The organism is Williamsia muralis, from assembly GCF_051487485.1.
Taxonomy (GTDB): Bacteria; Actinomycetota; Actinomycetes; order Mycobacteriales; family Mycobacteriaceae; genus Williamsia; species Williamsia muralis_B.
Map to the genome: position 1 here is coordinate 112,569 of NZ_JAHVCV010000009.1, position 57,163 is coordinate 169,731.

General features: G+C 64.5%; 52 protein-coding genes, 2 tRNA genes, 1 other RNA gene and 1 pseudogene (2 of these 56 only partly in view). 30 read left to right on the forward strand and 26 right to left on the reverse strand.

What is annotated here, in order from left to right; all coding sequences use genetic code 11:
* The 5 genes from KXR83_RS22305 to ffs form a co-directional block, all read right to left on the reverse strand.
* Nucleotides 1-1,756, reverse strand: the 5' portion of a protein-coding gene (locus KXR83_RS22305) for a DNA polymerase III subunit gamma and tau (RefSeq protein WP_437426717.1). 524 nt of this gene lie to the left of the window's left edge; only the first 1,756 of its 2,280 coding nucleotides appear in the window; it begins with the start codon at nt 1,754-1,756; its stop codon lies off the left edge, out of view.
* A 291-nt stretch (nt 1,757-2,047) separates the two neighbouring features.
* Nucleotides 2,048-3,391, reverse strand: a complete 1,344-nt coding sequence (locus KXR83_RS22310) for a glycosyltransferase 87 family protein (RefSeq protein WP_437426718.1) — start codon at nt 3,389-3,391, stop codon at nt 2,048-2,050.
* Nucleotides 3,392-3,422: 31 nt separating this feature from the next.
* Nucleotides 3,423-4,775, reverse strand: coding sequence for a glycosyltransferase 87 family protein (locus KXR83_RS22315; protein ID WP_437426719.1), 1,353 nt, complete (start codon nt 4,773-4,775; stop codon nt 3,423-3,425).
* A 39-nt stretch (nt 4,776-4,814) separates the two neighbouring features.
* The gene (locus KXR83_RS22320; RefSeq protein ID WP_437426720.1) at nt 4,815-6,095 is read right to left on the reverse strand and encodes an aminotransferase class I/II-fold pyridoxal phosphate-dependent enzyme; all 1,281 of its coding nucleotides are present in this window, start codon (nt 6,093-6,095) and stop codon (nt 4,815-4,817) included.
* Nucleotides 6,096-6,159: 64 nt separating this feature from the next.
* Nucleotides 6,160-6,256, reverse strand: an RNA gene (gene ffs / locus KXR83_RS22325) — signal recognition particle sRNA small type.
* A 93-nt stretch (nt 6,257-6,349) separates the two neighbouring features.
* Here ffs and KXR83_RS22330 point away from each other — a divergent pair.
* Nucleotides 6,350-6,438, forward strand: a tRNA-Ser gene (locus tag KXR83_RS22330).
* A gap of 72 nt (nt 6,439-6,510) precedes the next feature.
* Here KXR83_RS22330 and KXR83_RS22335 read toward each other — a convergent pair.
* The 3 genes from KXR83_RS22335 to KXR83_RS22345 form a co-directional block, all read right to left on the reverse strand.
* Entirely contained in the window at nt 6,511-8,235 is a 1,725-nt protein-coding gene (locus KXR83_RS22335; RefSeq protein ID WP_437426721.1) for a cation:proton antiporter, read from the reverse strand.
* Between the two features lie 134 nt (nt 8,236-8,369).
* A complete protein-coding gene (gene ligD, locus KXR83_RS22340; RefSeq protein ID WP_437426722.1) occupies nt 8,370-9,413 on the reverse strand; it encodes a non-homologous end-joining DNA ligase in 1,044 nt (347 codons plus the stop codon).
* On the reverse strand, nt 9,413-10,453 hold the full coding sequence (locus tag KXR83_RS22345) for an ATP-dependent DNA ligase (RefSeq protein ID WP_437426723.1): 1,041 nt from the start codon (nt 10,451-10,453) through the stop codon (nt 9,413-9,415). The genes ligD and KXR83_RS22345 overlap by 1 nt, the downstream gene beginning before the upstream one ends.
* A 34-nt stretch (nt 10,454-10,487) precedes the next feature.
* Here KXR83_RS22345 and gluQRS point away from each other — a divergent pair, with 34 nt between their 5' ends.
* Nucleotides 10,488-11,432, forward strand: a complete 945-nt coding sequence (gluQRS, locus tag KXR83_RS22350) for a tRNA glutamyl-Q(34) synthetase GluQRS (RefSeq protein WP_437426724.1) — start codon at nt 10,488-10,490, stop codon at nt 11,430-11,432.
* Nucleotides 11,433-11,756: 324 nt separating this feature from the next.
* Nucleotides 11,757-12,473, forward strand: a complete 717-nt coding sequence (locus tag KXR83_RS22355; protein WP_437426725.1) for an RDD family protein — start codon at nt 11,757-11,759, stop codon at nt 12,471-12,473.
* Between the two features lies 1 nt (nt 12,474).
* On the opposite strand, the gene tgt is transcribed toward KXR83_RS22355, so the two are convergent.
* The 3 genes from tgt to KXR83_RS22370 all read right to left on the reverse strand — a co-directional run bounded on the left by tgt (nt 12,475) and on the right by KXR83_RS22370 (nt 16,870).
* Nucleotides 12,475-13,737, reverse strand: a complete 1,263-nt coding sequence (gene tgt / locus KXR83_RS22360; protein ID WP_437426726.1) for a tRNA guanosine(34) transglycosylase Tgt — start codon at nt 13,735-13,737, stop codon at nt 12,475-12,477.
* A 110-nt stretch (nt 13,738-13,847) separates the two neighbouring features.
* On the reverse strand, nt 13,848-16,193 hold the full coding sequence (locus KXR83_RS22365) for an MMPL family transporter (RefSeq protein ID WP_437426727.1): 2,346 nt from the start codon (nt 16,191-16,193) through the stop codon (nt 13,848-13,850).
* Nucleotides 16,194-16,249: 56 nt separating this feature from the next.
* Nucleotides 16,250-16,870, reverse strand: coding sequence for a TetR/AcrR family transcriptional regulator (locus KXR83_RS22370; RefSeq protein WP_437426728.1), 621 nt, complete (start codon nt 16,868-16,870; stop codon nt 16,250-16,252).
* A 159-nt stretch (nt 16,871-17,029) separates the two neighbouring features.
* On the opposite strand from KXR83_RS22370, the gene KXR83_RS22375 reads away from it, so the two are divergent.
* The 4 genes from KXR83_RS22375 to KXR83_RS22390 all read left to right on the forward strand — a co-directional run bounded on the left by KXR83_RS22375 (nt 17,030) and on the right by KXR83_RS22390 (nt 21,375).
* On the forward strand, nt 17,030-17,545 hold the full coding sequence (locus KXR83_RS22375) for a hypothetical protein (RefSeq protein ID WP_437426729.1): 516 nt from the start codon (nt 17,030-17,032) through the stop codon (nt 17,543-17,545).
* Between the two features lie 866 nt (nt 17,546-18,411).
* The gene (locus tag KXR83_RS22380) at nt 18,412-18,858 is read left to right on the forward strand and encodes a DUF6764 family protein (protein ID WP_437426730.1); all 447 of its coding nucleotides are present in this window, start codon (nt 18,412-18,414) and stop codon (nt 18,856-18,858) included.
* A 147-nt stretch (nt 18,859-19,005) separates the two neighbouring features.
* Complete coding sequence (locus tag KXR83_RS22385; protein WP_030168740.1) at nt 19,006-20,163, forward strand: acyl-CoA dehydrogenase family protein; 1,158 nt, start codon at nt 19,006-19,008, stop codon at nt 20,161-20,163.
* 45 nt (nt 20,164-20,208) lie between these two features.
* Nucleotides 20,209-21,375: a thiolase family protein gene (locus KXR83_RS22390; protein ID WP_317713641.1), complete on the forward strand. Its 1,167-nt coding sequence runs from the start codon at nt 20,209-20,211 to the stop codon at nt 21,373-21,375.
* A gap of 76 nt (nt 21,376-21,451) precedes the next feature.
* Here KXR83_RS22390 and KXR83_RS22395 read toward each other — a convergent pair whose 3' ends face one another.
* Complete coding sequence (locus tag KXR83_RS22395) at nt 21,452-22,279, reverse strand: crotonase/enoyl-CoA hydratase family protein (protein ID WP_437426731.1); 828 nt, start codon at nt 22,277-22,279, stop codon at nt 21,452-21,454.
* A gap of 143 nt (nt 22,280-22,422) precedes the next feature.
* Here KXR83_RS22395 and KXR83_RS22400 point away from each other — a divergent pair, with 143 nt between their 5' ends.
* The 16 genes and pseudogenes from KXR83_RS22400 to nuoN all read left to right on the forward strand — a co-directional run bounded on the left by KXR83_RS22400 (nt 22,423) and on the right by nuoN (nt 40,895).
* Nucleotides 22,423-24,591 (forward strand): MMPL family transporter, encoded by a 2,169-nt coding sequence (locus KXR83_RS22400; RefSeq protein ID WP_437426732.1) that lies wholly within the window; start codon nt 22,423-22,425, stop codon nt 24,589-24,591.
* A 27-nt stretch (nt 24,592-24,618) separates the two neighbouring features.
* Nucleotides 24,619-25,035 (forward strand): hypothetical protein, encoded by a 417-nt coding sequence (locus KXR83_RS22405; RefSeq protein ID WP_437426733.1) that lies wholly within the window; start codon nt 24,619-24,621, stop codon nt 25,033-25,035.
* A gap of 226 nt (nt 25,036-25,261) precedes the next feature.
* A complete protein-coding gene (locus tag KXR83_RS22410) occupies nt 25,262-25,654 on the forward strand; it encodes an NADH-quinone oxidoreductase subunit A (RefSeq protein WP_437426784.1) in 393 nt (130 codons plus the stop codon).
* Between the two features lie 37 nt (nt 25,655-25,691).
* The gene (locus tag KXR83_RS22415) at nt 25,692-26,246 is read left to right on the forward strand and encodes a NuoB/complex I 20 kDa subunit family protein (protein WP_030168726.1); all 555 of its coding nucleotides are present in this window, start codon (nt 25,692-25,694) and stop codon (nt 26,244-26,246) included.
* Complete coding sequence (locus KXR83_RS22420; RefSeq protein WP_437426734.1) at nt 26,243-26,950, forward strand: NADH-quinone oxidoreductase subunit C; 708 nt, start codon at nt 26,243-26,245, stop codon at nt 26,948-26,950. Before KXR83_RS22415 ends, KXR83_RS22420 begins: the two co-directional genes overlap by 4 nt.
* Complete coding sequence (gene nuoD, locus KXR83_RS22425; protein ID WP_437426735.1) at nt 26,950-28,257, forward strand: NADH dehydrogenase (quinone) subunit D; 1,308 nt, start codon at nt 26,950-26,952, stop codon at nt 28,255-28,257. The genes KXR83_RS22420 and nuoD overlap by 1 nt, the downstream gene beginning before the upstream one ends.
* A complete protein-coding gene (gene nuoE, locus KXR83_RS22430) occupies nt 28,254-29,123 on the forward strand; it encodes an NADH-quinone oxidoreductase subunit NuoE (RefSeq protein WP_437426736.1) in 870 nt (289 codons plus the stop codon). The genes nuoD and nuoE overlap by 4 nt, the downstream gene beginning before the upstream one ends.
* Nucleotide 29,124: 1 nt before the next feature.
* The gene (gene nuoF, locus KXR83_RS22435) at nt 29,125-30,444 is read left to right on the forward strand and encodes an NADH-quinone oxidoreductase subunit NuoF (RefSeq protein WP_437426737.1); all 1,320 of its coding nucleotides are present in this window, start codon (nt 29,125-29,127) and stop codon (nt 30,442-30,444) included.
* Nucleotides 30,441-32,852, forward strand: a complete 2,412-nt coding sequence (locus tag KXR83_RS22440) for an NADH-quinone oxidoreductase subunit G (protein WP_437426738.1) — start codon at nt 30,441-30,443, stop codon at nt 32,850-32,852. Before nuoF ends, KXR83_RS22440 begins: the two co-directional genes overlap by 4 nt.
* Nucleotides 32,849-34,084 (forward strand): annotated as a pseudogene (gene nuoH / locus KXR83_RS22445) (NADH-quinone oxidoreductase subunit NuoH); the annotation flags it as partial. The gene KXR83_RS22440 and the pseudogene nuoH, both read left to right, overlap by 4 nt.
* 100 nt (nt 34,085-34,184) lie before the next feature.
* Complete coding sequence (gene nuoI / locus KXR83_RS22450) at nt 34,185-34,709, forward strand: NADH-quinone oxidoreductase subunit NuoI (RefSeq protein WP_437426739.1); 525 nt, start codon at nt 34,185-34,187, stop codon at nt 34,707-34,709.
* Nucleotides 34,706-35,521, forward strand: coding sequence for an NADH-quinone oxidoreductase subunit J (locus KXR83_RS22455; protein ID WP_437426740.1), 816 nt, complete (start codon nt 34,706-34,708; stop codon nt 35,519-35,521). The genes nuoI and KXR83_RS22455 overlap by 4 nt, the downstream gene beginning before the upstream one ends.
* On the forward strand, nt 35,518-35,817 hold the full coding sequence (gene nuoK / locus KXR83_RS22460; protein WP_023956647.1) for an NADH-quinone oxidoreductase subunit NuoK: 300 nt from the start codon (nt 35,518-35,520) through the stop codon (nt 35,815-35,817). Before KXR83_RS22455 ends, nuoK begins: the two co-directional genes overlap by 4 nt.
* A gap of 7 nt (nt 35,818-35,824) precedes the next feature.
* Nucleotides 35,825-37,720 (forward strand): NADH-quinone oxidoreductase subunit L, encoded by a 1,896-nt coding sequence (nuoL, locus tag KXR83_RS22465; RefSeq protein WP_437426741.1) that lies wholly within the window; start codon nt 35,825-35,827, stop codon nt 37,718-37,720.
* Nucleotides 37,717-39,285: an NADH-quinone oxidoreductase subunit M gene (locus KXR83_RS22470; RefSeq protein WP_437426742.1), complete on the forward strand. Its 1,569-nt coding sequence runs from the start codon at nt 37,717-37,719 to the stop codon at nt 39,283-39,285. Before nuoL ends, KXR83_RS22470 begins: the two co-directional genes overlap by 4 nt.
* On the forward strand, nt 39,282-40,895 hold the full coding sequence (gene nuoN / locus KXR83_RS22475) for an NADH-quinone oxidoreductase subunit NuoN (protein WP_437426743.1): 1,614 nt from the start codon (nt 39,282-39,284) through the stop codon (nt 40,893-40,895). The genes KXR83_RS22470 and nuoN overlap by 4 nt, the downstream gene beginning before the upstream one ends.
* A 94-nt stretch (nt 40,896-40,989) precedes the next feature.
* On the opposite strand, the gene KXR83_RS22480 is transcribed toward nuoN, so the two are convergent.
* From KXR83_RS22480 to KXR83_RS22500, 5 genes are all read right to left on the reverse strand, one after another.
* Nucleotides 40,990-42,015, reverse strand: a complete 1,026-nt coding sequence (locus KXR83_RS22480) for a GAF domain-containing protein (protein WP_437426744.1) — start codon at nt 42,013-42,015, stop codon at nt 40,990-40,992.
* Between the two features lie 176 nt (nt 42,016-42,191).
* Nucleotides 42,192-42,282: transfer RNA gene (locus KXR83_RS22485), tRNA-Ser, on the reverse strand.
* An 89-nt stretch (nt 42,283-42,371) separates the two neighbouring features.
* Nucleotides 42,372-42,581 (reverse strand): CsbD family protein, encoded by a 210-nt coding sequence (locus KXR83_RS22490; protein WP_023956656.1) that lies wholly within the window; start codon nt 42,579-42,581, stop codon nt 42,372-42,374.
* 133 nt (nt 42,582-42,714) lie between these two features.
* Nucleotides 42,715-43,173: a nucleoside deaminase gene (locus KXR83_RS22495; protein WP_437426745.1), complete on the reverse strand. Its 459-nt coding sequence runs from the start codon at nt 43,171-43,173 to the stop codon at nt 42,715-42,717.
* Nucleotides 43,174-43,196: 23 nt separating this feature from the next.
* Nucleotides 43,197-43,706 (reverse strand): tRNA adenosine deaminase-associated protein, encoded by a 510-nt coding sequence (locus tag KXR83_RS22500; RefSeq protein ID WP_437426746.1) that lies wholly within the window; start codon nt 43,704-43,706, stop codon nt 43,197-43,199.
* 73 nt (nt 43,707-43,779) lie between these two features.
* Between KXR83_RS22500 and KXR83_RS22505 the strand changes: the two genes are divergently transcribed.
* Complete coding sequence (locus KXR83_RS22505) at nt 43,780-44,784, forward strand: prephenate dehydrogenase (RefSeq protein ID WP_437426747.1); 1,005 nt, start codon at nt 43,780-43,782, stop codon at nt 44,782-44,784.
* Here KXR83_RS22505 and KXR83_RS22510 read toward each other — a convergent pair.
* The 8 genes from KXR83_RS22510 to KXR83_RS22545 form a co-directional block, all read right to left on the reverse strand.
* Nucleotides 44,757-45,305 carry a putative glycolipid-binding domain-containing protein gene (locus KXR83_RS22510; RefSeq protein ID WP_437426785.1) on the reverse strand — a complete coding sequence of 183 codons (549 nt, stop codon included), beginning with the start codon at nt 45,303-45,305 and terminating at the stop codon, nt 44,757-44,759. The genes KXR83_RS22505 and KXR83_RS22510 overlap by 28 nt on opposite strands.
* A 158-nt stretch (nt 45,306-45,463) precedes the next feature.
* On the reverse strand, nt 45,464-46,165 hold the full coding sequence (locus KXR83_RS22515) for an ABC transporter permease (protein WP_437426748.1): 702 nt from the start codon (nt 46,163-46,165) through the stop codon (nt 45,464-45,466).
* Complete coding sequence (locus KXR83_RS22520; RefSeq protein WP_437426749.1) at nt 46,162-46,857, reverse strand: ABC transporter permease; 696 nt, start codon at nt 46,855-46,857, stop codon at nt 46,162-46,164. Before KXR83_RS22520 ends, KXR83_RS22515 begins: the two co-directional genes overlap by 4 nt.
* The gene (locus tag KXR83_RS22525; RefSeq protein WP_437426786.1) at nt 46,854-47,954 is read right to left on the reverse strand and encodes an ABC transporter ATP-binding protein; all 1,101 of its coding nucleotides are present in this window, start codon (nt 47,952-47,954) and stop codon (nt 46,854-46,856) included. The genes KXR83_RS22520 and KXR83_RS22525 overlap by 4 nt, the downstream gene beginning before the upstream one ends.
* A gap of 22 nt (nt 47,955-47,976) precedes the next feature.
* Nucleotides 47,977-48,978 (reverse strand): ABC transporter substrate-binding protein, encoded by a 1,002-nt coding sequence (locus KXR83_RS22530; protein WP_437426750.1) that lies wholly within the window; start codon nt 48,976-48,978, stop codon nt 47,977-47,979.
* A gap of 78 nt (nt 48,979-49,056) precedes the next feature.
* Complete coding sequence (locus tag KXR83_RS22535; protein WP_437426751.1) at nt 49,057-49,797, reverse strand: class I SAM-dependent methyltransferase; 741 nt, start codon at nt 49,795-49,797, stop codon at nt 49,057-49,059.
* A complete protein-coding gene (locus KXR83_RS22540) occupies nt 49,794-50,588 on the reverse strand; it encodes a class I SAM-dependent methyltransferase (RefSeq protein WP_437426752.1) in 795 nt (264 codons plus the stop codon). Before KXR83_RS22540 ends, KXR83_RS22535 begins: the two co-directional genes overlap by 4 nt.
* Nucleotides 50,585-51,424, reverse strand: coding sequence for a hypothetical protein (locus KXR83_RS22545; protein WP_437426753.1), 840 nt, complete (start codon nt 51,422-51,424; stop codon nt 50,585-50,587). Before KXR83_RS22545 ends, KXR83_RS22540 begins: the two co-directional genes overlap by 4 nt.
* Nucleotides 51,425-51,587: 163 nt before the next feature.
* Here KXR83_RS22545 and KXR83_RS22550 point away from each other — a divergent pair, with 163 nt between their 5' ends.
* The 4 genes from KXR83_RS22550 to KXR83_RS22565 all read left to right on the forward strand — a co-directional run bounded on the left by KXR83_RS22550 (nt 51,588) and on the right by KXR83_RS22565 (nt 55,333).
* Entirely contained in the window at nt 51,588-52,946 is a 1,359-nt protein-coding gene (locus KXR83_RS22550) for a glutamate decarboxylase (protein WP_437426754.1), read from the forward strand.
* 352 nt (nt 52,947-53,298) lie between these two features.
* A complete protein-coding gene (locus KXR83_RS22555) occupies nt 53,299-53,535 on the forward strand; it encodes a hypothetical protein (RefSeq protein ID WP_030168661.1) in 237 nt (78 codons plus the stop codon).
* 254 nt (nt 53,536-53,789) lie between these two features.
* A complete protein-coding gene (locus KXR83_RS22560; protein WP_437426755.1) occupies nt 53,790-54,077 on the forward strand; it encodes a hypothetical protein in 288 nt (95 codons plus the stop codon).
* A 44-nt stretch (nt 54,078-54,121) separates the two neighbouring features.
* The gene (locus tag KXR83_RS22565) at nt 54,122-55,333 is read left to right on the forward strand and encodes an NAD(P)/FAD-dependent oxidoreductase (protein WP_437426756.1); all 1,212 of its coding nucleotides are present in this window, start codon (nt 54,122-54,124) and stop codon (nt 55,331-55,333) included.
* A gap of 44 nt (nt 55,334-55,377) precedes the next feature.
* On the opposite strand, the gene KXR83_RS22570 is transcribed toward KXR83_RS22565, so the two are convergent.
* Nucleotides 55,378-56,235, reverse strand: coding sequence for an ATP-grasp fold amidoligase family protein (locus tag KXR83_RS22570; RefSeq protein WP_437426757.1), 858 nt, complete (start codon nt 56,233-56,235; stop codon nt 55,378-55,380).
* 39 nt (nt 56,236-56,274) lie between these two features.
* Between KXR83_RS22570 and KXR83_RS22575 the strand changes: the two genes are divergently transcribed.
* Complete coding sequence (locus KXR83_RS22575) at nt 56,275-56,706, forward strand: YybH family protein (protein WP_437426758.1); 432 nt, start codon at nt 56,275-56,277, stop codon at nt 56,704-56,706.
* A 179-nt stretch (nt 56,707-56,885) separates the two neighbouring features.
* Nucleotides 56,886-57,163: the start of an intradiol ring-cleavage dioxygenase gene (locus KXR83_RS22580; RefSeq protein WP_437426759.1), read on the forward strand. The gene runs 694 nt beyond the window's last position; only the first 278 of its 972 coding nucleotides appear in the window; it begins with the start codon at nt 56,886-56,888; the stop codon falls past the right edge of the window.

The following is a 57,163-nucleotide window of genomic DNA, read 5'->3' on the forward strand; positions in this document are numbered from 1 at the left end:
GAACCTCGGTGCGGACTTCCTGCCACTTCGCCTGCACCGCAGCGAGATCCGGGCCTCCGGCGGCGGGAGCTGCGGCAGGCTCGGCAGTCGCCGCAGCGGGCTCGACAGCGGGTTCCGGCTCGGGCTCGTAGTCGGGCTCCGGCGGTAGTGGGACGTCCGCATCATCGGGGACGGACACTGCTGTGTCGACGGGCGAGTCGGCCGCAGGGCCCGCAGACGGCTCGGGCGTGCGGACGACCGGCTCGGCGGCCGCAGCCGGCTCGGAAGCAGGGGCGGGCTTCGCCGATGGCGTCGGCTGGGGCGCCGGGGCCGGTTCCGGAGTCGGGGTGGGCGCCGGGGCCGGTTCCGGAGTCGGGGTGGGCTCCGGTGCAGGGGTGGGTTCTGGACTCGGTGCCGGTTCCGGAGTTGGAGTGGGTTCAGGCGCAGGGGCCGGGATCGGCGCGGGCGCTGGAACTGCCGCCGAAGCGGGTGCAAGAGAAGTCGATTCGGCCGAACCCTCGGACTGCTTGCGCTGTGACGCGCGGACGAACTTGCTCGGAGGCGGTTCTACCGGCGCCCCTCCCGATGACGAGCCGAGGGGTGCCGCGGGAATCGCCGCGCCTCCCGCCAGCTGCGCCTCAATGCGCTCGATCCGTTGCAGCACCGCAGACTCGGCGTCGGACGCCGCCGGAAGCAGCATCCGGGCGCACATCACCTCGAGCAGAAGCCGCGGCGACGTGGTTCCCCTCATCTCTCCGAGCGCATCGTGCACGGTCTCGGCGAAACGCGCCAGCGTTCCCGGCGCCAGTTTGGCCACCTGTTCGGTCATCCGCTCGACCTGGTCGTCGGGCGCTTCCACCAGTCCGCGCTCGGCGGCGTCGGGTACCGCGTCCATAAGGATCAGGTCGCGGAGACGTTCAAGGAGGTCGACCGCAAACCGGCGCGGGTCGTGGCCGGCATCGACAACCGACTCGATGGTTCCGAACAGCTTCGCGCCGTCATGGTCTGCGAGGGCGTTGACGGCGTCGTCGATCAGCGCGACGTCGGTGACACCGAGGAGGGTCAGTGCGCGTTGGTAGGTGACACCTTCGGCCGACGCCCCGGCCAGCAGCTGGTCGAGGACGCTGAGCGAATCGCGGGGTGAGCCGCCGCCGGCACGGATCACCAGGGGGAACACCGGCGGCTCGACCGTGACTTTCTCGCTGGCACAGATGCGTTCGAGCAGGGTGCGCATGACGGCCGGAGCCAACAGGCGGAACGGGTAGTGATGGGTGCGCGAGCGGATGGTGGGCAGCACCTTCTCCGGCTCGGTGGTGGCGAAGACGAAGATGAGGTGCTCGGGTGGTTCCTCGACGATCTTGAGCAAGGCGTTGAATCCGGCGTTGCTCACCATGTGCGCCTCGTCGATGATGAACACCCGGTAGCGCGACTCCGCCGGCGCGTAGAAGGCCTGATCGCGTAGTTCGCGGGTGTCTTCGACGCCGCCATGGCTGGCGGCGTCGAGTTCGATCACGTCGAGGTTGCCGGGGCCACCCGGGGCCAGGGCCACACATGACGAACACACCCCGCATGGGGTGGACGTCGGTCCCTGTTCACAGTTGAGCGACCGGGCCAAGATGCGCGCCGACGAGGTCTTACCGCAACCACGCGGACCGGAGAACAGATACGCGTGGTTGATGCGGCCGGAGTCGAGCGCGCGACCGAGCGGCTCGGTGACATGTTCCTGCCCGACGACCTCGGCAAAGGTCGCGGGTCGATACGTCCGGTAGAGAGCCACGGTGGCAGCCTACCGGCGCGGTCCGACGTTCGTGGTCCCCGGTAGATGTCCACCGGGCTTCGCGCGGCACGCGCCGGCAAGGAGGGGAGCTCGAACCGCCGACTGCCAGCTTCGCTCGACTGCACACCATTCGCGCCTCTGCGGTCGGATGTGACTTCGGGATGGGTTTTGTGAGCAGCTGGGTCCGAAGGAACGCCCGAATGTAGCTACGCGGCAACACTTGTGGCAGTCCTCCGCAGGCCACTCCGATGCAGCCGAGTTCTGGGAAGATGCGAATCAGTCCAACGGCATTCAGGCCGCCCCAGAACTCGCCAAATCCCTCGAGCTTCGTGCGACACCCCTGGCCCGCACTTCGCCCGGGCCCCAGACCGCGATGCACAACACCGCGGTCACGCCGAGCACCCACAGGTAGGGCTCGGCGGAGAACCATCGGAGCCAGTCCGGGAACGGCGTCATGAACATGCCGGTGCCGTAGAAGGGCTTGAAGCCCATGGCGCCTCCGGGGAGGTGATTGCGCCAGATGAACACGGCGGTGAAGAGCGCGGGCGGCGCGAGACACAACAGCCCGGCGAGTGGTCGTGAGCCGGCGCGCCACGCCGCGATGGGCAGGTGCACCGCGAACACCAGCAGAGGTACGAACCACACCCAGTGATGACCCCAGCTGAACGGTGACACTGCGGCAGTGGTCATCCCGGTCAAGCACAGGGCGAGCAACTCCTGGCCCGCACGGTGCGCCAGCCAGGCCGCGCCGATCCCGAGGACCACCGCGAGTGCAGAACACACGATCCACAGCACGTTGCTGGGCGTGGTCGTATCGAACATCGTGGCCAGGGCGCCCTTGATCGACTGATTGCTGGGAGCGTCTGTGGGTCCGACGCGGTCGGAGTTCACCACCCGGTCTGTCCAGTAGTTCCACGATTGCCGGGGCGTCGCGAGGAAGCCGATCAGGATCGTGGCGCCGAAGGTCGCGATCACCACGACCACCGCCCGCCACCGTCTCGTGACGGCGAGGTAGACGACAAAGAATGCGGGGGTCAGTTTGATGCCCGCCGCGACACCGACACCGATGCCCTTGAGCCGGCTGCCATCTGGCCGAAGCAGGTCCCATAAGACGATCGCCATCAAGAAGACGTTGATCTGCCCGTACCAGATCGTGGTGCGGACCGGCTCCATCAAGGTGACTGCACAGACCATCGCCGCGGCCACGATGGCCAGCGACCAGCTCATCTCGTAGCCCAGACTCCGGAACGAGGCCACGATGACCCAGTACAGGGTGGCAAAGATGAGGCCACTCCAGACGTCCACGGCCATCTCGGCGCTCATCCAGCCGAACGGTTGGAAGACGATGGTCGAGAACGGGGTGTAGGTGTACAGCAGGCCGTTCCGGAGCATCGGCAAGTCGTAGAGCTGCCGGCCGTGCAACAGGTGTTGAGCCCCGGCGCGGTACACGTCGAGGTCGACCTGGTTCTTGAACAAGCCGAAGATGGGTGCGTCCAGAGGAATTAACCGGACTTGCACGAGCAGCGCGACGGCCGCGCCCACCACGAACGCGATCAGTAGAAGGGGGTGACTCGGAAACCGCTGCGGCGCCCTCGTATTGTCCGTTGTCTCAGCGCGCGCTTGATCCGCTGTCACCCATTACTCCTCACCCCGTGTCCAGGGGATGCTAACCCGCCGCGACCGGCTCTGGAGCCTCGACGCGGCGCCTCACCGTGAGACACACGATGGCAGCTACCGCTGTCACCACGAACACCCAGTTGTAGGGGTCGTAGGTGAACCAGCGCAGCTCAGGGATGCCGACCTTGTGGTACAGCCCGGTGAAGTAACCGTCTGGCAGGACCCGTTCGATCTGCAACACCGGATACGAACGGTAGGTGCGCCAGATGAACGTCGTCGCCAGCAATGCGACCACCGCGGTCGCCGCCAGCGGTTTGGCCACCGCACCCCGCGCCTGCAGCGTCAGGTGGATTCCGATCACCAGGGCCGGGACGAACCACACCCAGTGGTGTCCCCACGACATCGGCGACACCGCGGTCCCCGTCATACCGACGAGGGTGACGGCGAGCAGCTCGTGCCCGGCTCGATGAGCCAGTGAGGCCGCTGTCATCCCCAGCGCGAGCGCCGCAACGGCCAAGGTGATCCAGACCAACGGGTTGGGGGCATCGGTCTGCCACAGGTTCGCCAACGCTCCCCTGATCGATTGATTGCCGACGGTGTTGGGGGCACCGACCCGCTTGGAGTCGATGAAGGTTCCGCTCCAGTACTTCCAGGAATCACGGGGCATCACCGCGAACCCGAGCGCGATGGTGCCCGCGAAACCTGCACCCGCCAGCCACACCGCGCGCCAGTTGCGGTTGATCAGGAGGTAGAACACAAAGATCAGGGGCGTCAACTTGATCCCGGCAGCGATCCCCACTCCGAGGCCGCGGATGCGACTGTGCCTGCCCTGCAGGAGATCCCAGAGGATGAGCAGCATGAGGAACACGTTGATCTGGCCGTACCACATGGTGGTGCGGACCGGCTCCATCAGCGCGCTCACCAGGACAAGGGCGCCGGCAAAGATCCGAACCGACCAATTGATCTGGTACCGCAGGCTTTTGAAGCTCAGAGTGATACAGAAATAGAGAGCGACGAAGATGCCGACCATCCAGACGATCCGCGCCAGTTCAAGCGACATCGCCGCGAAGGGCATGAACAGGATCACCGACACCGGCGCATAGGTGTAATCCATGACGCCCACGAGTTTGGCCTCGTACAGGCGGTCACCGTCGAGTACCGCTTGCGCGCCTTCTCGATACACCGCCAGGTCGAGTTGGTTACCGAACACACCCCAGTACGGGGTGTCGATCGGGACGGCCAGATGTTGCAGATACACCGCGAGCAGGCCGAGCGCGAGGGACACCGCGACAACAACGGCAGGCCTCGGCAACACCGGGCCGCCTGTCACTGCTGCGCGCTCCTGCGAACGGATGTGCGGAGCGGACTCGATGCCCAACCGGGATGCGCCTTTCTCGAGCATCGGCCCTTCTCGATCACCGAGCGAGGGTTCTGCGTGGTGTCAGCTGTGGTCTGCGAGCAACTTCTCGGCGGCAGCGAGCAGCACACAGGTGGCCACCCCGTCCATTGCCAACCGCAGCTCTTCCAGCCCCGGAAAGGTCGGGGCAAGACGGATGTTGCGGTCGTCGGGGTCGCGCTTGTACGGGAAGGTCGACCCAGCCGCGGTCAGTGAGATGCCGGCCTTCTTCGCCAGGTCGATGACCTTGGTCGCCGTGCCGTCGACAACGTCCAAGCTGATGAAGTAACCGCCCTCGGGTTCGGTCCACGACGCGACCTTTGCCGCACCGAGCCGGTCCTCGAGGATCTGCAACACCAGCGCGAACTTGGGCAGCAGCAGGTCGCGGTGCCTGGCCATCTGTCGGCGCACGCCGTCGGCATCACCGAAGTAGCGCAGGTGCCTGAGCTGGTTGAGCTTGTCCGGACCGATCGTCTTGATGCTCGCGTGCCGCTGGTACCAGGCCAGGTTGTCGGCCGAACTACCGAAGAAGGCCACGCCCGCACCGGCGAAGGTGATCTTGGAGGTCGATGCGAACACGTAGGGGCGGTTCGGATTGCCCGCGGCCGCCGCCAGTCCCAGCACGTCCACCGGCTCGGGCGGGGTCTCATGCAGGGTGTGCACCGCGTACGCGTTGTCCCAGAAGATGCGGAAGTCGGGTGCCGCGGCCGGCATCGACATCAGCGCCTTGCTCACCTCGGCGCTGTAAGTGGCCCCGGTGGGGTTGGAGTACGTCGGTACGCACCACATGCCCTTGATTTGCGGATCTGCTGCCACCAGTTCGGCACACACCGCGACGTCGGGGCCGTCCGGGTTCATCGGCACGGTGATCATCTCAATGCCGTAGGACTGGGTGATCGCGAAGTGCCGGTCGTAGCCCGGGGAGGGGCACAAGAACTTGATCGGGCCCTGCCCCCAGGGAGCCGTCGAGTCCGGCGTGCCGTGCAGCAAACCGAAGATGACCAGATCGTGCATGTATTCGAGGCTGGCATTGCCGCCGGCGAGCAGGTTGTCGGTGGGGATTCCCAGCAGTTCACCGAAGATGGCGCGAAGTTCTGGCAACCCGGTGAGACCGCCGTAGTTGCGGCAGTCGGTGCCCTTGCCGTCGCGGTAGACATCGGCTCCCGGCAACGACAGCAGATCCGCGGAGAGGTCGAGTTGTTCCGGTGACGGTTTACCGCGGGTGAGGTCGAGGTTCAGGCCCGCTTCGGCGAGGCGCTCATATTGATCGCGCAGCTCGGACCTGGTGGCGGTCAGCTGGTCGGCACTCATCGAGTGGTAGTTCACGTCGGCCTTTCGCCCGGAACCACACCTGCCCCGGAACTGTCATCGCGCGCTTCGCTGGGGAACAAAGTAGGGGACCCCGCGCACCCGAGAGAGCCCGCTGACCCTTGCTGCCTTCCGGCCCTGGGGGAGTTCACAGGATGCACGCCGCGCGGGATCCGGGATCGAGTGTAGCCGCCCGGTGCGCGGTGCCGAAAACTGGTCACCTCACCAGCCCGTTTTTGGCAGGTCACCTCGCGACCGGTAAGCTCCCCCACGGAGGATTCGCCTAGTGGCCTATGGCGCTCGCCTGGAACGCGGGTTGGGTTAACAGCCCTCAGGGGTTCGAATCCCCTATCCTCCGCCAACTTCCGAAAGTGGTGGCTTCGGGTGAGCATTCACCCAGGTGAGCCTCACCCGAACCCACCATTTCGGGAAGTCAGAGGCGGCTTTCGAGCCTCGCCGACAGACCGGCTTCCTGCAGATCGAGACGTTCGAGCATCGCGCGGACGGCTTCGTCGTCCACCTCGCCGGCGTCACGGCTGGCGATCAAGGCATGACGCTGGGCCGCCAGCACCTCCCGATAGAGCTTGGCGAACGTCTCCGCACGCTCGGTGTGCGCTTCGGGGTCGGGCATCTGCTCGGCGTCACGCACCTGCCGCGCGACGGTCGACCGGATGAACTCCACCGTCTTCCCATCCAAGCTGGCGGGCGGTTCGGCCACGAAGTCCTCGATCACCCCATCGCCGGCGAAGTGCACGATGCTCTCCGCTTTCGACGTCTCGCGGGCTGCGTACTGCTCTTCTTCCTCGGAGTGCAGATGCAGGCGTGCGATCAGCCAGGGCAGGCTGGTGCCCTGGATCAAGATGGTGCCCACCGCGACCACAAACGCGATCGCCTGAATCGCTGCACGCTCCGGGAACGGCTCCCCCGATTCGAGGGTCGCCGGGATGCCGGACGCCGCAGCCAAGGTCACCACACCGCGCATACCCGTCCACGACACCACCAGACTCTCCTGGAAGGTCAGCGTCCGTTTGTCCATCGAGGCGGTCAGGCGTTTGACGGCAGCCGGCCGTTTCTTCTCGCGCTTGGCGGTCGGATCTTTGCCGGACTCACTGATTCGTCGCGGAACGCGAGGGCCCGCCGCGATCTGCGACGAGCTGACCGTCTTCTCGACGTGCCGTTGCAGCAAGCCCCGACCGAACATGAGAAACACGGCAAACGGGCGGATGACAAGCACCACGAGCAGCACAACAACCGAGGCCACCGCCACGCCGACGAGCGACTCACGCGCCTCGCGCAGCTCGTCGATGATGAACCTGAGCTGTAAACCTATGTAGGCGAACACAAATGCTTCCAAGAGCACATCCACCGAGTTCCACACATAGCGCTCCTGCAGACGAGTCTGGTAGCCGGCATGAACCGAACCCGACCCGACCACGAAACCGGCGATCACCACCGCGAGCACCCCGGACGCGTGGATGTGTTCGGCGGCAACAAAAGCCGCGAACGGGACGGTGAAGCCGAGAACCGTTTCCAGCGCCGGGTTCTGCAGGTGACGCCGGATCCACAGGGTGCCGAACCCGATGACGATTCCGACGACGGGCCCGAGCACCGCGCTGTAGCTGAAGAGCAGCAACGGATTCCCGATGAACGCGTGGGTATGAGCGATCTGCGACACGGCGATCGCGAACAACGACAATGCGGCTGCGTCGTTCACCAGGGACTCGCCGGTCAGGATGGCCATCACGCGCTTCGGCAGACCCAATTTGCGGCCGATCGCGACGGCCGTCACGGCATCGGGCGGCGCGACGATGGCCCCGAGCAACAGTGCGAGAAGGAAGGTGAACTCCGGAATGGCGACCGTGGCAACGGCTCCCACCGCAAACGCCGTGACCACCACCATGGCCACACCGAGACCGAGGATCGGTTTGATGTTGCGCAGGAAGCTGGGGAACGAGAAGTTCAGCGCCGCCGAATAGAGCAATGGCGGCAACACCACCGTCAGCAGGATGTCGGACTCCAGCTCCACCCGGGGCAGACCGGGGATGAACGACACCAGGAGTCCAACCACCAGGATGATGAGCGCGGGCTGCATTCCGCGACGATCCGCGAACGCCGTGACGACAACCGCGCCGAGAAGTACCAGAAGCAGCAGTTCCATGGCCGGATTCTGTCAGGTGATGTCCGAGTCTGCTCGCCGTAAAGTCGTATGGTCGCGCGCACAAATCGTCCCCCGGACGGTCCGCCGAGGGCAATACACCCTCGGCCGCGTCTCACGGGGACAAAACGAACGGCTCAGGACTCCGGCTCGTCGTCGTGACGGGCCCTCGACGGCTGAACACGCTTGGGTTCACCCGGCATCTTGGGGTAGCTCGGCGGATAGGGCATGTCGCCCAGCCCGTCCTTCTCGTCGCGCGCCACCCATTCGAGAAGCGGCTCGAGACTGCCAGGACGATCGCCGATGTCCGCCATGGGATCTCCCCGGCGTTCCAGCAGCGCCGGGACAGTGGCGATGGTGCAGTCCAGGGGGTCGACGTCGGCCAGTTCCTCCCAGGTCACCGGCGTGGACACCGTCGCTGTGGGTGTGCGCCGCGCCGAATACCCGGCGGCCATCGTGCGGTCGCGGGCGTTCTGATTGAAGTCGATGAAGAGCCGCTCTCCGCGCTCTTCCTTCCACCACGAGGTGGTGACCGACGCACTGTCGCGGCGTTCGAGCTCACGCGCCAGGGCGATCACCGCACGCCGGGTCTCGATGAAATCCCAGCGCGGCTCGATGGGCACGAACACGTGCAGACCGCGTCCGCCCGAGGTCTTGGGGAAACCGACGAGACCCAATTCGTCGAGCAGTGGCCGCAACACGTCGATGGCAACACGGCGCGCGTCGGCGAAGTCCGTGCCCGGCTGCGGGTCGAGGTCGATCCGGAGCTGGTCGGGATGGTCGTTGTCCGGGGCGATCGTGGGCCACGGATGAAATGTGACAGTCCCAAGATTGGCCGCCCACACGATGACCGGCGCGCTGGTGGTCCGGATGGCGTCAGCTTTCCGGCCGGAGGGAAAGGTGATCGACGTCGACTCCACGAAGTCGGGGCGTTTGGCCGCCACACGCTTCTGGTAGATCTCTTCACCTTCGATGCCGTCGGGGAAACGCTGTAAGAAGGTCGGCCGGTTGCGCAGGGCCGTCAACATCGCACCCTGCAGCGCCACCGTGCGGTAGTACTCCACCAAATCCCTTTTCCGGCCGCCCTTCTCGCCGAGCTGGGGGAAGTAGATCTTGTCGGGGTTGGACAACCGCACTGCGGTTCCGTCGACATCGAGTTCTTCGGCCGGAGCTTTCGCCATCAGTCTTGTCCCTCCAGGACGTCGAAAAGGTCATAGGTGAGCGGGACCTCGAGTTGTTCGTAGCCGCAGCTCTCGGGTTCACGGTCGGGACGCCACCGCACGAATTGCACGGTGTGCCGGAACCGGTCGCCCTCCATCTGGTCGTAGGCGACCTCGACGACGAGTTCCGGGCGGATGGGGATCCACTGCGACGACCCCTTTTCTTTCCAGCGGCTCGGTTCGCCCTCGGCGACGTTGTCGGGGTCGAGCCGCATCGGTTCGAGCATCTCCTGCAACTCGATTCGCTTCGCGTCCGAGAACGCGCCGGCCCCACCGACCATGCGGAGTTCACCGTCTCTGTAGAGACCCAGCAACATCGAACCCAGACCGGTACCGCTCTTGTGGACGCGGTACCCGATCACTACGCAGTCGGCGCTGCGCTTGTGCTTGACCTTGATCATCTCTCGTTTGCCCGGCAGGTAGATCCCGTCGAGTCGCTTGCTCACGAGGCCGTCGAGGCCTGCGCCCTCGAACTCGGAGAACCAGTTCTGCGCAAGGTCGGCATCGGTGGTCACCCGACTCACCCGGCAACGCCCGGCCCCGGGAATCGATTCGAGGAGGACCTCGCGGCGGGTCGAGAACGGTTCCCGGGTGAGATCTCTGTCGCCGGTGGCCAGTGCGTCGAACCCGATGAACATCGCAGGGGTCTGCTCGGCGAGCATCGTGACGCGGGATTTCGCGGGATGGATGCGGATGGACAGGGCGTCCCAGCTGAGCCGGCGAACCCCACCGAGATCGGCCTGTACGCCGATCTCACCGTCGACAACCACCCTGTCCGGCAATTCCTCTCGGGCCGCCTCGATCAGTTCGGGGAAGTACCGTCCGAGGTCCTTGCCACCACGCGACCCGATGACCACCTCATCGCCATCGCGAAAGATGATGGCCCGAAACCCGTCCCATTTGGGCTCATGCGACCACACCGCGGCGCCGGTCTCATCGGGGATCTTGACAGCGGATTTGGCCAGCATCGGTACCACCGGCGGCATCACAGGAAGGTCCATGATGTCCCATCCTTGCACTTGTACCCTCGTTCGGGTGAACGATTGCCGCCGAGACGAACCGGGCCGCCCGAGCGGTGCAGGACGGTACGCGCCGTCGCCGTCGGGTGATCTGCACATCGGCAATCTCCGTACCGCATTGCTCGCCTGGTTGTTTGCCCGTTCGACCGGCCGCCGCTTCGTGGTGCGAATGGAAGATCTCGATCGGGTTGCGCCGGGGGCAGCAGACCGGCAGCTCGCCGATCTGGCGACATTGGGGATCACCTGGGACCCCCCGGTGATGTGGCAGTCGCAACGTCGACTCTCCTACGACGTCGTCATCGACGACCTGCAACGACGGGGACTGACGTACGAGTGCTTCTGCACGCGACGCGAAATCCTCGAGGCCCCGTCCGCCCCACACGCACCGGCGGGCGCCTACCCGGGGACCTGCCGCGACCTCACCGAAGCGCAACGACAAGCCAAACGCGATACCGGCCGCCCGCCGGCCATCCGACTTCGCGCAGAGGTCGACGAGTTCACCGTTGTCGACACACTTCTCGGCCGTCATACCGGCATGGTCGACGACTTCGTCCTCCGCCGCGGCGATGGCACAACGGCATACAACCTGGCCGTGGTCATCGACGACGACGCTCAAGGAGTGGATCAGGTTGTTCGTGCCGACGACCTGCTCAGCTCAGCTCCTCGACAGAGTTATCTGGCTACGCTGCTTCGCATTTCGCCACCTGTCTACGCCCATGTGCCACTGGTCCTGAACACCGAGGGCGCAAGGCTCGCCAAACGCGACGGCGCTGTCACGTTGTCGGACTTGGCCGTCAACGGCATTGATACACAGCGTGTTCTGTCACTCATCGCCGCATCGCTGAAAATGGCGGCCCCGAACGAGCCGGTGACCATCGGTCAGCTACTCGCCCGATTCGATCCCGACGACCTGCCGCGCGACCCCTGGGTCCTCGAACCGAACGCAATGCCGAGTTGCTGATCGGAGCAAGAACCACGCCCCATGAGAAGTTCACGGGCAGACGGCACGCCGAGCGATCATTCGAATGGAATAGCGATCCGGCCTTGGATTCACGGTGCCGCTAACCGGTAATCGCCGCAGACGCAGGCAACCGATCGACACTGGAAAATCGACTGACCTGCCCAAACGCCAAGCCGCGGTCGATGATCGCTTACTCGAATCAACGCTGGCTAGACACCCCTGGGGGGTCCAAACAACCGGCAACCCACCTTTGTCCGGTTTAGACTCGTCACGACCATCAGGTAGGTGCGAAGCGTGCCTTCGCCGCGAGAGGAATCGAACGTCATGAGCGGACCGCAGTACCCAGGCCCCGATCCGAACTACCCGGGCAACAACCCCCCGCCGAACCCGGACCTGGGTAAAGGCGGCCCGGCAGGTCCGCCTCCCGGTTCCTACCAGCAGCCAGGCACCCCGCCGCCGGCAGGTTCTTACCCGCCGCCGCAGGGCAGCTACCCCCCGCCCTCGCAGGGCAGCTATCCCCCGCCGCCCCAGTTCGGCGACCAGTCCAGCTACGGACAGCCGCAGGCCGGCGCCGGATTCGGGCAGACCGCAGGCGCTGGAATTCGCTTGGGCGCCAGGATCATCGACGCCATCATCGTCGGCGTGGTCTTGGCCATCGTTTCGACGATCGTCGTGCTGGTCGTCGACATCTTCATCGTGTCGCTGATCGTCTCCCTGATCCTGAGCCTCGCCGGGTTGGCCTACTTCGTGTTCTTCGAAACCCGTTCGGGCGCAACGTTGGGCAAGCAGCTCCTGAAGCTGAAGGTCCAGGGTGTGTCGGGCGGACTGCCCACCCAGGAAGAGTCACTCAAGCGGAACTCCTGGATGCTGATCGGCTTCCTGTCGTCGCTGCTGTCGTTCGTGCCGATCCTGCCGTTCCTGTTGAGCCTCGCCTCGCTCGGAATCCTGATCGCCATCGGTGTCACCATCAACAGCGACCCGAACAACCAGGGCATCCACGACAAGTTCGCCGGCGGCACCAAGGTCGTCAAGACCAGCTAGTTCACGAGGTTTTCGCCTGCGCGTAGTACCGGCCGAGGAATTCGTCCCGGAACTCGAAGTAGGTCCCGTCTTCGATGGCCTGGCGCGCCCGCTCCACCAACGTCACGATGAAGTGTTCATTGTGGATGGTGCAGAGTGTGGCCGCCAGGCCTTCTTTGGCTTTGAACAAGTGGTGGATGTACGCCCGGGTGTATTGCGTTGTGTAGTTCTCGATCTCGGGATCCAGTGGTCCAAAGTCGTTGCGGAACCGACTGTTCGTCACGTTGTAGCGACCATCGAGTGAATAGATGGCCCCGTTGCGTGCCACCCGAGACGGCGACACGCAGTCGAACGTGTCGACCCCGTTCTCGATCGCGGTGAAGATGTCGTCCGGTTCGCTGATCCCCAGTAGGTGACGCGCTTTGTCTTGCGGCAGTTCCTCGTTCACCCACCGGACGATGGTGCCCAGGTTCTGTTTCTCCAGTGCGCCCCCGATTCCGTAACCACCGAAACCGCGGCCGCCGTTGTCGACGTCGCGTTCGCTCATCGCAACCAGATCTCGCGCCGCCTTGCGCCGCAGGTCTTCGTACTGCGCGCCCTGCAGCACTCCCCAGAGCGATTGGGTTGGTCGATGGGTGCGTTCGGCAGTCAGCCGGTTGTGTTCGGCCAGACACCTGATCGCCCAGAGCCGTGTCCGCTCGAGCGACGTCTCCTGGTACTCACGGGTGTTCATCAACGTGGTGAGTTCATCGAACGCAAAGATGATGTCGGCGCCCAACTGGTGTTGGATCTGCATCGACACCTCAGGGGTGAACCGATGGGGCGACCCGTCCAGATGGGATTTGAACGTCACCCCGTCGTCGTCGACGCGGGCCAGTCGTTCCTTGCCCTCGGCGATCACCTCGTCGTTCTGCATGCCGGTCACGTCCATCGCGATGACCTTCTTGAAGCCGGCCCCGAGCGACATCACCTGGAAGCCGCCACTGTCGGTGTAGGTGGGGCCGGGCCAATTCATGAACTTCCCGAGACCACCCGCCTCATCGATGATGTGCGGACCGGGCTGCAGGTACAGGTGATAGGCGTTGGCCAGCACTGCCTGGGCGCCGAGGTCGCGCACCGCCTCGGGAACCACGGTCTTCACCGTCGCCTTGGTCCCGACCGGCACGAATGCCGGCGTTTTGATCTGCCCGTGCGGAGTACTGATCGTCCCGGTTCGACCGAGCGTGCCGGGCAGGCTGGTCCCGAGGGTGAAGCTGCGGTCGGGGCCTTGTTGGGGATCGTTCACCGATGCATCTTCCCAGTGCGCCGCACCACCGGGCAAAACGCCCGCCCCCTCAAACGAACTCACCCCACCGACTCAGCGAGCCGGTGGGGTGAGTGCCTGTGTGACGACGATCAGACGGACACTTGTTCGCGCCTGTCGATTTCCGCTTGCTCGGCGGCCAACGTCTTGTTGAGCTTCTCGCCCTCGATGTCGACGTTGGGCAGGATCTTGTCCAGCCACTTGGGCAGCGACCACGCCTTGTCGCCCAGAAGGGCGAGCACGGCCGGGATCAGCGTCATGCGGACGATGAAGGCGTCGAAGAAGACCGCGATCGCCAGCGCAAATCCCATCGCCTTGATGAACACCATCTCCTGCAGCATGAAGGCGGCGAACACCGAGATCATGATCGCGGCTGCGGCTGCCACCACGCGGGCACTGTGGCTGAAGCCCGAGACGATCGCCTCCTTGGCCGACGAACCGTGGACGTACGCCTCGCGCATCCGGGTCACCAGGAACACCTGGTAATCCATCGCGAGTCCGAACACCACGCCGATGAGCATGATCGGCAGGAAGCTGACCAGAGGCTGCGGATTACCGATCAGCCCGAGGTCACCATTGGTGAAGATCGCCACCGTGGCACCGAAGGTGGCGCCCACGCTGAGCAGGAAGCCCAGTGCGGCGGTCAGCGGAACCAGGATCGAGCGGAACACGATCATCAACAGGATGAACGCCAGTCCGACCACCACGATCAGGTACGGGATGAGTGCCGAGCTGAGCTGGTCGGACACATCGATCTCGATCGCTGTCTGGCCGGTGACACCGTAGGTGAGTCCGGTGGACTCGGTGACACTCGATTCCAGGCCTCGCAGGTCTTTCACGAGTTGCTGCGTGGCCTCTTCTCCCGACGAACTCGCAGGGAGCACCGAGATGATCGCGGTGTCGCCGGACGCGTTCACGTCACCGGGGCTGATCAGCGCCGTGGCGACATCGTCGACGCCCTTGATCTGGTTGACCAGACCGTTGAACGCGTCGATCCGCTGCGTCTCGTCCGCGATGGCGCTGCCGTCGACAACAACCACAAACGGATTGTTCTGGCCAGGGCCATAGCCCTCGGCCACCAGCTCGTACGCCTTGCGCTGCGTGGTGCTGGGGTCGCCGCTGCCGTCGTTGGGCAGAGCCAACTTCAGACCGGCCATCGGCAGTGCGATCAGCGCGAGCAGGATGATCGGTGCGATCGCGAAGAGCGCGGGCCGCTTGACCACCTGGTTGATCCAACGCTGGCCGTTGTGCCGGCGCGCCGGATCGGCAGGCGTCACATCAGGTGCGTTGAGGGCCTTGATCCGGCCGGCAAACACCTTGCCACCGAACAGTCCGAGGATCGCAGGCAGCAACGTGAGCGCAACGAGGACGGCGACCAGCACCGTGCCGGCCGCGGCCAGACCCATCGCCGTCAGGAACGGGATGTTGACGATGAAAAGCGCTGCGAGCGCGATGAACACGGTCGCACCGGCAAAGACAACAGCCGAACCCGCTGTGCCGACGGCCTTTCCGGCTGCTTCGGCACGAGACTTGGAGGTGTGCACCTCATGCCGGTAGCGGGAGAGGATAAACAGCGCGTAGTCGATACCGACCGCGAGACCGATCATCGTCGCGAGGATCGGGGTCTCCGAGCTGAGATCGAAGAAGAACGTGGCTGCTGTGACGCCCATCATGCCGATCACCACACCGACGATCGCGGTGATGAGGGGCATGCCCCAGGCAACCAGCGACGCAAAGGTGAGGATCATGACGATCGCACCGACGCCCATACCGATGAGCTCAGAGGTGAGACCGATCGCGGGCTGCGGCAGGGCCGTACCCGACATCTCGACCGTGAGGCCTCCCTTGCGCACTTGATCGGCGACGTCTTCCATCTGTTCGTGAGCCTTTGCGCTCACGTCCGCGCTGGCCTCGACGTCGAAGGACGCACCGAGCTGGGCCATGGTCTGGTCTTTGTTGATCGGCGACCCGGCCTGTGCGTCGGCTGCCGCTTCGACGGGCGACTTCCCGAACTGCTGGGTCTGGAACTCGGTGACCGCGTTCCAGCCGGGCCCGGGACTGTCAGGTGTTCCGTAGGTCTCGAATGGATTGGCGATCGAATCAGGCTGCTTGACCTTGTCGAACTGCTTCATCTGGTCGACCATGCGGTTGATCGTGGCCTGATTCTGCGGGGTGTTCAGGTTCGAACCATCCGGGGCCTTCACCACGTACTTGACCGACGTGTCCTCGGAGAACTTCGGCTTTTCCGGGAAGGCCTCGACCATCTGATTCTGAGCTTTTTCCGACGGAATGCCCGGAATCGAGAAGCTCTCGGAATTGGGCTTCGACAGCGTTGCGGCCGCCACACCCATCGCGACCAGCACGAGTAGCCAGATCGCGATCATCTTGAACTTGTTCAAATAGGCCCATTTGCCTATTCGATAGAGATAAGTGGCCATGTGCTGGTCCTTCCAGTGGGTCTTCGGGAGGTTTGGGTGCGCCGGTAGGCGTCAGGTCAGGGATTTGGTGTCGACATCGGGCGGGACAAGCCGCACTTGGTGGGACGGAATGCTTCGCCGAGAAATTGGCGGAGGTCGGTGTGCGGGGCGAGCCCTTCGCTCCACATCTCCAACCCCACGCGCAGGGTCACCAGCGCGTTACCGAAGACCAGGCGTTCGTACAGGCCCAAGTCGGTGGTTTCACCGCGACAACCGACCACCGACTCGAACCGGGCCTTCTGTTCCGCGGCCAACCCGTCACTGTGTTTGTGGTCGGCCAGTGTCGGCTCGGTCTCGAGCAGACGGATCAAGGTCAGGAACTGCCCCGGATCGGCTTCGGTGTCGCAGGCGATCTCGGTCAGGGCGTACTCGACCGAGTCCCACAGCACCTCTCCCCCGGGTCGTGACTCGATCAGATCGGCCAGGCGGTCGAGCATGACGCCGACGAAATAGATCAGCGCATCCTCTTTGCTCGGGAAGTAGTTGTGGAAAGTCCTTGCGGATACTCCGACTTCGGCGGCAACGGTCTCCACGGACACCGACTCGAGGCCGCCGTCCGATGCATGACGGAGCACCGCAGTTGCCAGAGCCAGCCGTGTGGCTGCCTTCTTGGATTCGCGTAAGCCCATTTCTTGCATGACATCCACCGTACGGAAGTTGCAGAGTTCTGCAACTTTTCTGTCGGGTGCAAAATTATAGAACGCGTCACACAGGGCTTCTGGAGTGGCGGGCATCACCTGGCACGGCGGACGCGTCGCCGTCATGTGGTCGGGGATGCGGTTCGCTACGGTTGCCCCATGCGTACCCGTTTTCTCCGACTTGCCGGACCACTGGTGATCGCCACGGGCGCGGTCGCCACGCTTGCCGCCTGCGGCGGGGACGACTCGACCGCGTCTTCCAATTCGTCGGCCGCGCAGAGTTCGGGCAGCGCCGCGACCGGTTCGAGCTCCCCAGTCGAGCCCGGCGCCACCTCATCGCGCACGCCGTCGACCGAGAATTCGAATGCACCCGCCGTCCCCGGCCCGTCACTGCCGCCGGCCACCTCGATTCCCGACTCGAAGCGACTTCCCGCCATCGAGGGCGTCCGGTGCGAGACGGTCAACGGTCCCGACGGCGCACTTCAGGTGGTCATCTTCGCCGGCAGCGGCGTCGACTGCGCCGCAGTGATGCCGGTCGCCAGGGAGTACGGCCCGAAGATCGCAACAGGGACTCCGCAGCAGGTCAGCGGCTGGGAATGCGGCCCATCACAAACCCGAGGGGTGCTCTCGCGATGCACTCGGGGGTCGGATGCATTCGGTTTTGCCATCGAGTGATGTGGCTGTTCTGTCGGGGTGGGGTCGCGTGGGTAACGGGCTGAGGGGTCGGCGAGGGTTGCGAGCCGCTCGGCCAACCGGCACATGCTTGCACTGCGGACCGAGCGTCGGCGAGAATCGCGAGCTGGCCGTCAGCGGCGCCCACCAAACCCGCAAACGCTCGCACTACAGACTGAGGTTCGACGAGAATCCCGAGCTGGCGGAACGTGCCGCTCGGCAAACCGGCAAACGCTCGCACTACAGACCGCGCAATGACCAGAACCGCGAGCCGGCCGATGCCAGAGGCCCTGGAGACCGAGCATCGGCCAGGTCTGTGAGCCGGCGGAACGGGCCGCTCGGGTAACCGGCAATCGCTCGCGCTACAGACGGAGCAACGGCATGAAGCGCGAGCCGGCCGTCAGCGGCGCTCACCAAACCCGCACACGCTCGCACTACAGACCGAGCGTCGGCAAGAATCCCGACCTGGCCGTCAGCGGCGCTCACCAAACCCGCAAACGCTCGCGCTACAGACCGAGCATCGGCGAGAACCCCGAGCCGGCCGTGAGCGGTGCTCACCCAACCCGTAGACGCTCGCGCTACAGACCGCGCATCGGCGAGAACCCCGAGCCGGCCGTGAGCGGTGCTCGCCAAACCGGCAAACGCTCGCACTGCAGACCGAGCAACGACAAGAACCGCAAACCGGCCGTCAGCGGCGCTCACCAAACCCGCAAACGCTCGCACTACAAACCGACCCTCGACGAGAATCCCAAACCCCCGGAAACCACCTTTTTCGACTTTCCGGCAAACCAGGCAATCCACTTTTGTTTCGGCTCCGAACACGTGTGGTAGTCGTCACAAAAATGCCGCATCGAAAAAGGAGCTCGAGAATGATTCGTTTCACTCGCAAGTCCGTCGTCGCCGCCGCAGCAGCCGGCGCGGGTGCCGCCGCCCTCACCTTCGCCGCCGCACCCACCGCCACCGCAGCCCCTGAGATCTGCCCGAGCTTGCCCGGCCAGACCAGCGAGGGTGCGACCTGCTACTCCTCTTCAGGTCCGACCGGCCTCACACTCGCCATCACCGCAGATGGCGGCGTCGCCGTGTCCACCGGCAACAACTTCTCGGGCCCCGCTGCGATCGCTCTCGGACCAGGGGCGGTTGTAGAGATGCAGGGCGTGAATCCAGGGTTGTCCATCGGTATCGCGGGGCCGGGAGCGACTGTGGTGGTCGACGGCCAGAACCGGGTGCAGTGCACTGACGGGATCAGTTTCGCCGGCGACTTCCAGACCTGGAGCGGCTGCTTCAACAACGGCACCACCCAGATCCCACTCGGATGACCGCTTGGGGCCCGAGACTCACCCATGTGAGTTTCGGGCCCCGATTCCGGCGATAGCGCTCACCCTCCATCACCTGGTGTTCTAGTTTGCTAAGTGAACCTTGCGTCGCGGACCGACCGCGATCGTGCACTTGAAGATGGAGGAGCAATGCTCCGCACGGTGTTCGACGAAGAACATGAAGCTTTCCGAAAGGTGGTGCGCGACTTCATCGCACGCGAAGTCGCACCGGTGCACCACGAATGGGAGGAGCAGGGCCACCCGCCCCGCGACTTCTATCGCCGTCTCGGCGAGATGGGCATCCTGGGGATCGAGGCGCCCGAAGAGTTCGGCGGAGGTGGAGCGGACACCTTCAAGTTCAGTGCCGTGGTCACCGAAGAGGCAGCACGCGCAGGTGTCACGTTCGGCACCTACTCGGTTCACTCGAACCTCATCCTTCCGTACTTGGTGAAGTACGCAACCGACGAACAGAAGAAGCGCTGGCTTCCCGGATTCATCTCCGGCGACATTATGACGTCGATCGCGATGACCGAACCCGGGACCGGCTCGGACCTGGCCAACATCGCAACCACCGCAAAGCTGTCCGATGACGGCAGTCACTATCTCCTCAACGGCGCCAAGACCTTCATCACCGGCGGCGCCCTTGCCGATCTTGTCCTGGTGGTCTGCCGAACGGCGGCAAGCACCCCAGAGAACCGGCGCGGAGGTCTGAGCATCTTGTGTGTCGACACCACATCGCCGGGATATTCGGTGGGACGCAAGCTGCAGAAAATCGGGCTCAAAGCCTCTGACACTGCTGAACTCTCGTTCGACAACGTTCGCGTCCCGGTAGAAGACCGACTCGGTGAGGAGGGCGAGGGCTTCAACTACCTCACCCATAACCTCGCGCAGGAACGCCTGACGATCGCATTGCAGTCGTCGGCCGCCGCGCAGGCCGCGTTGCGCCACGCACTGGACTACGTCAAGGACCGCAACATCTTCGGTAAGCCGCTCGCGGCTTTCCAGAACACCAAGTTCGTACTCGCCGAGTGCGCCACCGACGTCGAAGCCATCGTGCTGATGGCCGACCGTGCGCTTGAACTCCACGATTCGGGTGACCTCACCGTCGCCGATGCGGCCAAGGTCAAGTTGTTCTGCACCGAAGGTGCGGGGCGGGTGATCGACAAGTGCCTGCAACTGCACGGCGGATACGGGTACGTCACCGAATACCCCATCGCCCGTCTGTACGCGGACACGCGTGTGTCCCGAATCTACGGTGGCACAAGCGAAGTCATGAAGACCATCATCGCCAAATCCCTGGGCATCTGAAAGCCCGTCCCATCTCAGTGATCCGAAACAGCAGGAGAACAAACAATGCGTGATGCAGTGATCGTCGATGCCGTTCGAAGTCCAGTCGGCAAACGTGGTGGCGGCCTGTCCGGTATCCACCCGGTCGACCTGTCGGCCCAGGTGTTGCAGGCGCTCGCCGCCCGCAACGGCCTCGATCCCGAACGGGTGGACGACGTGATCTGGGGATGCGTTTCCCAGGTCGGTGAACAGGCCGGCTGCATCGGCCGGTATTCGGTACTGGCTGCCGGCTGGCCCGAGTCGGTGCCCGGGCTCACCGTGGACCGCCAATGCGGATCTTCGCAACAGGCAGTACATCTGGCCGCGGCCGGAGTTGTCGCAGGCCACTACGACGTCGCCGTTGCCGGAGGTGTGGAGTCGATGTCGCGTGTGGTGATGGGTGCGGCTCGTGCCAGTGGAGAGCACGGCGAACCCTTTGGGCCGATGGTGCGTAAGCGTTACGACAACTTCGTGTTCAATCAGGGTATCGGCGCGGAGATGATCGCCGAGGAATTCGGTTTGAGCAGAACAGATCTGGACCAGCACGCCCTCGACTCCCACGAGAAGGCGGGCAACGCCATCGACGAAGGCCGTTTCGTCGACCAGATCGCACCCATCACGGTCACGGCCGAAGACGGCACCACCACCGTGGTCACCACCGACGAGGGAGTTCGTCGAGGCGGCACGCTCGAGAAGCTGGCGGGCCTCAAGACACCGTTCAAGGAAGACGGGGTGATCTCCGCGGGCAACGCATCGCAGATCTCCGACGGTGCCGCTGCGCTTCTGGTGACCACGAGCGAACTGGCGTCGGTATACGGATGGACCCCTATCGCCCGCGTGCATTCGGTGGCGGTGGTGGGCGCCGACCCGATCACGATGCTGAAAGGCCCGATCCCGGCCACCGCGAAGGTGTTGCAGCGCGCCGGAATGTCCATCGACCAGATCGGCACCTTCGAGATCAACGAGGCGTTCGCGTCGGTGTCCCTCGGGTGGCAGAAGAGCACGGGCGCCGACTACAAGCTGCTCAATCCGGACGGCGGCGCCATGGCGCTCGGCCACCCGCTGGGCGGGTCCGGTGCGCGACTGATGACCACGATGATTCACCGGATGCGGGCGCAGGGCATCCAGTACGGACTGCAGTCGATGTGTGAGGGTGGCGGCATGGCCAACGCAACCATCCTCGAATTGCTCTGACCTGGTCGAGCCGTTCAGGCGGCTGCCACCGGACTGGTGGCAGCCGCTCTGTGCGTCAACGGGTTTGAGTTGGCTGTCAGTCTCCCGTGAACTGCCCGGGCCTACGTTCGACAAAGGCCGACAGCGCTTCGCGATGATCAGCCGTGCCGTGCGAGATGGCCTGCATCGCGGCCGACAACTCCAGGATGCTGCCGAGGTGTTGCGTATCCGCCTCCCGTAACAGCTTCTTCGTAAGTCGCAGCGCATTCGGGGGATTCGACGCCACGCGGGCGGCCAGCTGTTTGGCGGTGTCCATGAGGGCGTCGGCGGCCACCACCCGCGACACGAGTCCCCACTCCAGCGCGGTTGCCGCATCCACGCGGTCTCCAGTGAAAGCCATTTCCGCGGCGCGTGCCGCACCCACCGCGCGCGGAAGCAGCCATGCTCCACCATCGCCCGGTATCAGGCCCAGCTTCACGAAGCTCTCCGCGAAAAAGGCGTTCTCCGAGGCGATTCGCATGTCTGCCATCAACGCCAGATCACATCCCGCGCCCACTGCAGGTCCGTTCACCGCTGCGATGATCGGCACCTCGCAACCGTAGATCGCCCGCGTCAGTCGCTGTATCCCACCGGTGTAACCGTGCTGGATGTCGGCTTGATTGCCGCCGAACATCCCGACCCGGTCCACCATGTCCTTGACATTGCCACCGGCCGAGAACGCCGACCCCGCTCCGGTGAGGATCACCACTCGTACGTTCCGGTCTGCGTTGGCGGCCGCGGCCAGGTCCACCATCCGGGAGACGACCTCGTCACCGGAGATGGGGTTGCGCGCTTCGGGCATGTTGAGCGTCCAGGTTGTGATGCTGTCCTCGGTATGAGCGACGACGACTTCATGTGACCCGGTCACATCGTTGGGGTTGGTCATGCAATGGATTCTCCCCCTTAGCCCGCCGTCAGGCGATATGCTTTCCCCGCTTCGACCCGGGCAACATCCTGCGACGGCACCCGCGCAGGATCGCGAGACGCGGAGCGAGCATGTACGTGCCCGACCCTCGGACGGAAGTTCCCATGTTCGCTGTCATCGCCCGCACAGTTGTCGCTCATCCGTGGCGATTCATCGCCGGTTGGGTGGTCATCGCAGTGCTGATCATCCTGTTCTCGCCCAACCTCGAAGACCGCACGAGCAACAATCAGCAAGACTTCCTGCCATCGTCGTTCGAGTCGGTCCATGCTCAGGAATTGGGGAACGAGTACTTTCCGGCCACGGCCGGAGCAACCGGCACCCTTGTGGTTTCTCGTCCGGACGGCGCCCCACTGACGCCGGATGATGAACAGACCGCCCTGGGTTTGGCAACTACGTTGCAGGACTCGAAGATTCCCGGCGTCACGAGTGTCGTCGGCAGTCCCGAATCGTTCTCGCCGGACGGCAAGGTGGCCGCGCTCCAGGTGACCTTCGCCGGTCAGCCCGGTGACGAGACGGTCAACGATGCGGTGGCCGATGTGCGCGACGATGCCACCAAGGACCTCGAAGGCACCGGGCTCACAGCGGGTCTCACCGGCAACGCCGCAATATCGGTCGACAGCAACGCCGCTTACGCTGATGCCGAGCAGGTCATCACCATTGCGACGGTGGTCATCATCCTGCTCACCCTCGGGCTGGTGTTCCGCAGCCCCATCATCGCGATTCTGCCCATCGTCGTGATCGGTGTGGTCTTCATCGCTGTTCGTGGTGTGACAGCCATGGCGGCAAGTCTTTTCGACTTCGAGGTGAGCACCACCCTCGACGCGATACTGGTGGTCGTGCTCTTCGGTGTCGGCACCGACTACATTGTCTTCTTGCTCTTCCGCTACCGGGAGGAGTTGCGGCGGGGCAACTCTCACAATCCGGCGATCGTTCTCTCGACGCGAGTTGTCGGCCGGGTGGTCGCGTCTTCGGCACTGACGGTGATCGGCGCCTTCTCCGCGCTGTTCCTCGCCAAGCTGGGCTCACTCAGTTCGCTGGCACCGGGTCTGATCATCGCCGTGGCAGTCATGCTGATGACCGCCCTGACGCTCATCCCCGCCATTTTCACCATCCTGCATCGCCACCTCTTCTGGCCGCTCGGACCGGGCCACGACCCCAAACGCTCACCGTTCGCCGGGATCGGCCGATTCGTGGGCAGCCGACCGATCATCGTGGTCGGCACGGTGGTGGCGGGCCTGATCGTGTTGGCGATCTTCAGCACCGGATACAAGGCCACCTACGACACCCTGGCCGAGATGCCCTCGGACACACCGTCCCAGCAAGCGTTCGACACGCTGGCCGACTCCCTGCCTCCAGGGGCGCTGAGCCCCACCCAGGTGTACGTGAAGACACCTGGCCCGGTCCCACAGGACCAATTGGCCACGCTCGAGGCGAACCTCGCGAAGGTCCCCGGCGTGGCGTCGGTGCAGCCACCCAAGATCAGTCAGGACGGTACGGCCGCACTGATCAACGTCATCTTGACCCAGAGTCCGTACACAACCGACGCTCTCGACACGGTGGAGGGTCCTGTGCGGCAGACAGCACACGATTCGATCCCCGGGGCCGAGGTCTACGTCGGTGGACAGACGTCGACCTTGGTCGACGTGCGCAAACAGCTCGGTTCCGACACCGGTCTGGTGTTCCCGGTGGCCGTGGTGATCGTCGGTGTGATCCTCGGGCTGCTCCTGATGTCGGTTCTCGCACCGATCAACCTGCTCATCTGTGTCGGGCTCACTTTCGCGGCCACACTCGGCGCTCTGGTCATCGTCTTCCTGCACGCCGCCGGCCTCGCAGGCATCGACTTCTCGACGCCGATCGTCCTCTATCTCTTTGTGGTCGCGATCGGCACCGACTACAACATCCTGCTCGCCGAGCGCTTACGAGAGGAGTTCCGCGAGGGCCATTCACCTCCGGACGCAGCGCGGATCGCGATCGCCAACGACGGTCCGACGGTCGCGGCGTCGGGCACCATCTTGGCGCTGACCTTCGCCTCGCTCACACTCACCGGGCTCGACAACCTGAAGGAGCTCGGTGCGGGCGTCGCGATCGGTGTCCTGCTCGCATCGCTTGTGATGGCTCCCACGCTGGTACCTGCTCTCTCGGTGTTGCAGCGCAAGGCGTTCTGGTGGCCGGCGAACAAGGTGCCCGCCGGGCCGAAGGAGTCACCGCCCCCGGGATCCGATGGCGACGCGTCCCCCACCGGCCCCGCAGATTCGTCAACTGCCCGCTCCTGACAGTGCCCCGCGCGTAGCATCGGCCTGGTGACAGAGGCACCGTCGCGTTCCAATCGCCTTGATGTGCTGCGGGTTCTGGTCTACAGCAGCGACGCTGCCACGCGCCGGCAGGTCATCGAGGCACTGGGCGACCACCCCCCTTCCGGACTCGCCCCGTTCTCCTATGTCGAGGTGGCAACTCAGCCCGCTGTGCAAGCCAGGATGGACGAGGGCGGCATCGATCTGGTCATCCTCGATGGTGAGGCGTCTCCCGCGGGCGGCATGGGTATCGCGAAACAACTCAAAGACGAGGTGGACCACTGCCCTCCCGTGGTCGTTCTGACCGGCCGCGCCGAAGACAGTTGGCTGGCCAACTGGTCGCAGGCCGAGGCGGTTGTCCCCCGGCCTCTTGATCCGTTCACCCTCACCCAGGCCGTTGTGGAAGTCCTGCGTCCCTCGCGCTGACTTCCCTTTCTCCCGCGTAGATTTATGCGCGATCGAGATAACTGGGATGACAAATCGGCAACCCGTGTCACCGCGAGAACCCTGCCGAGCACCGAGGTCTCGCGAGTAGCGTGTGTCTCAGATCACACACAGCCCATGTGCGGTCGCACCCTCGGACAGCATGCTGGTCCGCCCGGTCGATGACCGCCGCTCCACCGCCACTCGCGGGAAAGGAGGATTCGGTGCCATGAATCTCTACGTGCCGATCCTCGTTCTCGGTGCCATCGCCGCCGCCTTCGCGGTCTTCTCGGCAATGCTCGCCTCGGCGGTAGGGCCCCGCCGCTACAACCGCGCCAAACTCGAAGCGTATGAATGCGGGATAGAACCCATTCCGAACCCCCTGCGAGGCAAGAACTCTGGGAGCGCCGGGCTGTCTGCCGGTCAGCGGATACCCGTCAAGTACTACCTCACAGCCATGCTCTTCATCATCTTCGACATCGAGATCGTCTTCCTGTACCCGTGGGCGATCTACTTCGACTCGCTCGGCTTGTTCGGCTTGATTGCCATGGCGCTGTTCATCTTCAACGTCTCGGTTGCCTACGCATACGAATGGAGGCGGGGCGGCCTGAGCTGGGATTGATTGTCTGCTGGACACATTCGAAAAGAGAGTAACCACCATGGGACTCGAAGAGAAGCTGCCGAGCGGGTTCCTGCTGAGCACCGTCGAAGGTCTCGCCGGATACATGCGCAAGGGTTCCCTGTGGCCCGCCACCTTCGGATTGGCCTGCTGCGCAATCGAGATGATGGCCACCAGCGGTGGTCGCTTCGACATCGCCAGATTCGGCATGGAAGCGTTCCGGGCGTCGCCGAGGCAGGCCGACCTGATGATCGTCGCCGGCCGGGTCAGCCAGAAGATGGCACCGGTGCTCCGGCAGATCTACGACCAGATGGCTGAGCCCAAATGGGTTCTGGCCATGGGTGTCTGCGCTTCATCGGGCGGCATGTTCAACAATTACGCGATCGTGCAGGGCGTCGACCACGTCGTTCCGGTCGACATCTACCTGCCCGGTTGTCCGCCACGGCCCGAGATGCTGTTGCACGCCATTCTCAAGCTGCACGAGAAGATTCAGGACATGCCACTCGGGGTCGACCGGGTGGAGGCCGTCAAAGCCGCTGAGGCAGCGGCACTCACCGCCACCCCCACCATCGAGATGAAGGGGTTGCTGCGATGACGCCGCCCGATGACGGGCCCACCCGCGACGACGCTCCCGGCGAGGTCATCGGTGTCCGTCGGGGGCTGTTCGGCGTACGAGGCAGCGGCGACACGTCTGGTTACGGTCGTCTCATCCGCCCGATCACGCTGCCGGGCAGCACTCCTCGTCCGTACGGTGGCTACTTCGACGAGATGGTGGACACCCTCGGGCAGGCGCTGGAGACGGTCGACACACCTGTCGAGATGTTCGACGCCCTCGAGAAGATCGTGGTCTACCGCGAGGAACTCACCTTGCACGTTTTTCCCCCGCATCTGCCGGTGATCGCACAGACACTGCGCGACGACCCGAGGTTGCGTTTCGAGCTGTGCCTGGGTGTCAGTGGAGTCCACTACCCCGACGAGACCGGCCGCGAACTCCACGCGGTCTACCCGCTCATGTCGATCACCCATAATCGGCGTGTCCGGCTCGAGGTCGCCGTTTCCGATGCCGACCCCCACGTCCCTTCGCTGCACGCGATTTACCCCACCACCGACTGGCACGAACGTGAGACCTACGACTTCTTCGGCATCGTCTTCGACGGCCACCCGTCGCTGACGCGGATCGAGATGCCGGACGACTGGGCGGGACATCCCCAGCGCAAGGACTACCCCCTCGGCGGAATCCCGGTGGAGTTCAAGGGCGCGCGTATACCACCGCCTGATCAGCGGAGGTCCTACAACTGATGAGCGACAACATCGACACGGGCAGCAACCTGTTCACTGCCACAGGCCAGGACTGGGACCACATCGTGAGTTCGGCCGCCGAGTCCGGCGAAGAACGCATCGTGGTGAACATGGGGCCGCAGCATCCATCGACTCACGGTGTGCTGCGGTTGATCCTGGTACTCGAAGGGGAAACGGTCACCGAGGCCCGCTGCGGAATCGGCTACCTCCACACCGGCATCGAGAAAAACCTGGAGTTCCGCAACTGGACGCAAGGCGTCACGTTCGTGACCCGGATGGATTACCTGTCGCCGTTCTTCAACGAAACCGCCTACTGCCTGGGTGTGGAGAAGCTCCTCGACATCACCGATCAGATACCGGAACGGGTGAACGTGATCCGGGTGCTGCTGATGGAGTTGAATCGCATCTCCTCGCATCTGGTCGCGCTGGCGACCGGCGGCATGGAACTCGGCGCGGTGACCGCGATGCTGTTCGGTTTTCGCGAGCGCGAACTGATCCTCGACATCTTCGAGATGATCACCGGATTGCGGATGAATCATGCCTTCATCCGGCCGGGTGGTCTGGCCCAAGATCTGCCCGACGGGGCGGTGGAGAAGATCGGCGAGGTTCTCGACGTGCTCCCAGGGCGACTACGGGACATGGAAGACCTGTTGAGCGAGAACTACATCTGGAAGGCACGCACTCAGGGCATCGGCTACCTGGACCTCACCGGCTGTATGGCTCTGGGGGTCACCGGCCCCATCCTCCGCGCGACCGGTCTGGCGCACGACCTCCGACGTTCTGCGCCGTACTGCGGTTACGAGAACTATGAGTTCGACGTGATCACCGATGTGGCGTGCGATTCCTACGGTCGATACCTGATTCGTGTCAAGGAGATGAAGGAGTCCCTGAAGATCGTCGAGCAATGCCTCGACCGATTGCGTCCTGGCCCGATCATGTTGGAGGACAAGAAGATCGCCTGGCCTGCCGATCTTGTTGTGGGCAGCGACGGGTTGGGCAATTCACGCGAACACATCGCCGAGATCATGGGCTCGTCGATGGAGGGACTCATCCATCACTTCAAACTGGTCACGGAGGGCATGCGGGTGCCGCCGGGCCAGGTGTACGTGTCGGTCGAATCGCCCCGGGGCGAGCTGGGTGTGCACATGGTCAGTGACGGAGGGACCCGACCGTACCGAGTGCACTTCCGCGACCCCTCCTTCACCAATCTGCAAGCGGTGGCCGCCATGTGCGAGGGCGGGATGATCTCGGACGTGATCGCTGCGGTCGCGAGCATCGACCCTGTGATGGGCGGAGTGGACCGATGACTGCCGAGCCTGTCTTCCTCACCTTCGGTGATCCGGTGCCGCCGGAGCAGCGCTATCCCGCCGATGTGGTGGCCCGGCTCGAGCCGGACGCCCGCGAGATCATCGCCCGATATCCCGATGCGCGGTCCGCACTGCTGCCACTGCTGCACCTGGTCCAGAGCGAGGACGGGTACATCACGCCGGCCGGGATCGCCTTCTGCGGAGGGCTTCTCGAGCTGACACCGGCGGAGGTGACCGCGGTGTCCACGTTCTACTCGATGTACCGCCGGCGGCCGACCGGGGATTTCCTGGTCGGGGTCTGCACCAACACCTTGTGCGCCGTCATGGGCGGTGATGAGATCCTTGCCGACCTCATCGACCACCTCGGGGTGTCGCCGGGAGGCACCACCGCGGACGGCTCGATCACGCTCGAACATCTCGAGTGCAATGCGGCGTGCGACTTCGCACCCGTGGTGATGGTGAACTGGGAGTTCTTCGACAACCAGACACCGGAGTCGGGCCGCGAGCTTGTGGACGCGTTACGTTCGGGCGAGCAGGTCACCCCGACACGGGGTGCGCCGCTGTGTACCTTCCGCGAAACAGCCCGCATCCTGGCAGGTTTCGCCGATTCCCGGCCTGGTAACTCGGAAGCTGCCGGGAGTGCCGGTGATCCCAGCCTGGCCGGTCTCCTCATCGCCCGAGACCGGGGTATGCAGGCCCCCGCCACCGATCGCCCAGACCACCCGAATAACGCATCCCCCGACGCGGGCCGTTCCGGTGAGGCAGATGAAGCCGAAGCATCCCGGACGGCCGCAGACAAGCCGGCACCGGCGCCGGATGCGCAACCGCACGATGACAGTGCGACCACGGACAGCAAGGAGGTGTGAGATGCCGCTGACACCGGTCCTGAGCCGTTACTGGGACGAGCCCGAATCCTGGACGCTCGACACCTACCGCGAACACGAGGGCTACCAGGCACTTTCGAAGGCACTGGCGATGGAACCCGACACGGTCATCGCCACGATCAAGGAGTCGGGCCTGCGAGGACGAGGAGGAGCCGGATTCCCCACCGGGATGAAGTGGTCGTTCATTCCCCAGGGCGACGGCAAACCCCACTACCTCGTGGTCAACGCCGACGAATCCGAACCGGGTACCTGCAAGGACATGCCACTCCTCCTCGCCACCCCACACGTGCTGATCGAGGGGATCATCATCGCCGCGTACGCCATTCGCGCAGCACACGCTTTCATCTACGTGCGCGGCGAGGTGGTTCCGGTGCTGCGCCGACTGCACAACGCCGTCGCCGAGGCATACGCCGCCGGGTATCTCGGCGACAACATCCTCGGCAGTGGTTTCCATCTCGACGTGGTGGTGCACGCGGGCGCCGGCGCCTACATCTGCGGTGAGGAGACCGCGTTGCTCGATTCTCTGGAGGGTCGCCGCGGACAACCGCGTCTGCGTCCACCGTTCCCCGCCGTCGCGGGCCTCTACGCCAGCCCCACCGTGGTCAACAATGTCGAGTCCATCGCCAGCGTGCCGCCGATCATCCAGTACGGCAACGAGTGGTTCCGATCGATGGGGAGTGAGAAGTCGCCGGGGTTCACCCTGTACTCGCTGTCCGGCCATGTGACACAACCGGGACAGTACGAGGCACCGTTGGGCATCACTTTGCGCGAGCTGCTCGACTACGCAGGCGGTGTCCGCGCCGGACACCAACTCAAGTTCTGGACCCCCGGCGGCTCGTCCACCCCGATCTTCACCGATGAGCATCTCGACGTCGCCCTGGACTACGAAGGCGTCAGTGCAGCCGGATCGATGCTGGGCACCAAGGCCTTACAGATCTTCGACGAGACCACCTGCATCGTCCGCGCGGTTTTGCGATGGACCGAGTTCTATGCCCACGAGTCCTGTGGAAAGTGCACTCCCTGCCGCGAGGGCACCTATTGGCTGGTGCAGATTCTCCGAAATCTGGAGGACGGCGACGGTTCCGAAGCCGACCTGGACAAACTCCTCGACATCTCCGACAGCATTCTCGGCAAGTCGTTCTGCGCTCTCGGTGACGGTGCAGCCAGCCCGATCATGTCGTCCCTCAAATATTTCCGTGACGAGTACGTGGCCCATGCCGAACATGGCGGGTGCCCGTTCGATCCGGCGCGAGCAACGCTGTTCGCGTCAGCAGGTTCTCCCATGAACGCAGGTGCGCGATGACGGCCGTCGACAATAGCCCGGCGTCGGGGGGCTCGGCGGCCCTCGATCTCGTGACGATCACCATCGATGGCGTCGAGCTCAGTGTGCCCAAGGGCACCTTGGTGATTCGCGCCGCTGAACTGATCGGCGTACAGATCCCGCGGTTCTGCGACCACCCCCTGCTCGAACCGGTCGGGGCATGCAGGCAATGCCTGGTAGAGGTGGAGGGCCAACGCAAACCCCTCGCCTCCTGTACCACCACGGCAACCGAGGGCATGGTCGTGCGCACGCAGATCACCTCGCCGATTGCGGAGAAGGCCCAGCGTGGGGTGATGGAACTGCTCCTGATCAACCACCCGCTCGATTGCCCGGTGTGCGACAAGGGCGGTGAGTGCCCGCTCCAGAACCAGGCGATGTCCACCGGGCGGGCGGAGTCTCGCTTCGAAGGGGTCAAACGTACCTTCCCCAAACCGATTCCACTGTCGAGCGAGGTGCTGCTCGACCGCGAGCGGTGCGTGCTGTGCGCACGATGCACCCGGTTTTCCGAACAAATCGCCGGCGATCCGTTCATCGATCTCCTCGAACGAGGAGCACAGCAACAGGTGGGGATCGCGGCAGACGAACCGTTCGAGTCCTATTTCTCGGGCAACACCGTGCAGATCTGTCCGGTGGGCGCATTGACGGGTGCGGCGTATCGCTTTCGTGCCCGGCCGTTCGACCTCGTCTCCAGCCCCAGCGTCTGTGAGCACTGCGCAAGCGGTTGCGCACAGCGCACCGATCATCGGCGGGGCAAGGTGATGCGCCGACTGGCCGGGGACGACCCAGAGGTGAACGAAGAGTGGAACTGCGACAAAGGCCGCTGGGCGTTCACGTATGCCACTGCTCGCGATCGCATCACCACACCTCTCATCCGCGACGCGGACGGTGAGTTGGTACCGGCATCCTGGTCACATGCGCTGGACATCGCCGCACGCGGACTGCGCGCGGCCCGCGGTCGGGCCGGGGTTCTCGTCGGTGGACGCGCCACCGTCGAGGACGCGTACGCCTACGCCAAGTTCGCCCGAACCGGGCTGCACACCAACAACATCGACTTCCGTAGCCGCGACCATTCGGTCGAGGAAGCACAGTTCCTGGCGGCCCACGTGGCCGGACGGCTCCTGGACGTCACCTACACCGACCTCGAGAACGCGCCCACGGTGCTACTCGCCGGATTCGAACCCGAAGAGGAATCGCCGATCGTGTTCCTTCGACTGCGCAAAGCGGTGCGCACGAAGGGAATGGTGGTGCAGGCCATCGCGCCCTATCGCAGCCGCGGCCTGGAGAAGCTGTCTGCCAGGGTGATCCCGGTGATACCGGGCGACGAACCCGCTGCACTCACCGCGCTGACCGACTCGGCTCCCCTCGCCCGGCCGGGCTCCATCATCGTGGTCGGCGAACGCCTCGCGTCGGTTCGCGGCGCACTGTCGGCAGCGGTCGCTCTTTCCCGCGCGACCGGCGCCAGGCTCGCGTGGATCCCCCGCAGAGCCGGTGACCGTGGCGCACTGGAAGTCGGTGCGCTGCCCGGTCTTCTGCCGGGCGGGCGACCCGTGGCCGACCCCGAGGCCCGCGCAGAGCTCGCACCCGTGTGGGGTCCGGATCTGCCGCAGGAACCCGGCTTGGACACCGGTCAGATCTTGGCTGCGGCGGGTACCGGGTCCCTGGGGGTGCTGCTCGTGGGCGGTGTCGAACTCGACGACCTTCCCGACCCTGACGCCGCGCGCTCCGCACTGGACTCCGCGCCCTTCGTCGTGAGTTTGGAAGTGCGGACCAGCGATGTCACAGATCGCGCCGACGTGGTGTTCCCGGTGGCACCGGTGGTCGAGAAGAGCGGCACTTTCGTGGACTGGGAGGGACGCCCCAGATCGTTCGCAACCGCGCTGCCCGCCACCGACTCGATGCCCGATCTCCGCGTCCTCGATGCAATCGCGCGGCAGATGGGTATGGATCTCGGGCTCCCCGACCCCGGCAGGGCCCGAGCTGAGCTGGCCGGTCTCGGCGCCTGGTCGGGTGCCGGCGCCCCAGCGCCCGACACCGCTGCGGCAGAACTGCCCGCAGCTCGGCGTGGCGAGGCCATCCTGACCGGCTGGCGCTTGTTGCTCGACTCCGGTCGTCTACAAGACGGTGAGCCCCACCTCGCGGGTACCGCTCGGCGACCGGTGGCACGCATGTCGACGGCCACCGCTGTCGAGAACGGCCTCGCCGCAGACGATCTCGTCACGGTGAGCACGGACCGTGGGGCCATCACTCTCCCTGTGGACATCGTCGACATGCCAGATCGGGTGGTCTGGCTGCCGCTCAATTCACCGGGCAGCCAGGTATATGCCGAACTCGGGCCGGCGATCGGCAGCATCGTGAAGGTGTACCGAGCGGACGCAGGGGTACGGCCATGAACGACTTGTCCGAGTTCGGCCACGACCCCTGGTGGCTCATCGTCGCCAAAGCACTGATCGTCTTCATCTTTCTGCTGCTCACCACACTGGTCGCCATTCTCGCCGAACGAAAGGTGATGGCGTGGATGCAAACCCGCGTCGGACCCAACCGTGTCGGGCCCATGGGGTTGCTGCAGAGCCTGGCCGACGGTGTGAAGCTCGCCCTCAAAGAAGGCATCATTCCCCGCGGAATCGACAAGCCGATCTATCTGCTCGCACCGATCATCGCCGTCATCCCGGCCATCATGGCGTTTGCCGTGATCCCGTTCGGACCGGTGGTGTCGGTGTTCGGTCACCGGACCCCACTCCAATTGACCGATCTGCCGGTGGCCGTGCTGTACATCCTCGCCGTCACCTCGGTGGGTGTGTACGGCATCGTTCTCGCCGGATGGGCCTCGGGCTCAACGTATCCACTACTCGGGGGCTTGCGCTCCACGGCTCAGGTCATCTCGTACGAGATCGCGATGGGTTTGACGTTCGCGGCGGTCTTCCTCCATGCCGGCACCATGTCCACGTCGGGGATAGTCAACGGCCAAGTCGACACCTGGTACGTCTTTCTCCTCCTGCCCTCGTTTGTCGTCTATGTGTTCTCGATGGTCGGCGAGACCAACCGGGCGCCGTTCGACCTCCCCGAGGCAGAAGGCGAACTGGTCGGCGGCTTCCACACCGAGTACTCATCGCTGCGTTTCGCGATGTTCATGCTCGCGGAGTACATCAACATGGCCACAGTGTCGGCCCTCGCCGCAACGATGTTCCTCGGCGGATGGCATGCGCCGTGGCCCCTTTCGATCTGGGATGGCGCCAACTCCGGCTGGGTCCCACTGATCTGGTTCGTCGCCAAGGTCTGGGGTTTCCTCTTCTTCTTCATCTGGCTGCGGGCCACGCTGCCGCGCCTGCGTTACGACCAGTTCATGACGCTGGGGTGGAAGATCCTCATCCCGGTGTCACTCGGATGGGTCATGGTCGTCGCAACCATCCGCGCCCTGCGCGTCGAGGGCCACGACATCGATTCGGTGGTCGACGTCATCGCCGGTGTGGTCTTCGCGATCGCCTTGCTGGCTGTGTTCTGGGTGATGAGTCGCTCCAAGCGGCGCCGAGCCGGTGAGGCGAACGCGGGTCCCGACCTTTCCGCACCATTCGACCCCATGGCCGGAGGATTCCCGGTGCCGCCACTGACCGGGCAGAGCCGGCCCGGCCATGCGTCGCGGGGACACACCGGATCCGCATTACCGGCCACAACACGTTCGGAGCCGACACAGGCCTCGCAACCCGTTCCGATGAAGGAGAGCAGCGATGCGTAATCCGCTTGAACCACTTGCCGGTTTCGGGGTCACGTTCTCGTCGATGTTCAAGAAGAACAACACCGAGTTGTATCCGGAGGAGAAGGCTCCGACGGCGGCGCGGTATCACGGGCGGCACCAGCTCAACCGCTACGCCGACGGACTCGAGAAGTGCATCGGCTGCGAGCTGTGCGCCTGGGCGTGCCCTGCCGACGCGATCTACGTCGAGGGTGCGGACAACACTGACGAGCAACGCTTCTCACCCGGTGAGCGGTACGGCAGCGTCTACCAGATCAACTACCTACGCTGCATCGGATGCGGGCTGTGCATCGAAGCATGCCCCACCCGGGCCCTCACGATGACAAACGAGTACGAGATGGCCGACGACAACCGGGCCGACCTCATCTACGGCAAGGACAAACTCCTCGCCCCGCTCGAACCGGGTATGGAGTCACCGCCCCACCCGATGCAACCGGGCAGCACCGACGAGGACTACTACCGCGGCTCGGTGATCGCCACAAACGAAGTGCCGCAATGAACCCGGCATGGGCAGCTGAGTCGCTCACCCGTACGTCGACGGGCGAGGCGGTCCAGTTCTGGGTACTCGGCACTGTCGCCGTCCTGGGCGCGCTGGGTGTGGTGTGCGCGACCAAGGCCGTGTACTCGGCGGTGTTCCTAGCCATGACGATGATCATCGTTGCGGTCTTCTACATCGCGCAGGGCGCGCTGTTCCTGGGTGTGGCCCAGATCGTCGTCTACACCGGCGCGGTGATGATGCTGTTCCTGTTCGTTCTCATGCTGGTCGGGGTGGACTCGTCCGATTCACTGGTCGAGACACTGCGTGGACAACGACTCGGCGCCATCTGTGCCGGGCTCGGATTCGGGATCCTGCTGATCGCGGGGATCGGAAGTGCCACGGTCACAGCCTTTGCCGGTGTCGACGACTCGACGACGGTGGTGTCGGACCGTTCACCGGCGACCGCGACCGGAGGCAATGTCGAGGGACTCGCCGAGCTGATCTTCGTCCGGTACCTGTGGGCGTTCGAGCTCACCGGTGCGTTGCTCATCACCGCGACCATCGGAGCGATGGTGCTGGCCCACCGCGAACGCCTCGGCGATCGGGACAATCAGCGTGAGCTCTCCATCCGACGTTTCCGCGAAGCCGGGCGCCGCACCCCTCTGCCGAATCCCGGTGTCTACGCCCGGCACAACGCCGTCGACATGCCGGCCCTGCTACCCGACGGCTCGTTCTCCGACTTGTCGGTGAGTGATGTTCTCGAACCCCGGGATCCGACAGGCCCTAACCTCGGATCAGCCAAGTCGGATCGCGCCGGCAGGTGGCGGTCATGAATCCCGAGAACTACCTGTACGTCTCGGCTCTGCTGTTCACGATCGGGGCATCCGGCGTCCTGATCCGCCGCAATGCGGTGGTCGTGTTCATGTGCGTGGAACTGATGCTCAACGCCTGCAATCTGGCCTTCGTCACCTTCGCCCGGATGCACGGCAACCTGGACGGCCAGGTCATAGCCTTCTTCACCATGGTTGTCGCGGCCACCGAAGTTGTTGTGGGACTGGCTATCATCATGACCATTTTCCGGACCCGCCACTCGGCCTCGGTCGACGATGCCGACCTGCTGAAGCTATGAGACACGGATGAACACAACCATCTGGATCCTGCCGGCGCTCCCGCTCGCCGGGTCGATCGTGTTGCTGCTCGCCGGCAGGCGCACCGACCCGTGGGGTCATCTGCTCGGCTCTCTCATGGCAATCGCCTCTTTCGTCTACGGGTTGGTGCTGTTCACCGACATGCTCGGACGCCCCGAAGACGAACGCGCCCTATACGAAAACCTCTTCACCTGGGTGCCCGTCGGTGAGCTGCGGGTGGACTTCGGTCTGCAACTGGACCAGCTGTCGATGTGTTTTGTCCTGCTGATCACCGGTGTGGGCTCGCTCATCCACATCTACTCCATCAGCTACATGGCAGACGATCCCGACCGCCGGCGATTCTTCGCCTACCTCAACCTCTTTCTGGCAGCCATGCTCCTGCTTGTCCTCGCCGACAACTACCTCGGTCTCTACCTCGGATGGGAGGGCGTCGGACTTGCCTCCTACCTGTTGATCGGATTCTGGCATCAGCGTCCGTCGGCGGCCGCAGCCGCGAAGAAGGCATTTGTGGTCAATCGCGTCGGCGACATGGGTCTTGCCATCGGGATGATGATCATGTTCGCGACATTCGGGTCGGTGGGCTTCGCCGAGGTGTTCGCCGGAGCCGACGAGGCCGGTGAGACAGTACTGACCTTCCTCGGCCTGATGTTGCTGCTCGCCGCGTGTGGCAAATCGGCGCAGGTGCCGCTGCAATCGTGGCTCGGGGATGCCATGGAGGGCCCCACCCCGGTGTCCGCGCTCATCCACGCCGCCACCATGGTGACCGCGGGCGTCTACCTCATCACCCGGTCGGGCCCCATTTTCGACCTGGCGCCGGGAGCCCAGCTGGCGGTGGTGATCGTCGGCGCGGTCACGCTCTTGTTCGGCGCGATCATCGGCTGCGCCAAGGACGACATCAAGAAGGCGCTCGCGGCCTCCACCATGAGCCAGATCGGTTACATGGTGCTCGCCGCCGGACTGGGGCCGGCCGGATATGCCTTCGCCATCATGCATCTCATCACACACGGTTTCTTCAAGGCCGGTCTGTTCCTCGGCGCCGGGTCGGTGATGCATGCGATGAACGACGAGACCGACATGCGCCGTTTCGGCGGCTTGCGTGCGCTGATGCCGATCACCTTCGTCACCTTTGGGTTCGGCTATCTGGCCATCATCGGAATTCCGCCGTTCGCAGGCTTCTTCTCCAAGGACAAGATCATCGAAACAGCTTGGGCAGCAGGTGGTGTGAAAGGCGTGATCCTGGGCATCGTCACCGTGCTCGGTGCCGGTATCACCGCGTTCTACATGACTCGCGTGATGCTGATGACCTTCTTCGGCACGAAACGCTGGCCGGCTGACACCCACGGGGCGCCGGCGCACCCACACGAGTCCCCTGCCTTGATGACCGGACCGATGATCCTGCTGGCCCTCGGATCCGTTTTTGCCGGTGGGTTCTTGGCGTTCGGTGGTTCACTGCAGCACTGGCTCGAACCGGTGGTCGGTGAGCACCACGACGAGCTGCCAGTTCCCATCTGGGTGATCACCGCCGGCACCCTCGCAGTGGTACTGGCCGGCGTCGCCGTGGCCTGGCGGCAGTACGCCAGACGCGACATCCCCGTTGTCGCACCGAAGGGACGCGCGCTCACCGCCGCAGCCCGCCGCGACCTCTACGGCGACGCATTCAACGAGGCAGCGTTCATGCGACCTGGCCAGAAGCTCACCGGCGCACTGGGGTCGGCGGACTCGAAAGGCGTTGACGGCTTGGTGAACGGACTCGCCGGCGCCGTCGGCGCCACATCCACGCTGGTTCGGAAAGTGCAGACCGGATACGTCCGGTCGTACGCGTTGTCGATGTTCGCCGGAGGCGCCCTGTTGGTCGCCATGATGATGTTGGTGAGGGTGTGGTGAACGAGATCCCCTGGCTGACACTGTTGTGGGTGGTACCGGCGATCGGTGCGGTTGTCATCTTGATGCTGCCTCCTCGACTACGAGTGGTCGCCAAAAGGGCAGCGCTGGCAACGTCTGTAGGGGTGCTCGCTCTCGCCATTGTGTTGGCGGTCCGCTTCGATCCCGGTGGTGATCAATACCAGTTCGTCGAATCACGTTCGTGGATACCTGCTTTCGGGACCCGGTACGAACTCGGCATCGACGGCATCGCGCTGGCGCTCGTGGTGTTGACCGCCGTGTTGCTCCCCCTCCTCCTCCTGGCCGGATGGAACGACGCCGACGCCGACCGACGGCGTGCAACCCATCGCTACGTGGCACTGATGTTGCTGGTCGAGGCCATGGTCATGGTGTCGTTCACCGCGCTCGACATCTTCCTCTTCTACATCTTCTTCGAAGCCATGCTGATCCCGATGTACTTCCTCATCGCCGGTTTCGGTGCGACAGAACAGGTCCCGGGCCAGCGGTCGCGGGCGGCGGTGAAGTTCTTGCTGTACAACCTCGCCGGGGGCCTGGTCATGCTGGCCGCGGTGATCGGCCTGTACGTGGTGACCGCCGACCAGGGCGGCGGTACGTTCGACTTCCGCGAGATCGTCTCGGCCGTCTCCTCCGGCTCACTGGACATCGACCCGACTGTCGGCAAAGCCTTGTTCCTGGGCTTCATGTTCGCCTTTGCGGTGAAGGCACCGCTGTGGCCGCTGCACACATGGCTCCCGGATGCGGCAGTACAGGCCACCCCTGCCGGCGCGGTGCTGATGATGGCCGTGGTGGACAAGGTGGGCACCTTCGCGATGCTCCGGTACTGCGTGCAGTTGTTCCCCGATGCGACACGGTATTTCACCCCGTTGATCGTCACGCTGGCGGTCATCGGGATCATCTACGGCGCCATCCTCGCGATCGGCCAGACCGACCTGATGCGACTGATCGCCTACACCTCGATCTCCCACTTCGGCTTCATCATCCTGGGCATCTTCGCACTCACCAGTCAGGGACAGTCCGGCTCCACGCTCTACATGGTGAATCACGGCATCGCCACCGCGGCACTGATGTTGATCGCCGGGTTCCTGGTGTCGCGGCGCGGATCACGGGCCATCGCCGATTTCGGCGGGGTCCAGAAAGTCGCACCACTGCTGGCCGGCACTTTCCTGGTGGCGGGACTGGCGACTCTGTCGCTTCCCGGGCTGGGTCCGTTTGTCAGCGAGTTCCTGGTCTTGATCGGCACTTTCACCCGCTACCCGGTGGCGGCCGTCTGCGCCTCGGTGGCTCTGGTGCTCGCCGCGATATACGTGCTGTGGATGTACCAGCGGGTAATGACCGGCCCCGTGAACAAGGGCACCGAGCGCCTCACCGATCTGCACAGCCGTGAAAAATTGGTGGTGGCGCCCCTTCTGGCGCTGCTGCTGGCGCTGGGCATCTATCCCGCACCGGTGCTCGACGTCATCGATCCAGCCGTGGGCCATACCCTCACCGTCATCGACGAGCGTGACCCCGCACCGGCTGTTGCCGAGCCCGATGGAGGTGAACGATGAACGGTTGGGCGCTGAACACTGCCCAAGACGTGCTGCCTGCGCCGTCGATCGAATACGCACAACTCTCACCGATGTTGATCGTGTTCGCGGTGGCGGTGGCCGCGGTCCTGGTCGAGGCGTTTGCACCCGATCGATTCCGGTACGCATTGCAGCTTCTCCTGAGCGTCGGCGGCCTGGTGGCCGCATTCATAGCTGTTGTGGCACTGGCCGGTACACGCGAATCGGTGGCGGTCGGTGCCGTGGCGGTCGACGGCCCGGCTCTGTTCATGCAAGGCACGATCTTGGTGGTGTCGGCGTTGTCCATCCCCCTCATCGCCCAGCGCACCATGGCGGGCGTGACCGTCGGCGCCGGGGTGGGCGCGGCCGCCGGTGGCCGGGTGAAGTCCCTGGACGCGTTCACCTCCGCTGCGTCCACCGTGCCGGGCAGCGAGCCGGAACGACGAGCGACCACTGCCGGACTCGCGCAGACCGAAGTGTTCCCCCTCATGCTGTTCGCGGTCGGCGGCATGCTGTTGTTCCCCGCGGCCGACGACCTGCTGACGATGTTCGTGGCGCTCGAAGTACTGTCGCTGCCGTTGTATCTGATGTGCGGCCTTGCGCGTCGTCGCCGGCTGCTCTCGCAGGAAGCGGCGCTGAAGTACTTTCTGCTGGGCGCCTTTTCATCGGCGTTTTTCCTCTTCGGGGCGGCGTTCCTCTACGGCTACGCCGGGTCGGTCGACTTCCCGGAGATCGCCGCAGCCATCGACGCCGAGAACGGTGACAGGACGCTGGCATTGATCGGGGCGGCTTTGGTCTCGATCGGCTTGCTGTTCAAAATCGGTGCGGTGCCGTTTCACTACTGGGTCCCGGACGTCTACCAGGGGGCGCCCACGCCCATCACCGCCTTCATGGCCGCAGCCACCAAGGTCGCCGCGTTCGGTGCGATGCTGAGATTGTTCTATGTGGCCCTGCCCGGTTTGAAAGACGAGTGGCGTCCGGTGTTGTGGGCGGTTGCGATCCTGACGATGGTCGTTGCCTCCGTCGCTGCGATCACCCAGACCGACATGAAGCGCATGCTCGCGTATTCCTCTGTGGCGCATGCCGGTTTCATCCTCACCGGTGTTGTCGCCATCAACCGTGCAGGACTGTCGTCCACGATGTTCTACCTCGTCGCCTATGGTTTCAGCACCGTCGGCGCATTTGCCGTGGTGACCCTGGTGCGGGACCGGGCAGGCGAGGTCGGCGAGATGTCGCGGTGGGCGGGTCTGGGACGGCAGTCACCGCTGGTGGCCGGGACTTTCGCGTTGTTCCTACTCGCGTTCGCCGGCATCCCGCTGACGAGTGGCTTCGTCAGCAAGTTCGCGGTGTTTCAGGCGGCCGCGTCCGGCGGCGCCGTTCCGCTGGTGATCGTCGGGGTGCTCAGCAGCGCAATCGCCGTGGTGTTCTACGTCCGGGTCATCGTGCTGATGTTCTTCTCCGAACCACCAGTCGACAACACCCCCACCGTTGTCGTGCCGAACACCGCGACCACCTTTGTCATCGGTCTCGGGGCTGTCGCGACCATCGCCCTCGGCATCTTTCCTCAACCGCTCCTCGACCTCGTAGATCAGGCTGCGGTCTTTCTGAGTTGAAGTCGCGTCCGAGCCCACGCAGGTGCAGGCTTTCCGTGCGTACGCAGGTGTTGCAACGCCTGTTTTTGTACACAAACCCGGCAGGGATTCGCCTTCACCCCTTGCCTTCTCGACTCGCTGACTCCACCCGCATCAGCCCGTGCCCGTTCGACCCTGCGGTCGCGGCCGTGAGGGTGATGCGTGCGCCGTGCCATGGCCCCTCCGAAAACCGCACTCGGACCACGTATTCGGCCCGGGGTACACGCTCGGTCGCCACCGCGATCCGGGCGTCCATGACCGTCGACATGTCGTCGGGATGGAACTCCGCGTTCTGCGTGGCCCATTGATCCAGCGGGGCAGGTGGCTCGGTCAGCCATTCGGTGACGATGCCCGTCGCGAAGTCGACATGCCCGATGCCCCACGCCCCGTCCACCAGCCGCGCGACCACCCGGGCCGTCCGGCGGTTGTAGGCGGCGGCCGAGCTGGGTTCGCGCACGTCGGTGATGTCGTGGACGATTCCCCGCAACTCCCAAGTGTCGTCGCGGCTTCTGACGGCGCGCATGGTCATGTACACCTGGGTCAGATCCCCATCGTCACGGCGGATGGTGATGTCGCTGTCGAATGCTTCACCGTCTGTGATGCTTCCCGACATGATGTCGGCCACATACGTGCCGAGTTCGCCCTCACGGGGGAACGCCTCGAAGTACTTGAACACCTCGGGGCTCACCCGCGTCGTCTGCGGATCGGTGATGCCGAGGATCTCGGTCTCGATGGTCGGCCCATGATGGGTCACCTGTGTTGCCGGATCCCAGAGGAACGCTCCGACGAGCCGGCGGGGTGGCGGCAGCTCGTGCTCGAGGCCAACCCACACCTGCACGCCGTACACACTGCCCGCGGGCCCTTCGACGGGGTGCGCGACCATCATCAGCGATTCGTTCTTGTCGGCGGAGAACACTCGGCGAACACTGCTCCGCGAGTCGGCCACTTCGCCGACCATCGTGAGCAATGCCGCAGTCACCTGGGGACTGCGGAGATTGTCGCGCCGGCGGATCGACGAATAGCGCCGTGGCCTCACCCTGTCGAACACGAGGGTGGGCTCTCCGTTGCCCATGCACTCGATGAGAATCCAGCCGTGACCCATGGAACCCCCCACACACAAGAAATCGCTGTCATGCCGCACCACCGCTGCGACGGTTACCCCGGTTACCCCGGTTACCGATTACACCCCACCATCTCGGTGCGACCTCATGCGGAACCATCGGACTCGATACAACACAGAAACAGCCCCTCACCTGGATCAGGTGAGGGGCTGTTCGCTGGCGGTGGCGGAGGGATTTGAACCCTCGGTACGGGGTAACCGTACACAGCATTTCGAGTGCTGCACCTTCGGCCGCTCGGACACGCCACCGCCGAAAACTGTACCGCAGGGCCGGGCTGAGCCAACAATCCGCTGGTCAGTCCGGCTGTGCAGACAGCCTTCGGCGGTATGAGCGGCTCTTAGTGGCCGGTCAGCTTGTCTTTGAGGTTGTCAACGCCACCCTTGACGGCGTCAGCAGCGTCAGAAACCTTCTGCTTCGCGCCGGCACTGGCTTGATCGCCCTTGCCTTCGTTCTTGAGGTCGTGGTCGTTGGTCAGGCTCCCTGCGGCTTCTTTCCCGCGGCCCTTGAGATCTTCGGCCTTGTTCTTGGCATCGTCGGATACAGCCATGGATCCTCCTAGTTGACTCGATCTGTGACCAAGGTGCATCACACGCGACTGTCGCGTGGTGGAGGGGTACCCACTGCGCTCGGTTTCAACCCGACAACCCAGGAGTTCCAAGATCAGCGCGTCGTCAATGCCCTTACGAGGGTCGTTGACCAGCGAAGAACTCGCGCAGGACTGCGGCACAATCGTCGGCGCGTACACCGCCGCGCACCTGAGGACGGTGGACGTTGCGTCGGTCTCGCACCACGTCCCACAAGGAGCCCACGGCCCCGGTCTTCGGTTCCCACGCACCGAACACCAACCGATCGAGTCTGGCCAGGGTGATGGCGCCCGCGCACATGGTGCACGGCTCGAGGGTCACGGCGATGGTGCAACCCGTGAGCCGCCATCCGTCGCCGACCACTTCGACCGCTTTTCGGATGGCGAGGATCTCGGCGTGTGCGGTGGGGTCGGAGGTCGCCTCGCGTGCGTTAGCAGCCTGCGCGATGGCAGTGCCGCCGGAATCGAAGATGACGGCGCCCACGGGCACATCTCTGGGGTCGGCTCCAGCTGCGGCCGCCAGTGCCGTCTCAATCATCTGCTCATCGGTACCCATGCCACCCGACTCACGAAAAGTGCTCAGTGACCGAGCTTCTCAAGCGTCTTCGACAACTCGTCCGCGAAACCGAGTCGGGCCGCGATCATCCCGATCTGTTCGTCGGCATACAGATCCGTGTCCCCGACGATGATGCTCATCACCGAGTCCGGCAAACCGAGGTCGGCGAGAATGGCCAGATCCCCTTCTTCCCACGGCTCGACATCATCGATTTCGTCGGGGTCGATGTCGGGGATCTCGACATTGAGTACGTCGAGCACATCGGCAGCGATGTCGTAGTCGATTGCCGCTGTGGCGTCCGAGATCAAGAGTTTCGTTCCCGACGGCGACGGCCGCACGACGATGAAGAACTCGTCGTCCACGTCGAGCAGTCCGAACACCGCTCCGGCACTGCGCAGGCCCCGCAGCCGGTTCTCGGCTTCACCGAGCTCGGCCAGTGCATCGCGATCCATTGCGGTGAGGGTCCACTTGCCGTCCTCCCGGACGACCGCAATGGCGAAACCATCTACATCATCCGCACCTGCAGCTGCCATGCGGTCACGGTAGCGGTCGGCGCGGGTAAACCCAACTCTCTACGAGCAGCCGCGTGACCTGCGTACCGCCCGCATGTGCGAATCTGATCGGGTGACCGCGACCTCGCCACAGCCCAGGCCCTCCGTCTGTGTTCTGGGGCTGGGTCTGATCGGCGGTTCGTTGCTGCGGGCGCTGGCCGCCACCGGTCGGCCGGCGTTCGGTTACAACCGCTCCGAGGCCACCGCTGCCGCTGCCACCGAGAGCGGGTTCGATGTGTCGACCGACCTCGTCGCGACCCTCGCCCGCGCAGCGGAGCAGTCGGCGTTGATCGTGATCGCGACGCCGGCTCCCACAGTTGCCGCGATCGTCGCGGCCGTCGCCGAGCACGCCCCCCGCTGTCCGCTGACCGATGTGGTCAGCGTGAAGCAGCCGGTCGCCGATGCGGTTAACGCGCAAGGGCTCAGCAGCAACTTCGTGGGAGGCCACCCGATGGCGGGTTCGGCCGACTCGGGCTGGGCGGCCACCGACCCCACTCTTTTCGACGGGGCGGTCTGGGTGGTGGCCACCGACGACGGCGCCGATCCTCATGTGTGGCGGACCGTTGCGCAGGTCGCCCTCGAGGTCGGGTCCCGCGTGATCCCCGCCGCGTCCGATGAGCACGACCGCGCGGTCGCGGGCATTTCCCATCTACCGCACCTCACGGCCGCCGTGACCGCCGTGGTCGGCGCCGGCGAAGGTGAACTCGCGTTGCGGCTCGCGGCGGGCTCGTTCCGCGATGGGACACGCGTGGCCGGCACCAAACCCTCTGCGCAGCGGGCCATGCTCGAGGCGAACGACATCGCCTTGCTCAATGCACTCAGCGAGACCATCGATCGCCTCACCCGTGCCCGCGACCAACTGCGCGACGAGGGCTCGGTGGAGATCCTCGTCGACGACGGGCACCGCGCACGCAAGCGCTACGAGCAGATCAACGCTTCCGCCGACGTGCCCGTCACCGACGTGGTGATCGGTTCCGACGGCTGGGAGGCGGCCCTGCGTGACGCCGCCCGCCGCGGCGGGGTGTGGACGGGTCAGACCCGCTCGGCCAACCCCGGGTAGTTGATGACAAAACCGTTGTCGTCGACGGTGAGGATGGTGTCGGCCACGGGTGAAACCACTCCGACGCCATCGGCACCGGGTGTGTACTGCAGCGTCGCCGATTTCACCTCGCCCGTGGGCAGATAGAGGTAGGCAACGGGGACGGCCACCGGGGCGGCTGCGGGTTTGCCGAGGCCCAGCCTGCGGATGGGCAGCGCGTTGAAGAAGGGACTCAGCGCCAGGTCGACGTCTTGTGCACCGCCGAAGTCGCTGCGTTCCATGCCGCGGGCAGTCTGGACCAGCCAGGTGTCCTCACCGTCGCGGGTGATCGAGATCTGGGCGTCCCCACCCGCTCGCACGAGGTGCAGCGACAACCGCTTGGTGACGCCGGCATCGTTGGTGACCAGGTCGTACGAGGCGCTGAAGGCCTCTCGGTCGGCGGTTGCCGCAGCAACGATCCGCCCATACGCCTTCACCCGATTCCCGGTGACCGCGACACGCACCTGCTCGAGCCGGTCCTCGCCTATCCCACGCCAGGTCATCACTGTCTTGAAGTCGCTGTTGTCAGAGACACCGGCCGACCCTGGCTGGAGCACGGTTGCCTCTTGGGACACGTCTGGGGAATTCACACCTTCAAGGTAGGCGACCAGACCCCATGTTTCCGAACCAATGGCACACATTGGCCGGAGCACCCCTTTGATCAGGCGGTGGACAGGTCCGGAGTGCGTCGCAACCGTCCAGTACCTGGGACGGACGCCCAGCTGACACCTGCGAGGATGCCGTCGAGAATCAGGGCCAACAGCGTGACCAGCAGCGACCCGGCGATCATCGGCGGGTAGTCATAGGTGGCGAGCCCGTCGAAGATCGGACGTCCGAGGCCACCCAAGCCGGCGTAGGCGGCAATGGCTGCAGTTGCCACCACCTGCAGCGTGGAGTTGCGCAGGCCACCCAGGATGAGTGGGAGTGCGTTTGGTAACTCCACTCTGAGCAGCACCTGCAGGTGGCTCATGCCCATGGCCCGGGATGCGTCGACCACGGCCTTGTCGACATTGGCGACCCCCGCATAGGTGCCTGCCAGCAGCGGCGGGATCGCGAGGAGGATCAGCGCAATGATCGTGGGGGTGAGTCCGAGACCCATCCACAAGATGAAGAGCAGCAGCAGACCCAGGGTCGGCAGCGACCTCAGGACGTTGACCAATCCCACCACCGCCACCTCGCCCTTGCCGGTGTGACCGATGAGCAGACCGATCGGGATCGCGATCAACGCCGCGACCGCCACCGCATAGAAGGTGTAGCCGATGTGCTGGCCGATCTCGACCAGTAGCCCCTCGGAGTCCTCGGTACCAGTCCAGTTGGTTCCGGTGGTCAGGTAGCTGACGGTGTCGCCGAAGATGTTGCTCATGCCGGTGCCGCCTCCTTGGCCAGGTTCATCCGGCTACGTGCCAACCTGCCCGGCCCACGGCCGACGCGCGCCCAGGGGGTCAGCACCCGGCCGACCACCACGAGGACCAGGTCGATGACCAGTGCGAGAACCACCACGGCGATGATGCCGGCCACGATCTCGTCGGTGTAGTTGCGGCTATAGCCTTCGGTGAACAACCGTCCCAGGCCGCCGAAACCGATGACCGCACCTACCGACACCATCGAGATGTTGGTCACCGACACCACGCGAATGGTGGCGATCAGCACCGGGATCGACAGGGGCAGTTCCACCTTGAGCACGCGTTGCCACGGCTTGTATCCGATGGCCGTGGCGGCGTCGACAGCGGCCGGAGGCACGGCGTCGAGCGCTTCGGGAACCGAACGCACAAGCAGCGCAGTCGAATACAAGGCCAGCGCCACCATCACGTTGACGTCGGAGAGAATGCGCGTGTTGATCAGCGAGGGCAGCACGATGAACAGGGCGATGGACGGGATGGTGAAGATGATCGAGCCGATCACGATGGTCACCCGCCGCGCCGGCCGGGACCGGTACACCAGGAGACCCAGCGGAATCGCGATGACCAGCGCCACCGCCAGCGGGATCATCGACAGTTTGATGTGCTCGAGCGTCAGTTCCCAGACTTTCGAGAAGTGGTCGAACAGGTAGTTCATGACGCCGACTTACGCTGCTGTTCGAGAGCAGCAACAACATCGGCAGCGCGAACTCCTCCGCTGACGGTCCCCCGCCCGTCCACCACCACACCGATTCCAGAGGGCGATGACAACGCGGCGTCGAGCGCTTGGCGCAGCGACCCGGACTCACTGAACAACGACCCACCGGCCGAACAGCTGTCGTACAGCGATGCACCACCGGAATGTGCACGCACCCCGTCGGCGTCGACCCAGCCGAACGGGGTTCCGTCCACCGTCACCAGCCGCCACTCGTCGGCTCCCAGGACCAGCCCGTCGATCTGCGCTTCGGTGATCGGTTCGAGCGGCTCGACCTTCACGTCTTGGCCTGAATTGAACTGCAACAGACGGTAACCGCGGTCGCGGCCGACAAACGAGGACACCAACTCGTCGGCGGGCGCGGCGAGCAGTCGCGCCGGGGTGTCGAATTGGCGCAGGACACCGCCTTTGCCGAAGATCGCGATCCGGTCGGCGAGCTTGAGTGCCTCATCGATGTCGTGGGTGACGAAGACGATCGTCTTGCGCAGCTCTGCCTGCAACCTCAACATCTCGTTCTGCAGGTCCTCGCGCACCACCGGGTCGACCGCGCTGAACGGCTCGTCCATCAGCAGGATGGCCGGATCGGCCGCCAATGCCCTTGCCACACCGACTCGTTGCTGTTGCCCGCCCGACAGCTGACCCGGGTACCGGGTGGCGACCGCCGAGTCCAGGCCGACGCGCTCGAGGAGTTCGAGTGCCGCGCGCCTGGCTGCCTTGCGTGATTCGCCTTGCAGCACAGGCACGGTGGCCACGTTGTCGACCACCCGCTGGTGCGGCATCAGCCCTGCGCTCTGGATCACGTAGCCGATCCCGCGCCGCAGTGTCACCGCGTTGGTGGTGCTAACGTCTTGACCGTCGACCCGCACGACGCCCGAGGTCGGGTCGATCATGCGGTTGATCATCCGCATCGAGGTGGTCTTGCCACATCCCGACGGTCCGACGAAGGCGGTGAAGCTGCCTGCCTCGATCTCCAAGGTCAGATCGTCGACCGCGGTGGTGCCGTCCGGGTAGGTCTTGGTCACCGCATCGAAGGTGATCATCGGCTTCCTTCCATCGGTCATCTCATGACCCCAGTTGCTTGTTGAGCCCGTGGTCCCGCACCCAGCGTTCGGCTGCGTCCTCGACCTCGAGTTTCTGTGCCCCCGAGACCATCTCGTTCAGAGATCGGAGTTCTTCGACGGTCAGTTGCGCGGACACCGCGTCGAGCACCTTGCGTAGTTCCGGCGAGTCCTTCGACTTCGCCAGCACCGGCACGATGTTGTTGGCGGGGAAATTGTGTTTCGGGTCTTCCAGCACCACAAGGTTTTCCGTGGTTATCGCGGGCGTTGTGGTGTAGATGTCGGCGGCGGTGACCCGACCGCTGGTCAGTTCGTTGATGGTTGCCTGGCCGCCGCTGTCGTTGTTGGGTTTGAAGTCGACGTCCAGACCATAGTTTCGGCGCAGACCCGGTACCCCCACCTCACGAGTGGCGAACTCGCTGTTGGCCATGAAGCTGACGGTCTCCGACTGCGCCACTCGCGCGAGGTCCGCGATGGACACCAGGTTCCACTTCTCTGCGCTCTGTCGGGTGACGGTCACCGAGTCCGAGTTGGACCCGGGAGCCGGCGTGTAGGTCAACAGATCGTCACCGAGTACTGCGGGCAACGCATTCTCGATGTCGGGCAACGACGTCAGCGACGAGTACTTCGTCACCTCTTCCTCGGACAACTCGGGAGCGGCCGCTGCCAGATACTGAAGCAGGTTCCCGATGTAGTCGGGCGCGATGTCGATGTCGCCGGCGCGCAGGGCGGGAAGGTAACGCTCACGGGTACCCGAATTGAGCTGGTTCTCGGCTGTGAACCCGTTGGCCTCGAGAACATCGATGTAGATCTGACCGATGATCTGGCTTTCCAGCACGCCCCCTGATCCGACGACGATGTGACGGGGATCGGGATCACGCGATCCCGCACGGTTGAGCGGATCGAAGCAGCCTGCGACGACGGTCGCCAGCAGCATGACGATCAACGGCACCAGGGTGAGCCTGATCCAGGTCCGCCGGCGAGGGAGCGTTCGCATCTCATCCATAGAACACCACCGCTGCGACGGCGTCAGCATGGCCGGCCGATTTTGTTCATGGTGAGCCGAACTCGGCGTGCCGGCAGCTCAGAGTCGGTGGGCGCGGTACACGTGCGTCCGGTAGGGCAACACGATGACTCCGTCGCTGTCGGCCACGCCGTCCGCCAGCTCCTGCACTCCCTCGAGGATCCGTGTGCGTTCGGCGTCGGCTGCGGTGATGACGTGGCTGCGCGATGCTGCCATGGCAACGAGCTGCTCCGATGTCATCCGGCGCTCCCAGTCGAAGGCCTTGTGTTCCAACGGACCGAAGTGTGTTCGTAAGCGAGGTCCTCCCCTGGCCACGAATGTTTCGGCAGCGCTGGCGGACATGATGTCGGTGAGCGCTGCCACCCACGAAACGGACTCGTCCCGGATGTTCCACACGAGGCCGATCCGTCCACCGGGTTGCAGTACCCGGGCCGCTTCGGCGGTCGCCGGCTCGGGCTGCACCCAGTGCCAGGCCTGGCCGTAGGTCAGGACATCGGCCACCGAGTCGTCGAGTGTCGTCTGCTCGGCCGTGCCCGGTACCGAGTGCACTGTCGGCAATGCCGAGGACAACGCGTCGAGCATCACGCGATCGGGCTCCACTGCGATCACCGTCCGCCCCGGCGAAAGGAGCGAAACGGTGAGTTTGCCTGTGCCGGCGCCGATGTCGACGACCACCCGGGCGTCGGACGGAACGAGATGGGCGATCGCCGATTCCGGGTAGTCCGGCCGGCCCTTGCTGTACGACGCTGCTTCGCGACCGAACGACGTGGCCATCTGCGCTTGCCTGCGAGGGTCGGTCATTGCCACGACGCCCTGTCCCTGGTTGCGCTCACCACCACGTACGGGGCCGCGAAGGTCACCGACCCGTCGGCGTGCGCGAGTTCGCCGAACACGTCCCGAAAACCGTTGATCACCTGCTGACCTCGTTCGTCGTCGATCATGGACAGCAGGTTGACGTGCACGGGGGATTCACTGGTCACCAGATGCATCGCCTCGTCCACGGAACCGAACTGCCACAGATGGTCTCGCTCATCCACCACGACATCGATGAAGCCATCGGTCAGCCTCTGCTCGATGACGGCCGGGTCGGCCCACGATTCGGGCGACACGTCACCGAACTGCGGCGCCGGCGACGGGCCGAGCACGTCGGCGATCGGAGAGAACAGCGGCTGCTCCGGCGCCGATGCCCACGCGGTGTACGCGAATGTCCCGCCGGGCTCCAGCAATCTGCGGACCTCGGTGATCTGAGGCTCGGGCTGCACGAAGATGATCCCCACGCTGGAGAGCACCACGTCGGCTGGTGGTAGTCCGGTCGCGCTTGCGTCCGCACACACCCAGCGGATGTCGAGGCCCGAACGTGCCGCCTCCACCTCTGCTTCGTCTAGCAGTTCAACGGTCAGGTCGACCCCGGTGACCTGCGCCCCTTCACGAGCGCAGAGCAGTGCCGCGCTGCCGGTTCCGCAGGCGAGGTCGTAGACGACCGCACCGGCCAACGGCATACGACGACCGGCAACGGCCACCAGGTCCTCGGCGAGCGGGACGAGGTGATCTGCCACCGTCCGGTACCGACCCCGAGCCCATGGCGTGCTCATGAGCCGAGATGGACGCAGACCGCCAACACACCCTTCTCGTCGGCGACGACCTTCCCGTCCACCTTGATAGAGCACGTCACGTCATTGCCGTCGACCGAAAATGCACTGAGCTGCAACGTATCCGGTGCGCGGTCGATGGTCTTGGTCCACGGCGTGCGGGGATCGGACTCGGTCTTCTCGCCGTCACGATCGCTGTACAAGATCAGCATCGCCGAACCGGTCACCTCGTACTCGACCGTTCCCGCAGTCGAACGCGTGGTGGTGGTCTCCGTGGTGGTGGTGTCGTCGGTTTCCCGGGTGGTTGTCGTCTCGGTGGTCGACGTTGCCGAGGTGGAGGTCGCCGATGGGGAGTCGTTGTCGGAATTGCCCATCAGTGCGAGGGCCGCAAACGCTCCGCCGGCCACGACGATCAGTGCGACCACCACGCCCAGGATGATCAACAGCGTCTTTTTGCTGCCCCCATCGTCGGGGCCGTTCGGGGGACCGCCGTAGCCGCCCCCGTACGGAGGCTCTCCGTATGGAGGTCCGCCACCGTAAGGGTTGTTGCCGTAGGGATTGTTCGGGTCGTATGGCTCCCCGTACGCGGGCTGACCTTGGGGACCGTAGGCGGGTGGGCCATAGGCCGGTCCGCCGTACTGGTTACCGCCGTACTGGGGATCGCCGTATTGGGGCATCGAGCCGGACCCGTACGCGGGCATCTGGCTGGTGCCGCTGGGTCCCTGACCAGGTTGGTCCGAGGGCTGACCCCAGTACGGCTGTTGCGATTGTCGAGGATCCTGGCCGCCCCAGTACGGTTCATCCGGCTTGTTGGGATCGTTGCCATATCCGGGCCCCATACGTTTTGCTCCTCAGGTCGGCCGTCAGGAGTCAAACACTACCGGCGCGGCGTACACAGGCCTAGAAACAGTTTCCCCGTACGCGGGGCCGGCAAACGGTACGATCAAATCGCTTCGCGGGCGTCGAAAAGCACCGCGTCTCATCCAACGCGATGGAGTTCAAATGTCGAACGAACGTGGATTGATTGCTCCCGCATATACCGGCCGACTCGCCGTCGAGGGTGTCCCGGCCCTGAGAATTCCGGACGATTCGATGGAGCCGGAAATCGCGTACCGGTTCATTCACGACGAATTGATGCTCGACGGCAATTCACGCCTCAATCTGGCCACATTTGTGACCACGTGGATGGATCCGCAGGCCGAGCGCTTGATGGCCGAGACGTTCGACAAGAACATGATCGACAAAGACGAATATCCGTTGACTGCGGCCATCGAATCCCGGTGCGTGAGCATGGTCGCGGATCTGTTCCACGCTCCCGGACTCGACCCCGAGGACTCATCCACGGCCACCGGCGCCTCCACCATCGGCTCATCGGAGGCGGTGATGCTCGGCGGGCTCGCCCTCAAATGGCGCTGGCGCGAGAAGAAGACGGGTGGCACACCGAACCTCGTCCTCGGCAGCAACGTTCAAGTGGTCTGGGAGAAGTTCTGCCGCTATTTCGAGGTCGAACCGCGCTATCTGCCGATGGAAGAGGGTCGCTACGTCATCACCCCGGAGCAGGTGACCGAGGCGGTGGACGAGAACACGATCGGCGTCGTGGTGATCGCAGGGACCACGTACACAGGCGAACTCGAGCCGGTCAAAGAGGTCGCCGCCGCTCTGGACAAGCTCGCGGCCGATGGCGGCCCGGACATCCCGATCCACGTCGACGCGGCCAGTGGTGGTTTTGTGCTGCCGTTCCTGCATCCCGATGTCGAATGGGACTTCCGGGTGCCGCGCGTGGTTTCGATCAACGTCAGCGGGCACAAGTACGGACTCACCTATCCCGGAGTCGGTTTCGTGGTCTGGCGGGGCAAAGAGGACCTCGCCGAAGACCTGGTGTTCCGCGTCAATTATCTCGGCGGCGACATGCCCACCTTCACCCTCAACTTCTCGCGTCCCGGCAACCAGGTCATCGGCCAGTACTACAACTTCTTGCGGCTCGGGCGCGCCGGCTACACCGACATCATGAAGGCGTTGTCGAGCACGGCCCAGTGGTTCGCCGGGCAGATCGCCGAAGAAGAAGAGATCGACGTCCTGACCGACGGTTCAGCCATCCCGGTCGTGACGTTCAAGTTGAATGATCCCTGCCCGTTCACGGTGTTCGACATCTCCCACGGACTCCGGGTGTACGGCTGGCAGGTACCCGCCTACACGATGCCGGACGACGCCACGGACGTCGCCGTTCTCAGAGTCGTGGTGAGGGAAGGATTCTCGCGTGACATGGCCCGCGTCCTGCATCAGCACCTCGTCGAGGTCATGGACGGACTACGCAAGATACAAGCCGGCGGCCATTTGAAAAATCAGCATTTTGCTCACTGATTCCTGACCTAGGTTTTGTGGCCTGGGTCACAATTTTCCCGGGGCCGCTCCACCACTCGCGGCAGGATGGGCCGCAATCGCACCATTGTCCGTCGGGCTGGGCACCACCCTCCTGACGATTGATGCGAGTACTTTCTGCTCTTCGGTCGTTAATTTGGCATGTTCTTTTATTAACTCACCAGCAATTACTCATTGACCTGCGACAAGTAGGCGTCTCTCGTGCGACGGTCAGGGCAGTTGGCCAAGTGGCCAGCTGTCCAACCCATCCAGGGAGTACAAAAATGCATTTGTCGACATGCCCATCGATCACCACCCAGAAACAGAGCGCTTTCGCAGCACGGGGGTTCGGAGCATGAAGGATCCGAAGCTGATGCTGAGTGTTGCCAATGCCATCGAGGAGCGCGCCGACTGGACCCGCACCATCCAAGGTGTCTCCATCGGCATGTGGTTTGCCGTCGCGGTCCGCCCCGGCGCGTGCGGGTCACTTCTCAGCGGTATGGCCGCCATGTACTTTCCGGAGACCGAGGTGTTCGGCGACCCGGGTAAGGCGTTCTACGCCGCGGTGCAGGAGGCCCTGGTGATGAGTTGATCCGCAGCCGGCCGTGCGATCGCCTCGGTGAGGAATGTGTTGCCTGATCGCCGACCATCGCGCCGCTGACTCTCGCAGCATGGCATGGACCACGACGAGGTGGTCCGATGTCATCCTCGAACTCCGTTCCCGCAGCATCACCTGGGACCGGAGACGGTGACGCACGGCCGAAATCGACTGAACACCCAGGCGAGGTGCCAGATCACCGAATATCTCTTAGGCTGACTCATCACCACACGTTGAGGAGAATGCCGATGGTCGACAAGAGCAGGGAGTCGACTGCATCCGACATCCCTCTGTTGGACGCCGACGAGTCCGCAGGCGACACGGTCGCGGACACGGTCACCGCGGTCCACCTCGATGACCACCGCTTCGAGATCCCGAGCCAGTTGGCCACGGAGATCTTCGACCAACTCGACGCGTCCATCGACACCACCCGCGCCGTCATGCTCACTCTGACCGACGATGCGTGCATCATGATCGCGCCCGACGACCCGATGGTCATCTTCGTTCAACGCGAAGCGGTCGACACCGGTGCATGACTCGCCGACGGGTGGTCACCGAAGGTTCTGGGTACAGGGCCGATATGACCCCAGCAGCGAGCACAGCGGACCAGTACTTCGACGTCCTGGTCATCGGCGGCGGTAACGCCGGGATCAGTGCCGCGGCCAGGCTGATCAAAAAGGGCATCACCGACGTCGCCGTCATCGAGCCTCAGCGGGTCCACACCTATCGCCCACTGCTGTCGTATGTGGGTGGCGGGCAGGCGACCTTGAACGACGCCGAACGAACCCAGCGATCGGTGACCCCCGAGCAGTGCACGTGGATACAGGACACAGCCATCTCGGTCGATGCGCCATCGCAGACGGTGCTGTGCGCGACCGGCCGTACATACCGATACCGCGACCTCGTTCTCGGGCCCGGGCTCGTCCCGGATGCTGACGCACTACCCGGAATCGACGCGGCCCTCGAATCCTCAGCTGTCGCCAGCAATTACGTGGACCGGGCCGAGGAGACATGGGAGTTGGTCAAGACCATGCCCACTCGCGGTCGGGCCGTGTTCACCGTGCCCCGCGCGCCGGTGAGCTGTACCGGCACCACGCTCAAACCACTCTTCCTGGCTGCAGCCCACTGGCAGAAGACCGGCCGACTGCCCGGGATCGACATCACCCTGGTGGTCGACCGTCCCGAGTTGCTGGGTGTGCCCGACCTCGACGGTCGGCTGTACAGCCTTCTCGCCGACCTCGACGTGCGGGTGTTGCGCAATACAGCAGTCACCGAGCTCGATCCCGATGGTCGGCAGATATCGGTGACGGGCGCCACCGGGTCGGTTGAACAACTGCCCTACGACATGCTTCACCTTGTCCCGCCGTTCCGTGGACCTCTATGGGTCGAGTTGTCCGGACTTTCCGGCGTCGATCCCCGCGGTCTCGTCGACATCGACCCTCACACGTTCCGTCATCACACGTACCCAGACATCTGGGCTGGAGGAGACGGGGCCGCGGTGGCCACTGACCCGTCCGGCGGTGCGCTACGTCGGCAGATCGCCATCCTCGTCGACAACCTGATCGCTGCCCGCGAGGGAAAAGCGTTGGCGGAGTACGACGGATACACGGTCGCGCCCGTCGCCATCGACGGCCACAGACTGATCGCCGGTGAGTTCGACCGGGCCGGCACCGTCGAGTCATCGCTACCGTCGTTTGTCGACCCGCTCAAACCACGACGATCGGCATGGGCTTTCGACCGCTACGGACTACCGCAGATGTACTGGAACCTGATTCTCAAGGGTCGGCTCTGAGGTCGGGATCGGCTGCAGTGCCGACAATTCGGAGCGACACCGGATCAGAGGTCGGGCAACGTCCACCAGCTGCCGAGTTCTTCATCGAAGGAATCCGGCGAGTACCTGCCCAGCCCACTCATCGGATAGGCGGTTGTTTCGCCGAACCAGACGTGTCCGTCCACGTCGTACAGATCGACGCGGAGGAAGTCGAATCCGTGCGCGATGCGCTCGGCGATCGCGATCATCTCCGAGAGGTGGGGCGGCGCAGGCACCAGCGGGAGATCCTCTGCCCCGGGATGTGTCGCAACCCGATTCCACGAGATGTCGTAATACGAGGCTCGCGGATCGGCAACTCGATCGGAGACCACCAACACATAGCGGGCGACGCCTGCGAAGACGAAGAACTTGTAGTCCGAGGGGAGGGCATCGGACGTACCGATCCGCTCTTCGACCAGTATCCGCGGCGTGGCCCGGCTGTAACCCCACTCGCCCATGAGCTGCCAGTTCTCGTTGTCGAGCCACCCGTCGGTCCGGGCGAGCAGGTCGTCGATGTCGGGGCGTCCATGGCCCACGATGATCTTGCCGAATCGGTGTGCCGGCTTGAGGATCCATCGATCGGGCAGATCGACAGAGCCAAGGTCTCGCAGATCGGTTCCCGCCCAGAGGGTCTGCGGGACCCTCACAGAATCCCCGGCGGCGCCAGACGCCAGTTCTTTCATGGCCAACTTGTCGCACGTGGGAGCCAACAACTCGCGGCGGTCATGGCGCACTCGCCAGTTGACCTTGTCGGTGAAACGTTGCGGATTCCGCAGACGCGGCAGGCGTCGGTGAAGGGCACCATAGAACAGAATTCGTCTCGGTGTCAGTGGAATTCGCATGATCGCGGCGAGCGCGACCCGCGCTACGGTGGTGTCAGACATCGGCATCAGACTAGCCCCCTATGGCGGAAGAGGATTACTTTGCAGGACATCACGATCCGGGATTGGTTCGAGAGCTGGCGTCAGCTGATCCTCGACGTCGACTACGACAAGGCCCGCACGATGTTCGCCCCCGACGTCGTCGGCTTCGGGACCTACATGCGACTGGTCCGAGGTATCGACGAGTTGGAGAACGAGCAATGGCGTTCCATCTGGGGCCGTATCACCGAGTTCCGTTTCGACCTGGATTCGATGGTGACCGGCACGTCTGATGACAAGCTCACCGGCTGGGGGCTCAGCCTGTGGACCTCGACCGGTTACACCGAGAACGGGACGCCGTTCGAACGGCCGGGCCGCTCGACGGTCTTGCTGACCCGATCAGACGTCGACCAACCGTGGCAGGCGATACACACTCATCTCTCACTGGTTCCCGGCACACCGCCGCGCACCTTCGGGCCGCCGCCCGCCGGCTGAGCGCACTCGAAACCGTTGCGGCCGCACGTTCCTCGGTGGCCGCTCAACCCCGGCAGCGGCTGCCGCTCACCGTGGGTGGGCGGGATCTTCGCAGCGGCCGTCCAGCTGATTGCCAGGTTGTCGATCAAGACTGATGTCACCCGGTTCGACGATTGAACCGGATCGACCGAGGAGGCAACATGACACAGCGCAGGCAACGTGATTCGACACCGACATACGAGGGTCGTCGACTGCCCAGGCCTGCCGACGAGGTGGTCGACCAGGGCTTGGCCTTCGACGTGGACACGTTGTTCAGTCGGCGCAGGATGCTGGCAGTGTTCGGATTGGGTGCAGCCACCGTCGGATTGGCGGCGTGCGGAGGGTCGAGCAACTCGAACTCGGCCACCAGCTCGGCGACGACGCCTGTATCGACCACAAAAAGCACTGGGTCACCGATGGCACTGACCGAAATTCCTGA

Excerpts from the sequence above, each read along its gene's own strand:
- KXR83_RS22315 (WP_437426719.1), bottom strand. The coding sequence starts at position 4,775 with ATGCTCGAGAAAGGCGCATCCCGGTTGGGCATCGAGTCCGCTCCGCAC.
- KXR83_RS22335 (WP_437426721.1), bottom strand. The coding sequence starts at position 8,235 with ATGGAACTGCTGCTTCTGGTACTTCTCGGCGCGGTTGTCGTCACGGCG.
- ligD (WP_437426722.1), bottom strand. The coding sequence starts at position 9,413 with ATGGCGAAAGCTCCGGCCGAAGAACTCGATGTCGACGGAACCGCAGTG.
- KXR83_RS22345 (WP_437426723.1), bottom strand. The coding sequence starts at position 10,453 with ATGGACCTTCCTGTGATGCCGCCGGTGGTACCGATGCTGGCCAAATCC.
- KXR83_RS22355 (WP_437426725.1), top strand. The coding sequence starts at position 11,757 with ATGAGCGGACCGCAGTACCCAGGCCCCGATCCGAACTACCCGGGCAAC.
- KXR83_RS22365 (WP_437426727.1), bottom strand. The coding sequence starts at position 16,193 with ATGGCCACTTATCTCTATCGAATAGGCAAATGGGCCTATTTGAACAAG.
- KXR83_RS22370 (WP_437426728.1), bottom strand. The coding sequence starts at position 16,870 with ATGCAAGAAATGGGCTTACGCGAATCCAAGAAGGCAGCCACACGGCTG.
- KXR83_RS22375 (WP_437426729.1), top strand. The coding sequence starts at position 17,030 with ATGCGTACCCGTTTTCTCCGACTTGCCGGACCACTGGTGATCGCCACG.
- KXR83_RS22380 (WP_437426730.1), top strand. The coding sequence starts at position 18,412 with ATGATTCGTTTCACTCGCAAGTCCGTCGTCGCCGCCGCAGCAGCCGGC.
- KXR83_RS22385 (WP_030168740.1), top strand. The coding sequence starts at position 19,006 with ATGCTCCGCACGGTGTTCGACGAAGAACATGAAGCTTTCCGAAAGGTG.
- KXR83_RS22390 (WP_317713641.1), top strand. The coding sequence starts at position 20,209 with ATGCGTGATGCAGTGATCGTCGATGCCGTTCGAAGTCCAGTCGGCAAA.
- KXR83_RS22395 (WP_437426731.1), bottom strand. The coding sequence starts at position 22,279 with ATGACCAACCCCAACGATGTGACCGGGTCACATGAAGTCGTCGTCGCT.
- KXR83_RS22400 (WP_437426732.1), top strand. The coding sequence starts at position 22,423 with ATGTTCGCTGTCATCGCCCGCACAGTTGTCGCTCATCCGTGGCGATTC.
- KXR83_RS22410 (WP_437426784.1), top strand. The coding sequence starts at position 25,262 with ATGAATCTCTACGTGCCGATCCTCGTTCTCGGTGCCATCGCCGCCGCC.
- KXR83_RS22415 (WP_030168726.1), top strand. The coding sequence starts at position 25,692 with ATGGGACTCGAAGAGAAGCTGCCGAGCGGGTTCCTGCTGAGCACCGTC.
- KXR83_RS22420 (WP_437426734.1), top strand. The coding sequence starts at position 26,243 with ATGACGCCGCCCGATGACGGGCCCACCCGCGACGACGCTCCCGGCGAG.
- nuoD (WP_437426735.1), top strand. The coding sequence starts at position 26,950 with ATGAGCGACAACATCGACACGGGCAGCAACCTGTTCACTGCCACAGGC.
- nuoE (WP_437426736.1), top strand. The coding sequence starts at position 28,254 with ATGACTGCCGAGCCTGTCTTCCTCACCTTCGGTGATCCGGTGCCGCCG.
- nuoF (WP_437426737.1), top strand. The coding sequence starts at position 29,125 with ATGCCGCTGACACCGGTCCTGAGCCGTTACTGGGACGAGCCCGAATCC.
- KXR83_RS22440 (WP_437426738.1), top strand. The coding sequence starts at position 30,441 with ATGACGGCCGTCGACAATAGCCCGGCGTCGGGGGGCTCGGCGGCCCTC.
- nuoI (WP_437426739.1), top strand. The coding sequence starts at position 34,185 with ATGCGTAATCCGCTTGAACCACTTGCCGGTTTCGGGGTCACGTTCTCG.
- KXR83_RS22455 (WP_437426740.1), top strand. The coding sequence starts at position 34,706 with ATGAACCCGGCATGGGCAGCTGAGTCGCTCACCCGTACGTCGACGGGC.
- nuoK (WP_023956647.1), top strand. The coding sequence starts at position 35,518 with ATGAATCCCGAGAACTACCTGTACGTCTCGGCTCTGCTGTTCACGATC.
- nuoL (WP_437426741.1), top strand. The coding sequence starts at position 35,825 with ATGAACACAACCATCTGGATCCTGCCGGCGCTCCCGCTCGCCGGGTCG.
- nuoN (WP_437426743.1), top strand. The coding sequence starts at position 39,282 with ATGAACGGTTGGGCGCTGAACACTGCCCAAGACGTGCTGCCTGCGCCG.
- KXR83_RS22480 (WP_437426744.1), bottom strand. The coding sequence starts at position 42,015 with ATGGGTCACGGCTGGATTCTCATCGAGTGCATGGGCAACGGAGAGCCC.
- KXR83_RS22490 (WP_023956656.1), bottom strand. The coding sequence starts at position 42,581 with ATGGCTGTATCCGACGATGCCAAGAACAAGGCCGAAGATCTCAAGGGC.
- KXR83_RS22495 (WP_437426745.1), bottom strand. The coding sequence starts at position 43,173 with ATGGGTACCGATGAGCAGATGATTGAGACGGCACTGGCGGCCGCAGCT.
- KXR83_RS22500 (WP_437426746.1), bottom strand. The coding sequence starts at position 43,706 with ATGGCAGCTGCAGGTGCGGATGATGTAGATGGTTTCGCCATTGCGGTC.
- KXR83_RS22505 (WP_437426747.1), top strand. The coding sequence starts at position 43,780 with ATGTGCGAATCTGATCGGGTGACCGCGACCTCGCCACAGCCCAGGCCC.
- KXR83_RS22510 (WP_437426785.1), bottom strand. The coding sequence starts at position 45,305 with ATGACCTGGCGTGGGATAGGCGAGGACCGGCTCGAGCAGGTGCGTGTC.
- KXR83_RS22515 (WP_437426748.1), bottom strand. The coding sequence starts at position 46,165 with ATGAGCAACATCTTCGGCGACACCGTCAGCTACCTGACCACCGGAACC.
- KXR83_RS22520 (WP_437426749.1), bottom strand. The coding sequence starts at position 46,857 with ATGAACTACCTGTTCGACCACTTCTCGAAAGTCTGGGAACTGACGCTC.
- KXR83_RS22525 (WP_437426786.1), bottom strand. The coding sequence starts at position 47,954 with ATGATCACCTTCGATGCGGTGACCAAGACCTACCCGGACGGCACCACC.
- KXR83_RS22530 (WP_437426750.1), bottom strand. The coding sequence starts at position 48,978 with ATGGATGAGATGCGAACGCTCCCTCGCCGGCGGACCTGGATCAGGCTC.
- KXR83_RS22535 (WP_437426751.1), bottom strand. The coding sequence starts at position 49,797 with ATGACCGACCCTCGCAGGCAAGCGCAGATGGCCACGTCGTTCGGTCGC.
- KXR83_RS22540 (WP_437426752.1), bottom strand. The coding sequence starts at position 50,588 with ATGAGCACGCCATGGGCTCGGGGTCGGTACCGGACGGTGGCAGATCAC.
- KXR83_RS22545 (WP_437426753.1), bottom strand. The coding sequence starts at position 51,424 with ATGGGGCCCGGATATGGCAACGATCCCAACAAGCCGGATGAACCGTAC.
- KXR83_RS22550 (WP_437426754.1), top strand. The coding sequence starts at position 51,588 with ATGTCGAACGAACGTGGATTGATTGCTCCCGCATATACCGGCCGACTC.
- KXR83_RS22555 (WP_030168661.1), top strand. The coding sequence starts at position 53,299 with ATGAAGGATCCGAAGCTGATGCTGAGTGTTGCCAATGCCATCGAGGAG.
- KXR83_RS22560 (WP_437426755.1), top strand. The coding sequence starts at position 53,790 with ATGGTCGACAAGAGCAGGGAGTCGACTGCATCCGACATCCCTCTGTTG.
- KXR83_RS22565 (WP_437426756.1), top strand. The coding sequence starts at position 54,122 with ATGACCCCAGCAGCGAGCACAGCGGACCAGTACTTCGACGTCCTGGTC.
- KXR83_RS22570 (WP_437426757.1), bottom strand. The coding sequence starts at position 56,235 with ATGTCTGACACCACCGTAGCGCGGGTCGCGCTCGCCGCGATCATGCGA.